Annotated in this window: 56 protein-coding genes and 1 pseudogene (2 of these 57 cut by a window edge); 32 read left to right on the top strand and 25 right to left on the bottom strand. The window is 65.2% G+C overall.

The window, feature by feature from the left end:
* The 4 genes from M2331_RS08335 to rsmA form a co-directional block, all read left to right on the top strand.
* Positions 1-1,759 carry the 3' portion of an LPS-assembly protein LptD gene (locus M2331_RS08335; protein WP_181559853.1) on the top strand. Its footprint begins 602 nt before the window's first position, so only the last 1,759 of its 2,361 coding nucleotides appear in the window; its start codon lies off the left edge, out of view; its stop codon occupies positions 1,757-1,759.
* A gap of 142 nt (positions 1,760-1,901) precedes the next feature.
* Positions 1,902-3,272, top strand: a complete 1,371-nt coding sequence (locus M2331_RS08340) for a peptidylprolyl isomerase (protein WP_181561425.1) — start codon at positions 1,902-1,904, stop codon at positions 3,270-3,272.
* 13 nt (positions 3,273-3,285) lie between these two features.
* Positions 3,286-4,314 (top strand): 4-hydroxythreonine-4-phosphate dehydrogenase PdxA, encoded by a 1,029-nt coding sequence (gene pdxA / locus M2331_RS08345; RefSeq protein WP_181559854.1) that lies wholly within the window; start codon positions 3,286-3,288, stop codon positions 4,312-4,314.
* Positions 4,311-5,132, top strand: a complete 822-nt coding sequence (gene rsmA / locus M2331_RS08350) for a 16S rRNA (adenine(1518)-N(6)/adenine(1519)-N(6))-dimethyltransferase RsmA (RefSeq protein ID WP_181559855.1) — start codon at positions 4,311-4,313, stop codon at positions 5,130-5,132. The genes pdxA and rsmA overlap by 4 nt, the downstream gene beginning before the upstream one ends.
* 20 nt (positions 5,133-5,152) lie before the next feature.
* Here rsmA and M2331_RS08355 read toward each other — a convergent pair whose 3' ends face one another.
* The 5 genes from M2331_RS08355 to M2331_RS08375 all read right to left on the bottom strand — a co-directional run bounded on the left by M2331_RS08355 (position 5,153) and on the right by M2331_RS08375 (position 9,726).
* Complete coding sequence (locus M2331_RS08355) at positions 5,153-5,662, bottom strand: tetratricopeptide repeat protein (protein ID WP_181559856.1); 510 nt, start codon at positions 5,660-5,662, stop codon at positions 5,153-5,155.
* A gap of 50 nt (positions 5,663-5,712) precedes the next feature.
* Complete coding sequence (locus M2331_RS08360; protein ID WP_181559857.1) at positions 5,713-6,906, bottom strand: RsmB/NOP family class I SAM-dependent RNA methyltransferase; 1,194 nt, start codon at positions 6,904-6,906, stop codon at positions 5,713-5,715.
* Positions 6,907-6,936: 30 nt separating this feature from the next.
* Positions 6,937-8,394: an IMP dehydrogenase gene (guaB, locus tag M2331_RS08365; protein WP_181559858.1), complete on the bottom strand. Its 1,458-nt coding sequence runs from the start codon at positions 8,392-8,394 to the stop codon at positions 6,937-6,939.
* A gap of 120 nt (positions 8,395-8,514) precedes the next feature.
* Complete coding sequence (locus M2331_RS08370; protein ID WP_181559859.1) at positions 8,515-8,856, bottom strand: hypothetical protein; 342 nt, start codon at positions 8,854-8,856, stop codon at positions 8,515-8,517.
* 54 nt (positions 8,857-8,910) lie between these two features.
* Positions 8,911-9,726 (bottom strand): HpcH/HpaI aldolase/citrate lyase family protein, encoded by an 816-nt coding sequence (locus M2331_RS08375; RefSeq protein ID WP_181561426.1) that lies wholly within the window; start codon positions 9,724-9,726, stop codon positions 8,911-8,913.
* 125 nt (positions 9,727-9,851) lie between these two features.
* Between M2331_RS08375 and M2331_RS08380 the strand changes: the two genes are divergently transcribed.
* From M2331_RS08380 to M2331_RS08390, 3 genes are read left to right on the top strand one after another with little or no spacing between them, the layout of a single operon-like run.
* Positions 9,852-10,826: an SPFH domain-containing protein gene (locus M2331_RS08380; RefSeq protein WP_181559860.1), complete on the top strand. Its 975-nt coding sequence runs from the start codon at positions 9,852-9,854 to the stop codon at positions 10,824-10,826.
* 17 nt (positions 10,827-10,843) lie between these two features.
* Positions 10,844-11,329, top strand: coding sequence for an NfeD family protein (locus M2331_RS08385; RefSeq protein ID WP_264592337.1), 486 nt, complete (start codon positions 10,844-10,846; stop codon positions 11,327-11,329).
* Complete coding sequence (locus tag M2331_RS08390) at positions 11,326-11,649, top strand: YnfA family protein (protein WP_181559861.1); 324 nt, start codon at positions 11,326-11,328, stop codon at positions 11,647-11,649. Before M2331_RS08385 ends, M2331_RS08390 begins: the two co-directional genes overlap by 4 nt.
* Positions 11,650-11,652: 3 nt before the next feature.
* Here M2331_RS08390 and M2331_RS08395 read toward each other — a convergent pair whose 3' ends face one another.
* The 3 genes from M2331_RS08395 to M2331_RS08405 form a co-directional block, all read right to left on the bottom strand.
* Positions 11,653-12,684, bottom strand: coding sequence for a mechanosensitive ion channel family protein (locus M2331_RS08395; protein WP_181559862.1), 1,032 nt, complete (start codon positions 12,682-12,684; stop codon positions 11,653-11,655).
* 59 nt (positions 12,685-12,743) lie between these two features.
* The gene (locus tag M2331_RS08400; RefSeq protein WP_181559863.1) at positions 12,744-13,235 is read right to left on the bottom strand and encodes a hypothetical protein; all 492 of its coding nucleotides are present in this window, start codon (positions 13,233-13,235) and stop codon (positions 12,744-12,746) included.
* A 150-nt stretch (positions 13,236-13,385) separates the two neighbouring features.
* Entirely contained in the window at positions 13,386-14,993 is a 1,608-nt protein-coding gene (locus tag M2331_RS08405; RefSeq protein WP_181559864.1) for a phosphoenolpyruvate carboxykinase, read from the bottom strand.
* Positions 14,994-15,262: 269 nt separating this feature from the next.
* On the opposite strand from M2331_RS08405, the gene M2331_RS08410 reads away from it, so the two are divergent.
* From M2331_RS08410 to M2331_RS08445, 8 genes are all read left to right on the top strand, one after another.
* On the top strand, positions 15,263-15,970 hold the full coding sequence (locus M2331_RS08410) for a response regulator transcription factor (RefSeq protein WP_181559865.1): 708 nt from the start codon (positions 15,263-15,265) through the stop codon (positions 15,968-15,970).
* Positions 15,939-17,561: a stimulus-sensing domain-containing protein gene (locus tag M2331_RS08415; protein WP_181559866.1), complete on the top strand. Its 1,623-nt coding sequence runs from the start codon at positions 15,939-15,941 to the stop codon at positions 17,559-17,561. The genes M2331_RS08410 and M2331_RS08415 overlap by 32 nt, the downstream gene beginning before the upstream one ends.
* The gene (locus M2331_RS08420) at positions 17,558-18,004 is read left to right on the top strand and encodes an HPr kinase/phosphorylase (RefSeq protein WP_181559867.1); all 447 of its coding nucleotides are present in this window, start codon (positions 17,558-17,560) and stop codon (positions 18,002-18,004) included. Before M2331_RS08415 ends, M2331_RS08420 begins: the two co-directional genes overlap by 4 nt.
* 2 nt (positions 18,005-18,006) lie before the next feature.
* Positions 18,007-19,017, top strand: a complete 1,011-nt coding sequence (gene rapZ / locus M2331_RS08425; protein WP_181559868.1) for an RNase adapter RapZ — start codon at positions 18,007-18,009, stop codon at positions 19,015-19,017.
* A complete protein-coding gene (locus M2331_RS08430) occupies positions 19,014-19,418 on the top strand; it encodes a PTS sugar transporter subunit IIA (protein WP_181559869.1) in 405 nt (134 codons plus the stop codon). Before rapZ ends, M2331_RS08430 begins: the two co-directional genes overlap by 4 nt.
* Positions 19,415-19,693, top strand: a complete 279-nt coding sequence (locus M2331_RS08435) for an HPr family phosphocarrier protein (protein ID WP_181559870.1) — start codon at positions 19,415-19,417, stop codon at positions 19,691-19,693. The genes M2331_RS08430 and M2331_RS08435 overlap by 4 nt, the downstream gene beginning before the upstream one ends.
* Before the next feature lie 21 nt (positions 19,694-19,714).
* Entirely contained in the window at positions 19,715-20,518 is an 804-nt protein-coding gene (locus M2331_RS08440; protein ID WP_181559871.1) for a TrmH family RNA methyltransferase, read from the top strand.
* Between the two features lie 142 nt (positions 20,519-20,660).
* Positions 20,661-21,920, top strand: a complete 1,260-nt coding sequence (locus tag M2331_RS08445) for an MFS transporter (protein ID WP_181561428.1) — start codon at positions 20,661-20,663, stop codon at positions 21,918-21,920.
* 62 nt (positions 21,921-21,982) lie between these two features.
* On the opposite strand, the gene secA is transcribed toward M2331_RS08445, so the two are convergent.
* The 13 genes from secA to M2331_RS08510 form a co-directional block, all read right to left on the bottom strand.
* Positions 21,983-24,718 carry a preprotein translocase subunit SecA gene (gene secA / locus M2331_RS08450; RefSeq protein WP_181559872.1) on the bottom strand — a complete coding sequence of 912 codons (2,736 nt, stop codon included), beginning with the start codon at positions 24,716-24,718 and terminating at the stop codon, positions 21,983-21,985.
* 126 nt (positions 24,719-24,844) lie between these two features.
* Positions 24,845-25,108, bottom strand: a complete 264-nt coding sequence (locus tag M2331_RS08455) for a hypothetical protein (protein ID WP_264592338.1) — start codon at positions 25,106-25,108, stop codon at positions 24,845-24,847.
* 122 nt (positions 25,109-25,230) lie between these two features.
* Positions 25,231-26,865 (bottom strand): CTP synthase, encoded by a 1,635-nt coding sequence (locus tag M2331_RS08460; RefSeq protein ID WP_181559874.1) that lies wholly within the window; start codon positions 26,863-26,865, stop codon positions 25,231-25,233.
* 79 nt (positions 26,866-26,944) lie between these two features.
* Positions 26,945-27,346: a preprotein translocase subunit SecG gene (gene secG / locus M2331_RS08465; RefSeq protein WP_181561429.1), complete on the bottom strand. Its 402-nt coding sequence runs from the start codon at positions 27,344-27,346 to the stop codon at positions 26,945-26,947.
* Positions 27,347-27,443: 97 nt separating this feature from the next.
* Positions 27,444-29,366 carry an excinuclease ABC subunit UvrC gene (uvrC, locus tag M2331_RS08470; RefSeq protein ID WP_181559875.1) on the bottom strand — a complete coding sequence of 641 codons (1,923 nt, stop codon included), beginning with the start codon at positions 29,364-29,366 and terminating at the stop codon, positions 27,444-27,446.
* Between the two features lie 137 nt (positions 29,367-29,503).
* Positions 29,504-30,157, bottom strand: a complete 654-nt coding sequence (locus tag M2331_RS08475; RefSeq protein WP_264592339.1) for a F0F1 ATP synthase subunit B — start codon at positions 30,155-30,157, stop codon at positions 29,504-29,506.
* Between the two features lies 1 nt (position 30,158).
* Positions 30,159-30,644, bottom strand: coding sequence for an ATPase (locus M2331_RS08480; protein ID WP_181559876.1), 486 nt, complete (start codon positions 30,642-30,644; stop codon positions 30,159-30,161).
* An 86-nt stretch (positions 30,645-30,730) separates the two neighbouring features.
* Positions 30,731-30,958: a F0F1 ATP synthase subunit C gene (locus M2331_RS08485; RefSeq protein ID WP_014076610.1), complete on the bottom strand. Its 228-nt coding sequence runs from the start codon at positions 30,956-30,958 to the stop codon at positions 30,731-30,733.
* Between the two features lie 47 nt (positions 30,959-31,005).
* Positions 31,006-31,791, bottom strand: coding sequence for a F0F1 ATP synthase subunit A (locus tag M2331_RS08490; protein WP_181559877.1), 786 nt, complete (start codon positions 31,789-31,791; stop codon positions 31,006-31,008).
* A 44-nt stretch (positions 31,792-31,835) separates the two neighbouring features.
* Positions 31,836-32,159, bottom strand: coding sequence for an AtpZ/AtpI family protein (locus M2331_RS08495; protein WP_181559878.1), 324 nt, complete (start codon positions 32,157-32,159; stop codon positions 31,836-31,838).
* Between the two features lie 181 nt (positions 32,160-32,340).
* On the bottom strand, positions 32,341-32,736 hold the full coding sequence (locus M2331_RS08500) for a YdbL family protein (protein ID WP_413715168.1): 396 nt from the start codon (positions 32,734-32,736) through the stop codon (positions 32,341-32,343).
* A 5-nt stretch (positions 32,737-32,741) separates the two neighbouring features.
* Positions 32,742-32,951, bottom strand: coding sequence for a YnbE family lipoprotein (locus tag M2331_RS08505; RefSeq protein WP_264570578.1), 210 nt, complete (start codon positions 32,949-32,951; stop codon positions 32,742-32,744).
* Entirely contained in the window at positions 32,948-36,091 is a 3,144-nt protein-coding gene (locus M2331_RS08510; protein WP_181559881.1) for a YdbH domain-containing protein, read from the bottom strand. The genes M2331_RS08505 and M2331_RS08510 overlap by 4 nt, the downstream gene beginning before the upstream one ends.
* Before the next feature lie 162 nt (positions 36,092-36,253).
* Between M2331_RS08510 and radC the strand changes: the two genes are divergently transcribed.
* From radC to M2331_RS08540, 6 genes are all read left to right on the top strand, one after another.
* Positions 36,254-36,958, top strand: coding sequence for a RadC family protein (gene radC / locus M2331_RS08515; protein WP_181559882.1), 705 nt, complete (start codon positions 36,254-36,256; stop codon positions 36,956-36,958).
* A 227-nt stretch (positions 36,959-37,185) separates the two neighbouring features.
* Positions 37,186-38,505: an adenylosuccinate lyase gene (gene purB / locus M2331_RS08520; RefSeq protein WP_181559883.1), complete on the top strand. Its 1,320-nt coding sequence runs from the start codon at positions 37,186-37,188 to the stop codon at positions 38,503-38,505.
* Between the two features lie 116 nt (positions 38,506-38,621).
* A complete protein-coding gene (locus M2331_RS08525) occupies positions 38,622-39,032 on the top strand; it encodes a LapA family protein (protein ID WP_181559884.1) in 411 nt (136 codons plus the stop codon).
* Positions 39,029-39,703: an orotidine-5'-phosphate decarboxylase gene (gene pyrF / locus M2331_RS08530; RefSeq protein WP_181559885.1), complete on the top strand. Its 675-nt coding sequence runs from the start codon at positions 39,029-39,031 to the stop codon at positions 39,701-39,703. Before M2331_RS08525 ends, pyrF begins: the two co-directional genes overlap by 4 nt.
* A gap of 314 nt (positions 39,704-40,017) precedes the next feature.
* Complete coding sequence (locus M2331_RS08535) at positions 40,018-41,610, top strand: NAD(P)/FAD-dependent oxidoreductase (RefSeq protein ID WP_220128536.1); 1,593 nt, start codon at positions 40,018-40,020, stop codon at positions 41,608-41,610.
* A 4-nt stretch (positions 41,611-41,614) separates the two neighbouring features.
* Entirely contained in the window at positions 41,615-42,070 is a 456-nt protein-coding gene (locus tag M2331_RS08540; protein ID WP_181559886.1) for a c-type cytochrome, read from the top strand.
* 19 nt (positions 42,071-42,089) lie between these two features.
* Here M2331_RS08540 and M2331_RS08545 read toward each other — a convergent pair whose 3' ends face one another.
* Both M2331_RS08545 and M2331_RS08550 read right to left on the bottom strand, forming a co-directional pair.
* On the bottom strand, positions 42,090-42,371 hold the full coding sequence (locus M2331_RS08545) for an HNH endonuclease (RefSeq protein ID WP_181559887.1): 282 nt from the start codon (positions 42,369-42,371) through the stop codon (positions 42,090-42,092).
* Positions 42,372-42,379: 8 nt separating this feature from the next.
* Positions 42,380-43,039, bottom strand: coding sequence for an MOSC domain-containing protein (locus M2331_RS08550; protein ID WP_181559888.1), 660 nt, complete (start codon positions 43,037-43,039; stop codon positions 42,380-42,382).
* Positions 43,040-43,154: 115 nt separating this feature from the next.
* Between M2331_RS08550 and M2331_RS08555 the strand changes: the two genes are divergently transcribed.
* The 3 genes from M2331_RS08555 (at position 43,155) to M2331_RS08565 (ending at position 47,630) form a co-directional block, all read left to right on the top strand.
* Positions 43,155-44,306, top strand: coding sequence for a glycosyltransferase family 4 protein (locus M2331_RS08555; RefSeq protein WP_181559889.1), 1,152 nt, complete (start codon positions 43,155-43,157; stop codon positions 44,304-44,306).
* A 134-nt stretch (positions 44,307-44,440) separates the two neighbouring features.
* Complete coding sequence (locus tag M2331_RS08560) at positions 44,441-45,073, top strand: biliverdin-producing heme oxygenase (protein WP_181559890.1); 633 nt, start codon at positions 44,441-44,443, stop codon at positions 45,071-45,073.
* Positions 45,063-47,630: an HWE histidine kinase domain-containing protein gene (locus M2331_RS08565; protein WP_181559891.1), complete on the top strand. Its 2,568-nt coding sequence runs from the start codon at positions 45,063-45,065 to the stop codon at positions 47,628-47,630. Before M2331_RS08560 ends, M2331_RS08565 begins: the two co-directional genes overlap by 11 nt.
* 18 nt (positions 47,631-47,648) lie before the next feature.
* On the opposite strand, the gene M2331_RS08570 is transcribed toward M2331_RS08565, so the two are convergent.
* Both M2331_RS08570 and M2331_RS08575 read right to left on the bottom strand, forming a co-directional pair.
* Positions 47,649-47,960 (bottom strand): DUF2218 domain-containing protein, encoded by a 312-nt coding sequence (locus M2331_RS08570; protein WP_181559892.1) that lies wholly within the window; start codon positions 47,958-47,960, stop codon positions 47,649-47,651.
* A 67-nt stretch (positions 47,961-48,027) separates the two neighbouring features.
* On the bottom strand, positions 48,028-48,585 hold the full coding sequence (locus tag M2331_RS08575; RefSeq protein WP_413716084.1) for a PadR family transcriptional regulator: 558 nt from the start codon (positions 48,583-48,585) through the stop codon (positions 48,028-48,030).
* Between the two features lie 226 nt (positions 48,586-48,811).
* On the opposite strand from M2331_RS08575, the gene M2331_RS08580 reads away from it, so the two are divergent.
* From M2331_RS08580 to fdhF, 8 genes and pseudogenes are all read left to right on the top strand, one after another.
* Positions 48,812-50,134, top strand: a complete 1,323-nt coding sequence (locus M2331_RS08580) for a replication-associated recombination protein A (RefSeq protein ID WP_181559893.1) — start codon at positions 48,812-48,814, stop codon at positions 50,132-50,134.
* Between the two features lie 15 nt (positions 50,135-50,149).
* Positions 50,150-51,019 (top strand): hypothetical protein, encoded by an 870-nt coding sequence (locus tag M2331_RS08585; RefSeq protein ID WP_181559894.1) that lies wholly within the window; start codon positions 50,150-50,152, stop codon positions 51,017-51,019.
* Positions 51,020-51,256: 237 nt separating this feature from the next.
* Positions 51,257-51,421, top strand: coding sequence for a hypothetical protein (locus M2331_RS08590; RefSeq protein WP_181559895.1), 165 nt, complete (start codon positions 51,257-51,259; stop codon positions 51,419-51,421).
* Between the two features lie 25 nt (positions 51,422-51,446).
* A pseudogene (locus M2331_RS08595) lies at positions 51,447-52,154 on the top strand (glutamine amidotransferase).
* 168 nt (positions 52,155-52,322) lie between these two features.
* Positions 52,323-52,757 carry an NAD(P)H-dependent oxidoreductase subunit E gene (locus M2331_RS08600; RefSeq protein WP_181559896.1) on the top strand — a complete coding sequence of 145 codons (435 nt, stop codon included), beginning with the start codon at positions 52,323-52,325 and terminating at the stop codon, positions 52,755-52,757.
* Position 52,758: 1 nt separating this feature from the next.
* Positions 52,759-54,300, top strand: a complete 1,542-nt coding sequence (locus M2331_RS08605; protein ID WP_181559897.1) for an NADH-ubiquinone oxidoreductase-F iron-sulfur binding region domain-containing protein — start codon at positions 52,759-52,761, stop codon at positions 54,298-54,300.
* Positions 54,297-54,863: a molybdenum cofactor guanylyltransferase gene (locus M2331_RS08610; protein WP_181559898.1), complete on the top strand. Its 567-nt coding sequence runs from the start codon at positions 54,297-54,299 to the stop codon at positions 54,861-54,863. Before M2331_RS08605 ends, M2331_RS08610 begins: the two co-directional genes overlap by 4 nt.
* Positions 54,853-56,837, top strand: the 5' portion of a protein-coding gene (fdhF, locus tag M2331_RS08615) for a formate dehydrogenase subunit alpha (protein ID WP_181559899.1). Its footprint extends 871 nt past the window's final position; 1,985 of the gene's 2,856 nt are visible here — the first part of the coding sequence; it begins with the start codon at positions 54,853-54,855; its stop codon lies beyond the right edge, outside the window. Before M2331_RS08610 ends, fdhF begins: the two co-directional genes overlap by 11 nt.

A 56,837-nucleotide genomic window follows, 5' to 3' on the forward strand; every position in this document is an offset into this window, starting at 1 on the left:
CTGCAAGGTCGAGACGGTCAAGGGCTGCCCCAAGGAGCCAACCTGGCAAATCCAGGCCGATCGCGTCATTCTGGACGAGGCTCGCCAGCGGGTGCGTTATGAGAATGCGCGCGTCAGCATGTTCGGCCTGCCCCTGCTTCCCCTGCCGGGCCTGCGCCACAGCATTGGCGATGAAGGAAGCAGCGGCTTGCTGGTGCCGGATATCGGCTATGATCGGCGCAACGGCGTGCAATATGTACAGCCCTATTACTGGCGGCTTGCGCCCAATCGCGATCTGACGCTCACGCCCTATGTCTACAGCGCGGTGCTGCCGATGCTCGGCGCAAGCTATCGCGCCCTGCTGTCTAAGGGCGCCTACCAGATCACCGGTTATGGCACGGTCAGCGCCGTCACGCCGGTTACGGGCGAAACCGATGTCACCAGCGATGAGCGTCTGCGCGGCTACATCGCTGCCAGCGGCAAATTCCAGTTCGACCCGCTCTGGTCATTGACCGGATCGCTGCGTTACGCGTCCGACCGCACCTTTCTCAATCGCTATGACCTGAGCCACGAGGACCGTCTGCGCTCCACGCTCAATCTGGAGCGGATCGGCACGCGCAGTTATCTCTCGATTGCCGGCTGGGCCTTTCAGTCATTGCGCTCGGGGGACCGGGCCGGCCAGGTTCCTATCGCCATTCCCGCCATCGATTACCGCCTGCGCACCACCGATCCGCTGTTCGGCGGACGGGTGGAACTGCAGGCCAACAGCCTGTCGATCCTCCGCACGGATGGGCAGGATACCCAGCGCGCGTTCGTCGGCTTCACCTGGAAGCAGAGCCGGCTGACCGGCATGGGACAGGAAGTCTCGTTGACCGCCTATGCCCGCGGCGACGTCTACAACAGCGCGCAGAACGATCTTTCGCCAACGGTGGTCTATCGCGGTGAGGAAGGCTGGCAGACGCGAGGAATCGCCGCCTTGGCGCTGGATGTGCGCTGGCCGTTCATCGGGCAGGCTTTTGGCGGCACCCAGCGCCTGACACCACGCATCCAGCTGGTTGCCGCGCCGCGCCTCGCCAACCTGAATGTACCCAACGAGGATGCCCGCGCGATTGACCTGGAGGATTCCAACCTCTTCGCGCTCAATCGCTTCCCCGGCTATGACCGCTTCGAGGATTCGACCCGCATCACCTATGGGTTCGACTACCGCTTCGACGTGCCGAATTTCTCGTTCGATACCACCGTCGGCCAGAGCTACCGCATCGATGACCGCCCGTCCCTGCTGCCCAATGGCACCGGCCTGTCCGATCGGCTGTCGGACATCGTTGGTCGTTCGGAGATCCGCTACAAGGATTTCCTCTCATTCACCCACCGCTTCCGCCTCGACAAGGATGGATTTGCCGTCCGCCGCAACGAGATCGAGGCGACGGTTGGTACGCGCCGCACTTATGCCGAGGTCGGCTATCTGCGACTGGACCGGAACATCACGTCCGGCGTCGAGGATCTGCGCGATGTCGAGGAAATCCGCCTCGCAGCGCGCGTCGCCTTTGCGCGCTTCTGGTCGGTCTTCGGCTCGACGAATATCGATCTGACCGGTCAGCGGGACGATCCGACGAGCACCCTGTCCGGCTTCGAGCCGGTGCGCCACCGCCTCGGCATCGCCTATGAGGATGACTGCCTGGAACTCGGCTTCACCTGGCGGCGCGATTACCAGACGGTCGGCGACGCCCGTCGCGGCAATTCGTTTCAACTGCGGCTGGTATTTAAGAATCTCGGCCTGTAAAGACTCCAGCTTCGCAAAGGGTGTGAAGGCCGGGCGTCATCCGTCGCTCAGGCCCGGTTCAGCCGCCGCGCATTAATCCGCCGGGCAGGTCCGCGGCCTCTTGAGGCCGCCTGCTTCTGAATGGAGAGCAAGTTTGACTGACGTGAACAGCGTGAAAAGGATTTCCTCCCGTTTCACCGCCCGGATTCTTGCAGGCGCCGCGACGGGCCTTTTGGCGTGCTCAGCAATTGCTCAAGCGCCGGAAGGCCAGGCTGAGGATGCCGCCGGTGCGACCGCGTCCGCGCTCGATATTCCCGCCTCGGTGGTGCTGTTCGGCAAGCGCGACCCCAATGTCCGCACCGCGACGGCGCTGGTGAACGGCGAGGTCATTACCCAGACGGATGTGGAGCAGCGGCTCGCGCTGGTGGTTCTCGCCAATGGCGGCAATGTCAGTGCCGAGGAAAAGGACCGTCTGCGTCTGCAAGTGCTGCGCAACCTCATCGACGAGACGCTGCAGATTCAGGAGGCAGCGGCCAAGGACATTCGCGTCCCCGCCGCCGAGCTTGACGAGAACTTCGCCCGCGTCGCCGCGAACTTCCGCTACACGCCGGACAATTTCGCAAAATATCTTGCCGCGCAGGGCTCATCCGCGCGCAGCATCCGGCGCCAGATCGAAGGCGAGGTCGCGTGGAGCCGCCTGCTGCGGCGTCAGGTCCAGCCTTTCGTGAACGTCTCCGAGGACGAGGTCCGCTCGACCTATGAGCGTCTCCAGGCCGCCAAGGGCAAGGAAGAGTTCCACATCGGCGAGATCTATCTCTCCGCCAACCCGTCGAACAGCCAGCAGGTGGCCGAGAACGCCCAGAAGATCATGGCGCAGATTCGCCAGGGTGGCTCGTTCCAGGCCTATGCGCGGCAATATTCGGAAGCATCGACCGCCGCGGTCGGCGGCGACCTTGGCTGGGTGCGCGCCGCGCAGTTGCCCGAGCCACTGGCCGAAGCTGCGCAGCGGCTTCAGGTCGGCCAGATCGCCGGCCCGATTGCTATTCCGGGCGGATTTTCGCTCGTCTATCTGATCGACAAGCGCCAGGTGCTGATGGCCGACGCACGCGACGCCGTTCTGAGCCTCAAGCAGGTCGCCATCGACTTTCCCGCCGGCACATCGGCGGCCGAAGCCCAGCGCCGGGCCAACGCATTCGGGGAAGCCCTCAAGAAGCTTCAGGGCTGTGGATCGGTAGAGGCGATGGCCAAGGGCGTCGGTGCGACAGTCATCGAAAACGATATTCAGGCGCGCAACCTGCCGCCGCAGCTCCAGTCCATTCTGCTCTCGATGCAGGTCGGCGAATCCACGCCGCCCTTTGGCTCGGCAACGGAAGGCGTCCGCGCGCTCGTTTTATGCGGCCGGGACGATCCGCCAGACGCGAGCGCACCCTCGGTGGAGTCGATCATGGCGCAGATGGAGGAAGACCGCGTGAACAAGCGTGCACGCACATATCTCCGCGACCTCCGTCGCGATGCGGTGATCGACTATAACTGACGTCTTCCGCACGATGTATTCCGCGTCCGCGCTGCCGCGGCCGATCGCGATATCGCTGGGCGATCCCGCAGGGATCGGCCCGGAGGTCACCGCGAAAGCCTGGGAAGCGCGGGACGCGCACACTCTCCCGCCTTTCTTTGCGGTCGGTGACAGCGCCGCCATCGCTGCGGTCTGGCAAGGCCCGGTAGCGATGATCGGCGACCCGATCGAAGCCGATGCGGTGTTCGGCAAGGCGCTGCCCTGCCTGCAGGTCGCCGACGCCGGTGAGATCATCCCCGGCCAGCCCTCGATCGATGGCGCGCGCTGCGCGTTCCAAGCGCTGGAAGCGGCCACGGGGCTGGTGAGGGCGGAAAGCGCCAGCGCCCTTGTGACCGCGCCCGTCTCCAAATCCCAGCTGTCCCAAGTCGGCTTCACGCACCCGGGTCAAACCGAGTTCGTGGCCGAGCGCTGCGGCGTCTCGCGCGGCAATGTGGTGATGATGCTGGCGGGCCCTTCGCTACGGGTTGTGCCGCTCACCATCCATATTCCCTATACAGAGGTGCCGGAGGCACTCACTGCCGCGCTCATCCGCTCCCGCGCGTTGGCCACCGCGCGCGGTCTCAAGCGCCTGTTCGGCATCGAGAACCCGCGCCTCGCCATGGCCGGCCTCAATCCCCATGCGGGTGAGAACGGGATGCTCGGCGCGGAAGAAACAACGCTGATTGCGCCGATGCTCGAACAATTGCGCGAAGACGGCCTCGACATTTCCGGGCCGCATTCGCCGGATGCCTTGTTCACGCCCCGCGCCCGTGCGCTCTACGATGCAGCCTTGTGCTGCTACCACGATCAGGCGCTGATCCCGATCAAGGCGCTGGACTTCGATGAGGGCGTGAACATCACGCTGGGCCTGCCGATCGTGCGGACATCGCCCGACCATGGCACGGCGTTCGATCTGGCCGGCAAGGATCAGGCGCATCCCGGCGCGATGATCGCCGCCATTCGCATGGCGCAACAGGCCGAGCTCAATCGCCGCGCCTGGGTCGATCCCTGCCAGCCCTCATGACCCCACTTCCACCGCTGCGCGAGGTCATTGCCACGCATGGCCTGCGGGCCACCAAGGCGCTGGGCCAGAACTTCCTGCTGGACGAGCAGTTGCTGGATCGCATCGCCGCGATTCCGGGGGATCTGACAGGCGCGCGCGTATTCGAGGTTGGCCCCGGTCCCGGCGGGCTGACCCGCGCTCTCCTTCGCGCCGGCGCCCAGGTCACGGCCGTCGAACGTGACGCCCGCTGCATTCCGGCGTTGGCCGAAGTTGCAGCGGCCTTTCCTGGCCAGTTGCGCGTCATCGAGGATGATGCTTTGCGGGTCGACCCCGTGGAGGCCTGCGGCGGACCGGCGCATATCGTCGCGAACCTGCCTTATAATATCGGAACGGCTCTGCTCGTCGGCTGGCTGGAGAGCGGCGTGTGGCCGCCCTGGTGGCTCTCCGCCTCGCTCATGTTCCAGGCTGAGGTGGCCGAGCGGATCGTCGCGCAGCCCGGCAGCGATGCCTATGGGCGGCTGGCGGTGCTGGCCCAGTGGCGCAGCCGTGCGCGCATCGCGATGAAAGTCCATCGGTCGGCCTTCACGCCGCCGCCCAAGGTCATGTCCGCTGTGGTCCATCTCGTCCCGGCCGACGCGCCCGGCGGGGTCGAGGTCGCAACGCTCAGTCGGTTGACGGCCGCCGCCTTCGGTCAGCGGCGCAAGATGCTCCGGCAGAGCCTCAAGGGGCTGCCCGGCGCGCTGGATGCTTTGACGGAAGCCGGAATCGACCCCAGCCGCCGCGCCGAGACACTCAGCGTGGACGATTTCGTGATGCTCGCACGCCTGATGGGACGCTGAGCAGCTTCACGGCGCGAAATTTACTGCTGTTCGACCTTCGGCGCGTTGGTGACGGCCTCGGCCGTCGTCACCGGCGGCTTGGTCGTGGCGATCGCGGACGCCAGCTGATCCGCACTGGCACATTGCGTCTTGCAGAGCAGGCGCAGCTTGGCGAGCGTCTCGCGGGCGCTTTCCACCGCGCCCTTGTCCAGCATCGCGAGCCCTTCGCCTTGCAGGGCCGCCTGATTGCCGGGCTCCAGATCCAGCGCGCGACCATAATAGCGGATCGCCTTGCCGGGGAGCTTCTGGGCGCGGGCGATCTTGGCCAGCGACATGAAGATACCGGGCTGATCGGGCGCCAGAAGCAGCGCAGTTTCGTAGGCATCGCGGGCCTTGGTAAGATCGCCGGCATCTGCCGCCGCCTTGCCCTTCGCCATCCACTCGACTGCGCGCGGGCTGGGCGCGGGCGTCGCGCTCTGCTGGGAAAATCCACTGCTCGCCGACAGGGCAAGCGCACTCGCAAGTAAAATGGAGGCGGGGGTGAACCGCATGATTGTCTCCCAGATCGAGCCCTGCGCAACAGACGCCATGGTCGACGACGCTAGCATGGTTTTTCAAGCACCGCGAAGAAAAAGCCGTCGGTTCCGTCATGTGCAGGCGTGAGTAAAATACCCTCGCCCCATGAACGACCCGGCGCCTGTTCCGACCCGGCAGAGTGTACCGGCTGCCATAGGGGATCGGTCCTGACGATTTGCTGAATTTGATCGCGCCCTTCCCGGTCGATCAGCGAGCAGACCGCATAGACCAAGCGCCCGCCCGGCTTCACCAGCGGTAGCGCGAGCCGCAGCAGCCGCGCCTGAAGCGCAACCACGCGGTCCAGCCGCGCCGGCGTTAGCCGCCAGCGCGCCTCGGGGTTGCGTCGCCAGGTGCCCGATCCACTGCAGGGCGCATCGATCAAGATGAGGTCGCACTGCCCGACGAGCGGCTTGAGCGCCGCTTCCTCCCGACCAGAATCGAGCAACAGCGGTTCGATCTGTCCGCCATAGCCGGCGCGCTCGGCACGCGGCGTCAACCGCGCGAGGCGGTCACGCACCGCATCGGCCGCGACCAGCCGCCCGGCAAGGGCGCCGTCTTTGACCATGTCCGCCGCCAGGGCGAGCGTCTTGCCCCCTGCCCCGGCGCACAGATCGAGCACGGTCAGGCCGGGCGTGGCGTGACAGGCCTGCGCGATCAGCTGACTCCCGGCATCCTGCACCTCGGCCATGCCATCATCGGGCACGTCCGTCCCGGCCGGCAGCGCATAGCCATATGTCGTTGCCTCGATCGGCCGGGCGTCAGACCAACGCGCCAAAATATCCGCATCGCTTGCCCTCAGCGGGTTACGCCGAACGTGGAGAGGCGCACGATCGAGCAGTGCTTCCTGCTCGGCCTCATCGACCAGTTCCGCGAAAGCCTCGGCGGTCCAGCCCGGCAGACGCGAGCCATCCGGCCCCCGTTCCGCTTCGCCCAAGGGCGTCGGCGCATGGGCCGAGCCATCAAACAGCGCCGCCAGCGCCGCATCCGCGCGCGCCAGGCCGACCATGGCCGCACGGCCGGACAGCGGCGGATCGCCATAGGCCCGCACAGCGCGATAGACGAGATCGCGCACCGCGCGGCGATCCTTCGACCCGGCATAGCGACGCTCACGAAAATAGCGGGCGATCTGCGTATCGGCGGCGGCACCATCATCGCGCGCACTGGCGATGATGAGATCGAGCAGATCGATGGCGGCCTGCACCCGCGCGGCGGGCGTCATACCGCTGCCCCCAATGCAGGGCTGATATCTTTATCGTGTGGGATAATTCGGCGCTTCACGCGTGATCGTCACGTCATGCACATGGCTCTCGGAGAGACCGGCATTGGTGATCTGCACGAAGCGGGCGCGCTCCTGCAGTTCGCGGATCGTCTTGCTGCCGGTATAGCCCATGGCGGCCTTCACACCGCCGACCAGCTGATGGATGACATCGCGCGCCGGCCCCTTATAGGGCACCTGCCCTTCGATGCCTTCGGGCACCAGCTTCATCTGGTCCTTGATATCTTGCTGGAAATAGCGGTCCGCGCTGCCGCGCGCCATCGCGCCGACGGAGCCCATGCCGCGATAGCTCTTATAGGCCCGGCCCTGATAAAGGAACGTCTCGCCCGGTGCTTCCTGCGTGCCGGCCAGCATCGATCCGATCATCACCGCAGCGCCGCCAGCCGCCAGCGCCTTGGCGACGTCGCCCGAGGTGCGCAGGCCGCCATCGGCGATCACCGGAATACCGCTCTTGAGCGCTTCCTGCGCCGCATCCATGATCGCGGTGAGCTGCGGAACGCCGACACCGGCGACCACGCGCGTGGTGCAGATCGAACCGGGGCCGATGCCAACCTTCACGCCGTCCGCGCCGGCGTCGATCAGCGCGCGCGTGGCCTCGGCGGTCGCGACATTGCCCGCCACGAGCTGGATCTCATTGGAGAGCTTGCGAATGCGCGCGACGCTTTCGGCCACCATCTTCGAGTGGCCATGGGCGGTATCGACCACGATCAGGTCGCATTCGGCGTCGATCAGCGCTTCGGTGCGTTCGATACCCTTGTCGCCGACCGTCGTTGCCGCGGCGACGCGCAGGCGGCCGGAAGCGTCCTTGGTGGCCTGCGGATAGGTGACGGCCTTCTCAATATCCTTGACGGTGATGAGGCCCACGCAGCGGAAGGCATCATCGACCACCAGCAGCTTCTCGATCCGGCGCTGATGCAGCAAGCGCCGGGCCTCGTCCTGCGAAACGCCGGTGCGCACGGTCGCGAGATTCTCATGCGTCATCAGCTCGCGCACCGGCTGAGCCGGGTTTTCGGCAAAGCGCACGTCGCGGTTCGTCAGGATGCCGACCAGCTTGCCGGTCGACTCCACAACGGGAATGCCGCTGATCTTGTGCCGCGCCATCAGCGCCTGCGCCTCGGACAAAGGCTGATCCGGGCCTATAGTGATCGGATTGACGACCATGCCGCTCTCGAACCGCTTGACCGCCCGCACCGCCGCGCACTGCTCCTCGATGGAGAGATTGCGGTGCAAGACGCCGATGCCGCCGAGCTGCGCCATCACGATGGCCATGTCTTCCTCAGTCACGGTGTCCATGGCCGAGGAAAGAATGGGGATATTCAGCGAAATGTTGCGGCTGACCCGCGTGGACACATCGGCCTGACTCGGCAGCACATCGGACTCGCCCGGCTGAAGAAGCACGTCGTCGAAAGTGAGGCCGAGCCGAATGTCCATATATGTCGCCACCTGATCTGGAGAGACCCCTTGGGGGAATCAGTGGCGGCCCATGTAACCATTTCCCCCGTGCAGGGCTAGGGGGTCGTCAAAGAGAAGCGCGGGAAGGCTGGTTTGCGCCTATCCGAGGGCGGGACGGACCACTCCGCGCTCCGCACGACCGCTGGCGATCATCTGCGTTAGCGCGAGCAGAAGGGCTGGCACGGCAAGCGTCCAGACCAGATCGGACAGTGTATCGTCGAGGCGCAGCGACCGGTAATAGGCCGCTTGCAGGCTCTCGTTGATGAGCTCGGCCAGCGCCACCGCAGCAAATGGCAACGCCGGATGGCGGCGCGTGAGCGGCCAGGCAGCGACCATAGCATAGAGCAGCAAGCCGCCGATCAGATGTGCACGCTCATGCGAAAGGGCGAGAAAACGCAGGCTCCCCTCCGTCAGGGCGACATAAGTGGCGGGTATATCCATGTAGCGATTCGTAAAGAAAGCAGGTTAGCGATCCGTTACGACGCGATCCAAAGCCTAGCTGCGCAGACGCTCGGCCCGGTCGATGATCGCCTTGGCTTCCTCGACGTGCATCGCCTCGATCATGCGCCCGTCATAGCGCTGGGCGCCACCGGTGAAGGCCTCGACCAATGCGCGGGCCTGTTCCACCGCCGGGCCGCTGGGGGAGAAGGCATCATTGGCGATATCGATATGGCTGGGGTGAATGATGGTCTTGCCATCGAACCCCATCTGCCGCCCCTCGTCGCACTCGGCGGCCAGACCGGCCGGATCTTCCAGATTGTTGTAGACGCCATCGAACGCGGCCACTCCTGCGGCGCGCGCTGCCAGCACGATGGACTGGAGCGAGTAGGAAATCGCGCTGCGGGGCGCATCAGGCGGCACGGCCAGGCCCCGGCGCAGATCGTTGGTGCCGGCGACCAATGCCGAGACGCCTGGCTCGCGCGCGATGGACAAGGCATTGATGATCCCCGCCGGGCTCTCGATCATCGCAATGACCGGCCGTTGCGTGACGCGATTGACGTCGTGGACCTGCCGCGCCTCGATTACCTTTGGCACGATGACATAGGGCACGCCGGCACTGCGGGCCGCAACCATGTCCAGCCCATGCTCGGGACGCCCCTCGGCATTGATGCGGATGGCGCAGGGACGCCCATCGAACCCGGCCTGCACAGCCTCCACGGCGCGCTGCCGGGCGGCGTCGCGGTCTTCGGCGATCACCGAATCCTCAAGGTCAAGAATGATGAAGTCGCAGTCGAGTTGGCGCGCTTTCTCGATCGCGCGCGGGCGCGAGGCTGGTACGAACAGCAGCGTCCGCACGAGGCGCAACGGCAAATCAATTCTCTCGACCGGACGACGCTTCTGCATGCCTTTTCAATCCTCTTATCCTGCCGATTCCGCTTTCCGGCACTGTTCTGAAGGGCCATAGTAGCGACCGCAAGCGCAGGAGGCTATCGACCATGGATCTGGTCACGTTCGCAATGTTCATCGCCATTCTGGTGATCTTCTATCTGTTTGCCAGCGTGAAGATCGTCCGGCAGGGCCATCGCTACACCATTGAACGGTTCGGACGGTTCACGGAAGTCGCGTCTCCCGGTTTCAACATCTATCCCGCCTTCTTCTACCGGGTCGGCCGCAAGATCAACATGATGGAGCAGGTGATTGATGTTCCGTCTCAGGAAATCATTACCCGCGATAATGCCATGGTGGCCGTGGATGCGGTGGTGTTCTTCCAGGTGCTGGATGCCGCCAAGGCCGCTTATGAGGTGAGCCACCTCAATACGGCACTGCTCCAGCTCTCGACCACCAATCTGCGCACGGTGATGGGGTCGATGGACTTGGACGAGACCCTCTCCAAGCGCGATGAAATCAACGCCCGGCTGCTGAGCGTGGTCGATCACGCCACCAATGCCTGGGGCGTCAAGATCACCCGCGTCGAGATCAAGGACATCCGCCCGCCGCAGGACATCGTGAACGCGATGGCCCGGCAGATGAAGGCCGAGCGTGAGAAGCGCGCCAATATCCTGGATGCCGAAGGGTTCAAGAGCGCCGAGATCCTGCGGGCCGAAGGCGCCAAGCAGGCGCAGATCCTCGAAGCCGAGGGCCGGCGTGAGGCAGCGTTCCGTGACGCCGAGGCCCGCGAGCGCGAGGCGGAGGCCGAGGCGCGAGCGACGCAAGTGGTGAGCGAGGCCATCGCGGGCGGCAATGCCCAGGCGATCAACTATTTCGTGGCGCAGAAATATGTCGAGGCGGTGGAGAAGTTCGCGACCTCCAGCAACGCCAAGACCATCCTCTTCCCGGTGGAAGCTACCCAGCTCATCGGCACGCTCGGCGGGATCGGCCAGCTCGCCAAGGAAGCGCTGGGAGATCATGGAGCAACGCCGCCTGCACGGCCCGTGTCCGGCACCGGCGTGCCTCACACGCGGACGCCGTGACGCCGATGCTCGACGGCATGCATCCTTCCATCCTCTGGGGTGTGTTTGCGGTGATCCTCGCCGGGGCGGAGATCATCGTGCCCGGCGTGTTTCTCATCTGGCTGGGCGTAGCTGCGGCGCTGACGGCCGGGCTCAGTCTGATCCTGCCGATCGATCCGGCCTTCCAGCTGCTCGCCTTTGCCATCTTCACCGCGATTTCGGTGAGCGGCGGACGGCTCTGGTATCTCGCCCGCCCGGTCGCCTCGCAAGACCCGATGCTCAATGACCGGGCCGCCCGCCTTGTTGGCCGCGAATTGCTGGTGGTCGAACCGATCAATCATGGCGTCGGCCGGGTGAAGGTCGATGACGGAAGCTGGACGGCGACTGGGCCGGATGCAGATGCCGGCAGCTATGTGCGGGTGACGGGCACAAAGGGCGCGGCGCTGATTGTCGAACCCCTGCCCGTTCCCCTCGCCCCGCCCGACTTGGCCCGTGACGGCAAGGACATGCCGGAGCCGGAATGACCGCTTTCGCCTTTATCGGCGCGGCGCTGGCAGAGATCGCCGGTTGCTTCGCATTCTGGGCATGGCTGCGGCTCGACAAATCACCGCTCTGGCTGCTCCCCGGCCTCGCCTCGCTGGCGGTTTTTGCCTGGCTTCTCACGCTGGTGGAAGCCGATTATGCGGGGCGGACTTACGCCGCTTATGGGGGTGTTTATATTGCCAGCGCCCTCCTCTGGCTCTGGCTTGCGGAGGGCACCAGGCCGGATCGCTGGGATCTGCTGGGCGGCGTTGTCTGTTTATGCGGCGCCGCGATCATTCTCTTTGGGCCACGCACCGCCTAGCGATCACCCCGCGTTCACGCGTTCGGTTACATCCCGCGCCAGCAGGCCGCGATGGCGGGGCAGCGCCTGAGGCATCTCATCGCGGATGAAGGCGAGCACCTTCTCACGGATTTCGCAGCGCAGGTCGAACGCCTCGCCCGCATTGCGGGCACTGGCGAGACCGCGCACCTCGATAGCGTCCGGGCGCACCTCCGTCACCTGAAGCACCTTCACCCGCCCATCCCAGAGCGGCGAGGCAGCCACGATCGCTTCATAGCGGGCACGCAACTGATCGATATCGGCCGTTGGGTCGAGATGGAAGAAAACTGAGCCAAGCAACTGACTTGTCGAGCGAGTCCAGTTCTGGAAGCTGTCTTCGAGAAAGCGGGAGATGGGCACGACCAACCGCCGCTCGTCCCACACCGCCACGACCACATAGGTCATGTAAATCGCCTCGATCTTGCCCCACTCGCCCTCGATGATGACAACGTCATCGATGCGGATCGGCTCGGTGAAGGCAAGCTGGATGCCCGCGATCACGTTTTTGAGCAAGGGCTGCGCAGCCGCGCCGACCGCCAAGGCCGCAAGGCCAGCCGAGGCCATCAGTGTCACACCCACCGCCCGCACCGAGGGGATGCTGAACAGCATGAGGCAGAGGGTGATGAAGATCACCAGCACCACGGCGATCCTGCCGAGAATACCCGTCCGCGTGCGCTTTCGCCGGGCCCGGAGATTGTCGGCCACGCTGATATCCGTTCGCTGCTCCACCACATCCTGCGTGCCGCGAATAAGGGCAACCGCCAGCCAGCCGATCAATCCCGGCACGATCATCGCCGCCGCCTGGCTCCAGATCAGGTGACCGCGCTCTCCCAACGTTAGCGACGGACGGAGGAACGCCAGCGCGAAGGCGACCAGCAGCCAGCGCGACGGCCATTGCGCCCGGCGGAGCAAGGCGAGGCCGCCCTCCGAATGCGCATGGGTCAGCAAACGGCGCAGCACCCTCACGCTGATCCAGTGCAGAGCCAGAGCCGCCAGAACGGCGAGAACGCCCAGCATCAGCGATTCCAATAATGGCGGTAGTGTCCAATGGTCGGGAAACATGTCCCTTTTACTGCTCAGGCGCGATCCGGTTCCCGCGGCAGGTAGGGAAGCAACGCCGCCAATGCTGGCGTATTCAGGTCTGGCGGCGTGTAGGACAGCCGCGCTTCGACCGAGAAGAGACGCTCGCGCGACCAGAAATTGAGCGGCCAGTCCCGTGCGCTCTGTGCTGAGGTCAGCAGGCCATTGACCTGATCCAGCAGGGCACCGCCTACATGCTCGGCCCGATAAAGCCGCACTCCCCCGAGGAACGCGCGCGTGATCGTTTCATGATAGCCGTGGCGATCATCGTTCGGCACGCCCACGCTGGCATTGTAACGGCGGATGATCGGCGCGATCTCCCGATCCAGATCGATATCCGGTCGCTCGACCATCAGCCAGAAGCAGGCAGCAAGGTGGGCCTCATGCGTCCAGCGCTCGCGCGGCAAGGTGCAATCCAGCAGCCCCTCCCCGATTGCGTGGACGGCGGCGGCATCGCCGAACAAGCGATGATTTTTATCTGTCGTCACGACGGCACCCTAAGCTTGCGCGGCATCATCTGCGATCGGACAGGCCATTCCATATGCTCATGCGCACCCCCCGCAGATATGAGAACGGCGGCCACCCTAGCATGGGCAGCCGCCGCTCTTAAGCCTCCAAAGGCGTCAGCCGGCGCGGGTTCAGGCCGCGACGGGAGCCTTCAGCACGTCGCGGACGGACGCGTCCACGTCGGCCTCGAACTGCGCGAAGTTGGCGACAAACTTGCCGACCAGCTCGGCGGCCGTCTCGTCATAGCGCGCCTTGTCGCTCCACGCGGCGCGCGGGTCGAGCATATTGGGGTCAATATCACCCACAGCCACCGGCACCTCGAACCCGAAATTGGGATCGATGCGGAATTCAGCGTTGTTCAGGCTGCCATCGAGCGCCGCGTTGAGCAACGCGCGCGTCACCTTGATCGGCATACGGCTGATGCCCGGATCGGTCGCCTTGCCGCCGGTCCAGCCGGTGTTGACCAGCCAGCACTTCACGCCGCCCTTGGCGATCCGCTCCTTGAGCAGATTGCCGTAGACGCTGGGGCGACGCGGCATGAACGGCGCGCCGAAGCAGGTCGAGAAGGTCGCCTGCGGTTCGGTCACGCCGATTTCCGTACCCGCGACGCGCGCGGTATAGCCCGAGAGGAAGTGATACATCGCCTGATCGGGCGTGAGACGCGCGATCGGCGGCAGCACACCATAGGCATCGGCGGTGAGGAAGATGATGTTCTTCGGCACCGGGCCGAGATTGTCGGCCGAGGCATTGGGGATGAAGTCGATCGGGTAGGAGCCGCGACTGTTCTCCGCCAGCGTCGCATCGTCCAGATCGATCTCGCGCGTGTCGGGATCGATCACGACATTTTCCAGCACCGTGCCGAAGCGCTTGGTGGTGGCAAAGATTTCCGGCTCGGCCTCGGCCGACAGGCGGATCATCTTGGCATAGCAGCCACCCTCGAAGTTGAAGACGGCAGTATCCGACCAGCCATGCTCGTCATCACCGATCAGCGTGCGGCTGGCGTCGGCGCTGAGCGTCGTCTTGCCGGTGCCGGACAGGCCGAAGAAGACCGCCGTGTCACCATTCGGGCCGATATTGGCCGAGCAGTGCATCGGCATGATGCCCTTGGCCGGCAGCAGATAATTGAGGATGGAGAATACCGACTTCTTCATCTCGCCGGCATAGGCCGTGCCGCCGATCAAGATCAGCTTCTCGGTGAAGTTGACCGCGATGATCGTCTCGCTGCGGCAGCCATATTTGGCGGGGTCCGCGCGGAAGGTCGGCAGATCGATGATCGTATATTCGGGCTTGAAGCCGGCCAGCTCATCGCGCTCGGGGCGCACAAGCAGCGTGCGGATGAACAGGTTGTGCCAGGCAAACTCGTTGATCACGCGCACGTTGACGCGGTGCTCGGGCTGCGAACCACCGAAAAGGTCGGCGACGTAAAGCTGCTTCTTCTCGCCCAGTGCCGCGAAGAAATCTGCCTTGAGCGTAGCGAACTGCGCCGGCGTCATCGGCACGTTCACGTCGCCCCAGGCGACCGTGTCCTCGGTCGTACCATCGCGCACAATGAACTTGTCTTTCGCGCTGCGGCCGGTGTGCTTGCCGGTCTCGACAACCAGCGGCCCATCCTTGGCCAGCACGCCCTCGCCGTTGCGAACCGCTTCTTCCACCAACGGCGCGGTCAGAAGATTCCATTTGACGTCAGCCGACGTCGATATGCCTTGGTCGCCAAGACCAAAGGAAGAGATAACCTGCACACCTGTCTCCTAAGCAAAAACGCAGGGCGGGCTCCTACGGCCGTCCTCCGCGAGAAAACTTCAAATTCAGCCCCGTCCCCGGCGCATAAGGGTTTGATGGCCCAGCGTCAAACGCCACCCGTTGTGCAGTGCCGCGCATCTGTCGCTTTCGTCCGGTGGCGGGACAAAACAGCGGATTCCCTATCGTCCGCCCGGCCCAGGTTGCGCCCGGTCCCGCGTTCGTCTAGGCCGAATGACCAGCAATAGTCAGAGGATCGGCGCAAAGCTCGATGAGCGCTACCATCGCCCTGGTCGACGACGATCGGAACATCCTGTCTTCGCTCAGCATCGCCCTGATCGCGGAAGGGTTCATGACGCGACTCTATCCCGATGGGCAGGCTGCGCTCAAGGCGCTGATCGAGAACCCGCCGGATATCGTGGTGTGCGACATCAAGATGCCCAATCTGGACGGCATCGAGCTGCTCCGCCGGCTGCGGGAGAAGAGCGATCTGCCCTTCATCTTCCTGACTTCCAAGACCGACGAGCTGGACGAAGCGCTCGGCTTTGCGATGGGCGCGGACGATTATATCGCCAAGCCCTTCTCGCAGCGGCTGCTGATTGCGCGAGTCCGGGCGCTGCTGCGCCGCACCGCGCTCAGCCAGCCGCGCGATGATAATAGCGGCGAAGGCGAGACCGAAACCATCGCACGCGGCCGGCTGAGCATGGACCCCGCCCGCCACCGGGTGCAATGGGATGGCCGGGACGTCGCGCTGACCGTCACCGAGTTCCTGATTCTCGAGGCGCTGGCCCAGCGGCCCGGCATCGTGAAGACCCGCAATCAACTGATGGATGCCGCCTATCAGGACGACATCTATGTCGACGACCGCACCATCGACAGCCACATCAAGCGCTTGCGCCGGAAATTCCGCGAAGTTGCTCCCGAGTTCAACGCAATCGATACGCTCTATGGCGCCGGATATCGCTTCAACGAGGAATGAGGAACGCCTGGCGAGCGGCGAATGGACCACGCGCATCTCGCTCACCCGGCGGATCCTCGCGGTCAACATTTTCGCGCTCGCCATTCTGGCTGGCGGCTTCTTCTATCTCGACAGCTATCGGGCGCGGCTGATCGATGGCCGGCTGGTGTCGATCAGCAGGGAAACCGCCCTGATCGCCGCTGCGATGGAGACAGCCCCGGCCAGCGATCGCGCCCGGTTGCTGCTGCGCACAGCGCAGACCACGGGTTTGCGGCTGCGCATCTATGATGCGGACGGGACCAAATTGGCCGATAGCTTTCGCCTCGTCCCACCCAGCTACACGCTGCGTGATCCAATGCGCGATCCGCTCCACATCAAGCTGGCGCGCGTGCTGGACCGCGTTGTCGAGACCATCGCCCTCGCCGACCGTCCTGCCTATGTGAAGGAGCCGGCGCAGGATCGCCGCGATGCCTGGCCGGAAGCCCGCGAGGCCGCCCGCACCCGCGCGCCAGCTTCGGCCTATCGGTTCGCGCCGGACCGCACGCCTTTCCTCAGCGTCGCCCGCCCGCTCGACGAAGCCGGGCGCGGCGACGTACTGCTCGCCACCGCAAACACGCGGGACATCACGGATATCGTCCGCGCCGAGCGCCTGCGCATTGCCCTCGTCTTTGCAGCGGCGATTCTCGTCTCCGTGCTGCTCTCGCTCTTTCTCGCGCGAACCATCGTGCTGCCGCTCCGTCGCCTCGCCCGCGCTGCGGTGCGCGTGCGCCTGGGGCGCGCGCGGGAAGTCATCGTGCCGCGTCTGCCGGATCGGCGCGACGAAATCGGGATGCTGGCCCGCGCCGTCTCCGACATGAGCCAGGCATTGCGCCAGCGCATCGATGCGACCGATGCCTTCGCGGCAGATGTGAGCCATGAGCTCAAGAACCCCATCGCGTCGCTGCGTTCGGCGCTCGAGGGGCTGGCCCAGATCAAGGACCCGGCCCTGCAGGCCAAGTTGCTCGCCATCGCACAGGACGATGTGCGCCGGCTCGACCGGCTGGTCAGCGACATTGCCGAGGCAACCCGCATCGACGCACAGCTCTCGCGCACGCCGTTCGAGACCATCGATCTCGGGCGGATGATCGGACGGATGGTGCGCAACCATGCACCGCGGGAGGATGGTCCCGCCGTTCGGCTGAGCTATGCAGGGCCGGGCCGTGGCGCCGTGTTCGTCTCCGGTGACCCGCAGAAGCTGGTCCGCGTGGTGGATAATCTCATCGACAATGCCCGCTCCTTCTCGCCCGATGGCGGGCGGATTCGCCTGACGCTGTCAGCCGAAGACGGCAAGGCTATCGTGGCGGTGGAAGACGAGGGCCCCGGCGTGCCGGAGAGCGAGCGGGAAGCGATCTTCCGCCGGTTCCACAGCGTGCGCCCGGAGCGGGATGGCTTTGGCAATCACAGCGGCCTGGGTCTTGCCATCGCCCGCACAATTCTGGAGGGCCACCACGGCTCCATCCATGTCGAGGCGCGCCTCGATGGCAAGGCCGGCGCTCGATTTGTCGTGACCCTGCCCCTGGCCGAGCAGGATGTGCCCCCGCCAAACAGCGCGAAGGCGCGCAGCGGCACATGAGCAACGATCCCGCCCAATGCCAAACCATCCACGCTACCAGCGTCGCCATCGGAGGCAGGGGCGTGCTGCTGATCGGCGGAAGCGGGTCCGGCAAGTCAGACCTTGCCCTGCGCCTCATCGATCGCGGCGCGATGCTGATCAGCGACGATTACACCCGCGCCTCAAAGCGGGACGGCAAGCTGATCCTTGACGCGCCGGAAACCATTGCGGGCAAGCTGGAAATTCGCCACCTTGGCATTGTCGAAACGCCCCATGTCGGTGGCGTGATTGCGTGTCTTGCGATCAGACTGGATGAAGCGCCCGTGCGCATGCCTGACATCGGGTCCACATTTTCCCTTCTGGGTGTCGAACTGCCGCTGGTCGTGCTGGCCGGTCTGGAGCCTTCCGCCCCGATCAAGGCCGAATGGGCATTGCTTCGTCTCGACGGGCAGGCGAAGGGGTAGGCATGGACCAGCCCCCTGCCCTGTCACCTGCCCCCCATGCTCCCGGCGCCAAGCGCATCCTGGTGGTCACCGGCCTTTCGGGCGCCGGCAAATCGACCAGCCTGCGCACGCTGGAAGATGCCGGCTGGGAGACGGTCGACAATCTGCCGCTGGTGCTGCTCGACCGGCTGCTCGCTGCGCCGCTGCCGGCCGGCCATGAGCAACAGGCGGGCCGCCCGGTCGCGATCGGCATCGACAGCCGCACGCGCGGTTTTGCGGCGGATACGATCCTCTCGGCCATCGCCGCCCTGCGCCAAGGGGATGGGCGCGAGCGCACCGGCTATGAGGTCGAGATGCTGTTCCTCGATTGCTCGGGCACGGTGCTGGAGCAGCGTTATGCCGAGACGCGGCGGCGCCACCCTCTCGCCCTCGATCGCCCGGCGGCGGACGGCATTGCCCGGGAGCGCGAGCTGCTGGAACCGCTGCGCCGCGCGGCGGAGCATGTCGTCGATAGCTCCGACCTCACCAGCAACGGCCTGCAGCAGGCGATCCGCCAGCGCTTCGCTGGCAGTTTCGAATCGACCCTGACGCTGCTCTCCTTCGGCTTTGCGCGCGGCGTTCCGCGCAATGCTGACCTGATGTTCGACATGCGGTTCCTGCGCAATCCCTATTGGGACGAGACGCTGCGCCCGCTCACCGGCCTCGATCCCGATGTCCGCGATTATGTGATGGCCGACACGCTGTTCGAGGCGGCCGTCGGCCAAATCGAGAAGCTGCTGGTCACCATTCTCCCGCGCTATAGCGAGGAGGGGAAAGCCTATGTCACCATCGCCTTTGGCTGCACCGGCGGTCGCCACCGCTCGGTGTGCGTGACGGAAGAGATCGCAGAACGCTTGCGCCGGGCGGGCTTTTCGCCCACCATTGCGCACCGCAATCTGGATTCAGTCCAGTTGGACGCCTATGAGAACCGGCGCCAGGGCAAAAAAGAAATCGTACCAACGGAAATCGAAGGGCGGGGCGCACACTCACCATGATTGGACTCGTGCTCGTAACCCATGGCGGGCTCGCGACGGAATTTCGCGTCGCCATGGAACATGTCGTAGGGCCGCAACAGGCCATAGAAACCGTCTGCATCGGCCCCGATGACGATATGGAGGTGCGGCGCGCCGACATCGCCGCCGCCGTGCAGCGCGTCGATGATGGCTCAGGCGTGATCCTGCTGACCGACCTGTTCGGCGGCACCCCCTCCAACCTCGCCATTTCCCTGCTCGACGCCGGGCGCGTGGAAGTGATTGCCGGCGTCAATCTCCCCATGCTGATCCGTCTCGAAAGCGCCCGCCGCAATATGAGCGTCACGCAGGCGGTCGCCGCCGCGCGGGAGGCGGGCCGCAAATATATCAGCGTCGCCTCGGAACTGCTCGGAGACGCCACTTGAGCGGCGAGACAGCCAGCGCGACCGTGCGCATCGCCAACCGGCGTGGCCTGCACGCGCGGGCCAGCGCCAAGTTCGTCACGCTGGCGAGCAGCCTGCCGGCGACCATCATGGTACGCAAGGATGGCCAGGAAGTGGTCGGCACCTCGATCATGGGCCTGATGATGCTGGGCGCCGCCATGGGCGATGATATCACCGTCTCTGTGAGCGGTGACGATGCCCCAGCGGCGCTGGCTGCCGTCATCGAGCTGGTCGAAAATCGCTTCGGCGAAGACTGATCCTGTGCGGCCCTGCTGACCATGCCCCGCGAGATCACCGGCTTTTCCAACCCGCTCGTCAAGCGCGTGCGCGGCTTGCGGGAAAAGAAGCTGCGCAAGCGCGAAGGCCTGTTTCTGGCCGAGGGCCTGCGCATCCTCACTGAGGCCCGCGAGCGCGGCATCCTGCCCGAGATGCTGTTCATGGCGAGCGATGCCCGCTCGCATCCGCTGGCCGACAAGCTGATCGCGGCGGTCGAGGCGCAAGGCGGCGATGTCATCCTCACCAGCGCGGATATTCTCGGCAAGATCTCCGGCAAGGACAATGCGCAAACGCTCGTCGGCGTCTATCCCGACCGGCTGACACCCCTCCCCGCGCTCGATCGCAGCGCGGCGCCAATCTGGTTCGTCGCGCAGGCCATGCGCGATCCCGGAAATCTGGGCACGCTACTGCGCATCGGCGACGCGGTCGGTGCCGGCGGCGTGATTCTTGTGGATGACTGTGTCGATCCGTTCTCCGTCGAGACGGTGCGGGCCTCGATGGGCGCGCTCTTCACCCAATCCATCGCGCAGGCAAGTTGGGCTGATTTCCTCACTTGGCTCCGCGCGGGGCCAGGCCAGCTTGTCGGCACCAGCCTCAACACCGAGCATGATTATCAGGCGCCGCGCTACGAGGCCCCGACCTTTCTGGTGATCGGCAATGAGGCGCGAGGCCTGCCCGCCGATTATGAGGCCGCCTGCGACCTGCTGGTCAAAATCCCGATGATGGGCCGTGCGGACAGCCTCAATGCGTCCGTCGCCGGGGCCGTGATGGCTTATGAAGTGCTGAACCAGCAACGCCGGGGCTGATCCCTCTCCTGTCACCCCCCATTCGCGCCATCTAGCGCTGCGGCCCGGAATTGAGCTAGGGCATCGCCGTCATGTGTGAGGGGGGCCGACTTTGAACGACGCAGCAACCGCCGGAACGCCGGCGCCCAGCGGCCTGTCCGCCATGGTGAAGCACCGCCGCGTGCTTGTCGCGAGTCTGGCCGGCACCACGGTCGAGTTCTATGATTTCTATATCTATGCGACGGCGGCGAGCCTCGTCTTCGGGCCGCTCTTCTTCCCCGCCACGTCGCCGACAGCACAGCTCATGGCAGCTTATGCCAGCTTCGCTCTCGCCTTTCTGGCGCGCCCGCTCGGTGCCGCCGTGTTCGGCCATTATGGCGACCGGATCGGCCGCAAATCGACGCTCGTCGCCTCGCTCATGCTCATGGGCGGCTCGACCTTCCTCATCGCCTTCCTGCCAACTTATGCGATGATCGGCTGGGTCGCGCCGCTGTTGCTCTGCATCCTGCGCTTTGGCCAGGGCTTCGGCCTGGGCGGCGAATGGGGTGGTGCTGCGCTGCTGGCGGTGGAGAATGCCCCGCCGGGCTGGCGCGCGCGCTTCGGCATGATGCCTCAGCTTGGGGCACCGCTGGGCTTTGTCGCCGCCAACGGCCTGTTCCTGCTGCTCGGCCTGTGGCTGAGCGATGCGCAATTCATGGCGTGGGGCTGGCGCCTTCCCTTCCTTGCCAGCGCGCTGCTGGTCATCATCGGCCTGTGGGTGCGCTTGAAGATGGGCGAGACGCCGGAATTCAAGGCGGCGCTTGAGGCCGAGCCACCGGCAGCCATTCCGTTAGCGGAACTGCTCACGCGCCATGTGCGCGCGACCATGGCCGGAACGCTCGCCGTCGTCTGCTGCTTCGCGCTGTTCTACATCTCCACGGCCTTCGCGCTGGGCTACGCCACGGTGAACATCGGCATGGCGCGCAGCGAGGTGCTGACCATACAGCTTGCGGCGATCCTGATGCTCGCGCTGGGGATCATCGTGGCCGGCTGGTGGTCGGACATGCGCTCGGCGAGCCGTGTGCTGATCGCCGGCTGCGCCGCGACGGTGCCGCTCGGCATCGTCTTCGGCGCCGGGTTCGACGCCGCCAATCCGCTCGCGCTGTTCCTCATCCTCGCCATGTCGCTGCTGCTGATGGGATTCACCTATGGCCCGCTCGGCGAATGGCTGACCGCCCTCTTCCCGCCGCGCGTGCGCTATTCCGGCTCTTCCTTCGCCTTCAACGTGGGCGGGATCATCGGCGGGGCTATGGCACCCATTGCCGCGCAATATCTGGTGAGCACGCATGGCGTGGGCGCCGTTGGCCTCTACCTCTCTGGCGCGGCGGTGATCAGCCTCATCGGGCTGGTGTGGCTGGCGCCCAAGGACTCGCAGCCCGACTGACGGCCGCCGGGCGGACGTGACCGGGCTTTCGCCCGGCCATCAGATCCTTGTCAGGATCGTTGTCAGGCGAGCGCGCCGTGACAATGCTTGTACTTCTCGCCGGAACCACAGGGGCACGGCGCGTTGCGGCTGATTTCCTCACCCGCATAGGGATTGCCCTCACCCACCGCCGCAGCCGTCGCGGCGCGCGGAATGGTCGTGGTGATGAACCCGCGCGTGCCTGCATCGATGTCCGCGCTGTTATCCTCGCCCGTGAACGGGTCGATATGGCTGGTGAGGAAGTCCGGCAGCTCAGGCAGCGGCGGCGGTGCCGGGTCCTGCATCTGGAACTGCACATGACTCACCGTGCGGCTGACATCCTCGCGGATGTTCTCGAGCATCCGCTCGAAGAGCGCGAACGCCTCCTGCTTATACTCGTTGATCGGCGTCTTCTGCGCATAAGCGCGCAGGTGGACGACCTGACGGAGGGCATCCAGCGTCGCCAGATGCTCTTTCCAGTGATGGTCGAGATTTTGCAGCAGGATGCTCTTCTCGATCTGCGCCCAGGTCTCGGGCTTGAGATCATTGACCTTCTCCGCCAGCGCGGCATCGGACAGCGCGGTGAGGCGCTCGACGAACAGCTCCGGATCGACCACGTCCTCGGTCAGCCAGCCATCGATGTCCGGCGTCAGGCTCATCACCGCCTCGAGGCGCTCCTTGAGCTGCGGAATGTTCCACTGCTCGGGGTAGGTGCCCGGAGGACAGGCGGCGCCGACGATGTCGTTGATCGTCTCGTGCCGCATCTCGGTGACGACGTCGCCGACCGTCTCGGCATCCATGATCTCGCTGCGCTGTTCATAAATGACCTTGCGCTGGTCGTTCATCACGTCGTCATACTCGACGACCTGCTTGCGGATTTCGTAGTTGCGCTGCTCGACCTTCTTCTGCGCGGTCTCGATCGCCTTGCTCATCCACTTGGACGGCGGAAGCGCCTCACCATCCTCCAGGCTGGAGCGCATCATGCGCGCGAACAGCGTGTCCGGGCCGAAGATGCGCAGTAGATCATCATCGAGGCTGAGGTAGAAACGGGACAGACCCGGATCGCCCTGACGGCCCGAGCGGCCGCGCAGCTGGTTGTCGATACGGCGGCTCTCATGCCGCTCCGTGCCGAGCACGAACAGGCCGCCGGCGGCGAGCACCTGCTGGCGTTCGGCCTCGATTTCCGCTTCGATCCGCGCAATTGCGGCATCGCGCTCCGGGCCTTCCGGCATGTCCTTGAGCTCGTCCTCAACCCGGAATTCCAGGTTGCCGCCCAGCTTGATGTCGGTGCCGCGCCCGGCCATGTTCGTTGCGATGGTCACCGCGCCGAGCCGCCCGGCCTGAGCCACGATGCCGGCTTCCTGCTCGTGGAAGCGCGCGTTCAATACCGAATGCTTGACGCCCTCCTCCTTGAGGAAGCTGGAGAGCAGTTCGGACTTCTCGATGGAGACGGTGCCGACCAGCACCGGCTGCCCCTTGGCGGCATGTTCGCCAATCGTCCGGGCGATGCCTTTGAACTTGTCCTCAAGGCTCTTGTAGAACAAGTCCTGATCGTCCTGACGCTGCACTGGCAGGTTGGTCGGGATGGTCACCACGTTCATCTTGTAGATGTCGTAGAATTCCGCCGCCTCGGTCGCCGCCGTGCCGGTCATGCCCGAGAGCTTGGGATACATGCGGAAATAATTCTGGAAGGTGATCGAAGCGAGCGTCTGGTTCTCCGGCTCGATGTTCACGCCTTCCTTGGCTTCCACGGCCTGATGCAGACCGTCAGACCAGCGGCGCCCGTCCATCATGCGGCCGGTGAACTCATCGATGATGACGACCTTGCCGTCCTTCACGATATAATCGATGTCGCGCCGGAACATGAAGTTGGCGCGCAGGGCCTGGTTCACATGGTGGACGACCTGCGTGTTCTCGAAATCATAGAGATTGGCGCCCTGAAGCAGGCCGGCATCCTCCAGCATCCGCTCCACCTTCTCGGTGCCGTCCTCGGTCAGCACGATCGAGCGCTGCTTCTCGTCCTTTTCGTAATCCTCGTCCGCAAGGTTCTTCACCAGCGCGTTGACGGACATGTACATCTCGGACTTGTCGTCCGTCGGACCGGAAATGATCAGCGGCGTGCGCGCTTCGTCAATCAGGATCGAGTCCACCTCGTCGACGATCGCGTAATTGAACGGGCGTTGGACCATCTGGTCACGCTCATACTTCATGTTGTCGCGCAGATAATCGAAGCCGAGCTCGTTGTTCGTGGCGTAGGTGATGTCCGCGTCATAAGCCGCGCGACGCTCCGGCTCGGAGAGGTTGGGCACGATCACGCCCGTGGTCAGCCCAAGGAAGTTATAGAGCTGGCTCATCCACTCGCAGTCGCGCCGGGCGAGATAGTCGTTGACGGTGACGACGTGGACGCCCTTGCCGGGCAGCGCGTTGAGATAGGTCGCGAGCGTAGCGACCAGCGTCTTGCCTTCACCGGTGCGCATCTCGGCGATCTCGCCGCGGTGGAGCACGATGCCGCCGACCATCTGAACGTCATAATGGCGCTGGCCCAGCGCGCGCTTCGCGCCCTCACGCACCGTCGCGAACGCCTCGGGTAGGATCTGGTCGAGCGTCGCGCCGTCAGCGAGCTGGCTGCGGAACTTGGCCGTCTGCGCCTTCAGCTCATCATCGCTCATGGCGACCATCGTCGGCTCGAATGCGGCAATCTGATTGACCGTCTTGCTGAGAGACTTGACGTAACGCTCATTTGAAGAGCCGAAGAAGAATTTGGCAACGCCGCCGAGCATATCGGAAATTCCTGTCTGAAAACGGAAAGGTCGGGCGCCGGTTCACACACCGGCAAGCGAACGCGCCGGGAGCCAGCGCGCGAACAGCAGAATGGCAGACCGGCAACATGGCGGCCTGCGGCGGGCTTAGATCAGCCAGCTCTGCTTCAGAGAAAGATGGGTGCGGCCATTACGGGCCGGCAGCGCGAGTGCCGTAGCCTGATCTGCCCGTACAAGGACGGCCTCGGCCCGCGTGTCAGCACGAGACAAGACTCGCGCGACCGCAATCGCCTGCTCACTGGAGGGGGCCAGCTGCGATTCTGCACTCAGTTCCACCTGCGCAGGCGCCACGCGGCTCTCGCCGACCATCAGGCCGGAGAGCGACGCAAGAAGCGCAGACAGGAGGATCATCAATTGCAAGTCGCAGGCATCCCGGCCGGTAAGACGCACCCCACATAGGATGCGGCAAGCGGTTCGTCTACGCCCTTCACCATGAACGATCCGGAAACGGGCCGTCCATGGCTCGTGCAGGATCAGACGAGCCGGCTCTGCTTGAGCGCCGCCGCAATGAAGCTGGCAAACAGCGGGTGCGGATCGAACGGCTTGGACTTGAGCTCCGGATGGAACTGCACGCCGATGAACCATGGGTGATCCGGCCGCTCGACGATCTCCGGCAGCGTGCCGTCCGGCGACATGCCCGAGAAGATGAGGCCGCCCTGCTCAAGCGGTTTGCGATAGGCTGCGTTCACCTCGTAGCGATGCCGATGGCGCTCGCTGATATCGTCGGCACCGTAGATGCTGGAAACGACGCTGTTGCCGCTGAGCTTGGCCGGATAGGCACCCAGGCGCATGGTGCCGCCAAGGTCGGTATCGACATTGCGGGTCTGCAGCCCCTCGGCGCTCATCCACTCGGTGATGAGGCCCACAACCGGCTCGCTGGTCTCGCCGAACTCGGTGGTCGAGGCGCGCTCGATCCCGGCGGTGTTCCGCGCACCCTCGATGCAGGCCATCTGCATGCCGAGGCAGATGCCGAAGAAGGGCACGCCCCGCTCGCGCGCGAACCGCACGGAGGCAATCTTTCCTTCCGAACCGCGCACGCCAAAGCCGCCCGGCACAAGAATGCCGTGCATCGGCTCAAGCTGGGCCGCGATGTCGCTGTCTTCGGCCTCGAACAGCTCGGCATCGAGCCACTGGACCTTAACCTTCACGCGATTGGCCAGCCCGCCATGCACGAGCGCCTCGTGCAGCGACTTGTAGGCATCCGGCAAGCCGACATATTTGCCGACGACACCGATGGTCACTTCCCCTTCGGGGTGAACCTGCCGGTCCATGATGTCGAACCAGCGGGTCAGGTCCGGCTCGCGCGAGCCTTCGATGCCGAAGGCGCTCAGCACGGCGCGGTCCAGCCCTTCGCGGTGATACTGCACCGGCACGGCATAGATGCTGCTGGCGTCGAGCGCGGGAATCACGGCTTCCGTGCGCACATTGCAGAACAAGGCGATTTTCGCCCGCTCGCTGTCCGGCAGCGGATGCTCAGTGCGGCAGAGCAGAATGTCGGGCTGAATGCCGAGCGAAGTCAACTCGCGCACGCTATGCTGGGTCGGCTTGGTCTTCAACTCGCCGGCCGCCGCAATATAGGGCACCAGCGTCACATGCACGAGCACGGTCTGGCCGTGGCCCAGCTCATTGCGGAGCTGGCGGATGGCCTCCATGAACGGCAGGCTCTCGATGTCGCCCACCGTGCCTCCGATCTCGCACAGCACGAAATCGACATCGTCCGTCTCGGCCAGAGCGAAGCGCTTGATCTCGTCCGTCACGTGCGGGATCACCTGCACGGTGGCGCCCAGATAATCGCCGCGCCGCTCGCGCTGGATGATCGTCTGGTAGATGCGCCCTTGCGTCACATTGTCGGCCTGCCGGCTCGCAACGCCCGTGAAGCGCTCATAATGGCCAAGATCGAGATCGGTCTCCGCCCCGTCGTCCGTCACATAGACTTCGCCATGTTGATAAGGCGACATCGTGCCGGGATCGACATTGAGGTAAGGATCGAACTTACGGGTGCGGACCTTGTAGCCACGCGCCTGGAGGAGCGCCGCAAGCGACGCAGCCATAAGGCCTTTTCCAAGCGAGGAGACCACGCCGCCGGTGATGAATATGAACCGCGCCATGGGAGAGGAGGCTTACGCTGAACTCGAACGGAAGGGCAAGCGAACGAATCCGCTACCGGTGAAAAAAACTGGTGGATCGTTACTGCGCGAGCGGGGCGCCAGCAGCGCCATTGGCAGGCGCCGAGGCCGGACCGGCCGGTGCTGCCGCGCTGTTGGCCGCGCCGGAAATGCCATCACCATCGGCAATCGGCGCCGACATGTCGCTGGTGCCGGACTGGCCGACCAGCGAGGTATCGATCGTCGCTGCCCGGTGCTGCGTGGCGGCAATCACAGCCAGCACAATGCTCATGCCCACGAACAAAGTCGCGAGAATCTTGGTCGCCCGGCTGAGGAAATCCGCCGCGCCGCGCGCCGACATCAGACCGGACGGGCTGCCACCGCCACCCATGCCGAGCCCGCCACCCTCGGACCGCTGCATCAGAATGACAGTGACGAGCGCGAAGGCGATGATCGCCTGGACGACAAGGAGAAAGGTGAACAGCATGAGCGGTTAGGACATCCCGACGGGTGTTGAAGCAGCGCCCTTAGCGCGCATTGCGCCGGGCATCAACCTTTGCGGCAGGTCGCAATGAATCCGCTCAGCCATGGAAATAATCATAGACCGTCTGTGCGACCGCCGATGAAACGCCGGGTGCACGCTGGAGGTCGTCGAGGCTGGCGTTGCGCACGGCGCGGGCGGTACCGAAATGCATGAGCAGCGCTTTTTTACGCGCGGGCCCGATGCCGGGCACTTCGTCCAGCGAGCTGACAGTGATCGCCTTGGCCCGTTTCTGCCGGTGCGCGCCGATCGCAAAACGGTGCGCCTCGTCGCGCAACCGCTGCAGGTAGAATAGCACCGGGTGATTGACTGGCAGTTGGAAGTCCCGCCCGTCCAGCAGGTGAAACACTTCCCTGCCCTCGCGACCATGATGCGGCCCCTTGGCGACGCCGACCATCGGCACATCCTCGATGCCCATTTCTTCCAGCGCCTTGCGCGCTGCGTTGAGCTGGCCCCGGCCGCCATCGATCAGCACCAGGTCCGGCCATTCCCCGGATTCGCGATCGGGATCTTCCTCGGCCGCGCGGCCGAAGCGGCGGCCGAGCACTTCGCGCATCATGCCATAATCATCGCCCGCGACCGTCTCCGGGCGCTTGATGTTGAACTTGCGATAGCCGCTCTTGCGGAAACCCTCCGGCCCCGCCACCACCATGGCCCCCAGCGCGCTCGTGCCCTGGATATGGCTGTTATCGTAAATCTCGATGCGATTGGGCGGCCCTTCCAGACCCAGCAGTTCGGCCATGTCGGCTAGAATTTTGCCTTGCGCGCTGCTCTCGGCCTGCCGACGCTCCAGCGCTTCCTCGGCGTTGCGCTGGGCCTGCTTGATGAGTTTCACGCGGCTGCCCCGTTGCGGCACCTCGATGCGCACCTTGCGCTCCAGCTTCTGGCTCAGCGCCTCGGCGAGCAGCAGGGTTTCGGAAGGCTCGCGGTCGCACAGCACCAGCGGCGCCGGCGGCACATCCTCATAGAATTGCGCCATGAACTGCATCAGCACCTCATCCTCCCCCACCTCGGCGGTGTGAACCGGGAAGAAGCTGCGATGCCCCCAATTTTGCCCGCCGCGAATGAAGAAGGCCTGGATGCACATGCCGCCATTGCGGCTGGCGAGCGCGAAAATATCAGCGTCGCCCAACCCCTCAGCGTGGATCGCCTGACTGCCCTGGATGAAGGTCAGCGCCTTGAGCCGGTCCCGATAGACGGCAGCCATCTCGTAATCGAGCGACTCCGCTGCCGCATTCATCGCCTCGCCGAGCCGCGCCTGTACCGCCGTGGACTTGCCGCCGAGAAAGTCCTGCGCGTCCTGGGTCAGGGCCGCATAATCGGCCTCGTTGATCCGCCCGACGCAGGGCGCGGAGCAGCGGCGAATTTGATACAGCAGGCAGGGCCGCGAGCGATTGGCGAAGAAGCTGTCCGTGCAACTGCGCAGCAGGAACAGCTTCTGCAGCGCGTTGAGCGTCTTGCGCACCTGCCCCGCCCCCGCGAAAGGCCCGTAATATTGCCCCTTGTAGCGCCGCGCACCGCGGTGGAGCTGCACGCGCGGAAAGGCGTGATCCTCGCGCAGCAGGATGAACGGGAAGCTTTTGTCATCGCGCAGCAGCACGTTGTAGGGTGGCCGAAAGCGCTTGATGAGCTGCGCTTCCAGCAGCAGCGCCTCGGCCTCGCTCTGGGTTGTGACGATCGTCATCGAGCGGGTCTGCGAGACCATGCGCTGCAGCCGGCGCGGCAGGCGATCGACCTGCGTATAGTTGGACACCCGATTCTTGAGCGCCCGCGCCTTGCCGACATACAGCACGTCGCCGCGCGCATCCTGCATCCGATACACGCCGGGTCGCGTGCCCAAGGTCTTGAGCGTTTCGCGAATCGCCGCGACGCCAGCATCCACGTCCGGCAATTCACTGCCACGGATTGTCGAGGTCGCCTTTTCTTCGTTGAAGCGATTGGGGGACGATGGCCGCTCGGTCATCCGCGCCATTTAGGGGCGAGAAGCGGACAGGACAACGGCCTCCTGCCTCAACCGGCCGAACCACGACCCTTCAAAAGCAGAAAGGCCGGACCGATCGCTCGGCCCGGCCTTTCTAAAGCCATCAATCTGCAGGTCGTTCAGTGCGCGAGCTTGCCGATCACGTCGTCTACGAGGCCCTTGTCGGCCGCGGCACTGTGGGTCTCGCGGATCAGCACGCCGGCTGCTGCCGTCGCCGCTGCAGCCGCCTTGGCGCGCACATCGGCAATGGCCGCGCGCTCAGCTGCGGCGATCTTGTCTTCCGCCATCTTCTGGCGACGGACGACCAGCGCTCCGGCTTCCGCCTGCGCTGCGGTGATGAGATCGGCTGCTTCCTGCTCGGCGGCCGCGCGCATCGCATCGGCTTCCTTCGCGACGGAGGCGATCCGGCCTTCATACTCGGCCTTGAGCGCTTCGGCTTCCTTGCGGAGCCGCGCGGCTTCGTCGAGCTGATTGCGGATCGTCGCGATCTTGGCGTCCAGCGACCGGGCGATGAGCGCTGGCACCTTCTTCCAGATCAGCACCGCAACGAACACGAGCATCGAGAGGCTGACCCAACCCGTCGCGTCCATCCCCAAAGCGGTGGCGTCCGGTACATGGTGCTCGGGGCCGCCCACGGCTTCCGTGGCCGCGTGGATGTCGCCGTCCAGATTCTGGACCTTGTCGGCGTTTTCGAGATTGAACTGCACTGCGCCGGAGCCGTTGTCGCTTGCCGGGGCTGTCTCGGCAACCTGTGTCATGGTCTGGTTTGCCATATCAGAGTACCGCCTTCACTGCCTTGAGCGCCGCATCCGGCGACACCTGCGTGCCGGCGACCTTCTGCACGATGTCCGCTGCGGCGTCCGCTGCAACGGTTTCGATCTGCGCCAGCGCCTTCACGCGGCCAGCCTCGATCTCGCCCTCCGCTGCGGCCAGCTTTTCGCTGAGCGCCGCGTCGGTCTTGGCCAGCGCAGCCTCGCGATTGCGAGCAGCTTCGGCCTTTGCCTGGGCCAGACGGCCCTGCGCAGCGGCACGCGCTTCATTTTCCTTCGCCCGCCAGTCGGCTTCGAGCGCATCGGCCTTGGCCGAATTCGCACGGGCCGCTTCGAGATCGTCGGCGATCTTCTTGTCGCGCGCATCCACCGTGGACTGGATCTTCGGCACCATGCCGCGACCGATCACGAAAAACACGAACCCGAATGTCAGCAGAACCCAGAAGATCTGCGACGAGTAGGTTGCGGCGAGCTGGGCTATCTGAGGCATATCACCTGTCCGTTTGCGCGGTCCGGCGGCAGCCCGTCATTGGGCAGCCGCCGGCTCCACATCATCGTCTGTCGTCTTGCGGGCGATCAGGCGACGAAGATCAGGATCATCGCGACGACGAACGCCAGCAGGCCGAGAAGCTCTGCGGCGGCGAAGCCGATGAACAGACGGCCCTGCTGGCCGTCGGCAGCGCCCGGATTGCGCAGCGCGCTCTCAAGGAACGAGCCGAAGACGTTACCCACGCCGAGCGCGGCCACGCCGGCACCGATAGCAGCCAGACCGGCACCGATCAGCTTTGCGGCTTCTGCGTCCATGTTACTTAACTCCTTTTCTGAAACTCGATTTGGTCGTTGGTTGAAACTCAGTGCAGATGCTCGGCGTCGTGGATGTACAGCGACGTGAGCAGTGCGAAAACATAGGCCTGGATGCCAGCGACCAGGATCTCCAGCGCGGAGATGCCGACCATCAGGGCAAAGCTTGGGATGCCGACGCCAAGGCCGGGCGCCACGCCGGCAGCCGAAGCATTGATCACGAAGCCAGCAAGCACCTTGAGCAGAATGTGACCGGCGATCATCGCGACGAACAGTCGCAGGCCCAGCGAGAAGGGACGCACCATGAACGAGACGAACTCGATGATGGGGATCAGCCAGATCAGCCACAACGGCGTGCCATGCGGCACGAACAGCGAGAAGAACTTCAGGCCATGCTTCCAGAAGCCGACGATCAGCACGATCGAGAAGCTCAGGATCGCCAGCACGCCGGTCACCGTGAAGTGGCTGGTGAAGGTGAAGGGATGCAGGCCGAAGATGCCGATGGGCAGCAGGCCGAGCAGGTTGGCGAAGAGGATGAACATGAACAGCGAGAAGATGTAGGGCACATATTTGCGCCCGCCCTTGCCAATATTGTCATCGGTCAGCTTCGCGATGAAGCCGGTCATCGACTCTACAGCCGCCTGCCAGCGCCCCGGCACCAGATCGCGCTTCATGCCGAGCAGCATGAAGCCCCACAGAACGACGACCGTGATCACCATCCACAGCGCGCTGTTGGTGAACGCAATGTTGTAACCACCGAGGCTCCACTGTTCGGTACCGAACAGCGGCTCGATGGCGAACTGGTGCATAGGATCGATCTTGCCGGGTTCTGCCACGTCTGATTCCCAAAAAGCCGTCTGCGATTATGACGAAAGCGCCCTTACTTCTCAGGACGCTTCATCGAAATCTTCCAAATATTCCTGAAGGCTACGATGATCCCCAGAAAGAGGAAAACCAGCAGGAGCCAGGGCGATGTGCCGATGAACCGGTCCAGGACCCATCCAATCAGCGCGCCGCCGACAAGACCGCCGATCAGCTCCGCAAGAACCCGGTTGCCGAGACGATAATTCTTATCGCCGCCAACTTCCCGGTCCGCTCCGGTCCTGACCTTTTCGACTGCCTCGGCACGTTCCAACCGCTCGCTGAGCGACTTGATGCGTTCATCTTCGGCAATCGGGTCTCGCCCAGGTTCGGTCTCTGTCATCGTGCCAACTCCCGTTCACGCCAAGAGACGTAAAAACCAGCGCTGCATGACGTGCCTGAGCCGCCCCCGTCAAGGCGCGGCCCGTGTAGAAAGCGTTGGCGTGCAAGTCAACACTGGTGACCGCGCCGGAGGGATCAGGCGGATTTTCGAGGAAAATTAGGCCCTCAGTGGCGCGAATCGCTCAACGTGTGGCGGTGGCGCAATAATCCGGCAGCGCGATGGGTCCGGCCCCTTTGGTCTGCCACGGACCATTGCCGATCCGGTAGATCTGCCCTTCCGAGACGCGCCCGGCCAGCGTCTGACAACCGGTCACGGCCGCCATGTCCTGGACGGTCACGCCACGCTTGGCCGCCAGATCGGTATAGGCCGCGCGGCGCTTGATGTTGAGCGCATCCACGGCGGCGCGCACATCGCTGCTGACCGAGCCGTTGACGCCCAGATAGCCATCCGACTGCTCGCCGACCGTACCGGCCGACTTGGCGGCGCTCACCACCGCGTCCTGCGCGATAGCCGGAGCCGCTCCGACGACGCCGAGACCGAAAACTGCCGCAAGCGCTGCGGCGCGAATGCTGTGCATATATGTCATTTCGGGAATAGCTCCGGATTGTTCTCGATGAGGTCCTTGGCGTCCTGCTGAAGGCGCACGACCACTTCCTGCTGAATCTTCACGTTGAGATTGATCTCGATCGGCTTTTCGGGCGCGCGCACCTGAATGCAGCCGCCTGCCGCTCCGGCAAGCGCCAGCCCCAAGCCCAGTCGCGTTGCGCGCGATATCCATCGTCGGTGCCTCATTTCCTGTCCCCTTCTATCCTCTTGTCGCTGTCCGCCGGCTGAACGGCCGCCCCGGAACCCCGCGTGGACGCCCCGCTGCCGACGGGCACAAACTGGTCGCCCAGACTGCCATTGATGAGCTTGGTCGGATCGGCAAGCCCGGTCGCAGTGTTAAGCAGCCCCCGGAAGGGCGCCTCGATCCGCACATTGAACAGGAAGGGCAGGCCAAGGAACGGCCGCGCCAGGAAGCTGCGGCGTGTTTCTTCCGTGCCCTGGTTAACCCCGTTGATGCTCACCTGCGTGACGAACTCGCCATCGATGGCGCCATCCAGCCGGATTGCGAGGCAGCGATAGCCCAAATTCTTGAGCGCGTCGAAGGCCAGCCGCGCCATTGCATTGAGCTGCGCGTTGGACACCTCACCCACGTAAGAAAGGCGTCCGGCCCGGCGCTCTGGATCGCATGGGATCGTCAGGCCTTGCGTGCTGGTGAGGTAGCGTGGCTCGTCGCCCTCTTGCCGCGCAACCAGCAGGCCACCGACGATCCGCCCGCCATCCTTGTCGAACACCATCGGCAGCAGACCATCGAAGGTGCCCGTCGCGGAGATGTTCTCCAGCTCCAGCGTGTTGATAAAGGCGCCCGCATCCAGCCCGACGACGCGGAAAGTGAGATTCCGCGGCTGGCGCGAATCCAGTGCGAGGGGCGCGGGCATCAGCTCCAGCATACCGCCAGAGAACGGCCAGCGCCCGCCCTCGATCTCCGCCACCTCGCTGGAGAGCAATTGATAGCGAATGGTGCCGTCGCGCACCTCGATGCCGGGGTTGACGCTCTCCACCGTCACCACCTGGCCGGGTTCGGTGCGCAGGCCAAGCAGGTCCGTGAAGCGGATCGTCGTCGACAGGCCGGCGACCGGGCCGAAGGCGGCGGCGAAAGCCATGTTCTCGGTCGAGAATGTCCCGTCGCTGGTCACCTTGTCGCCGGTCCAGCGGATCTGGCCGGCGCCGTTCACCGCCCCGACAACATTGGCGACCACGCCCAGCGAGAGCGGCGTGAGATCGTCCGGCTGAAGCGCATTGCCGAAGCGCAAGTCTTTCACCGTCAGATCGGCGCGGCCTGCGCCACGGCTGAGGTCGTGCCGGATCACCACATCGGCGACCTTGGCCTTTCGTTCCGGGTGCACCAGCACACCGGTCGCCTCGATGCGATTATCGGCCAGGGTCAGACGTACCTGCTCGCCGGCCAGCGGATTGAAGCGCCGATCGGCCTGCGTATCCGCGACGCGCAGATTGCCATCGACGGCCAGACGTCCGTCGGCGAACTGCCATTGCCCTTCCATGGCGGTGAGATCGAGCGGCACGGAGCCGATCCGCCCACGCCCCGCCGAAATCGTCCCGGCGAGGCCACCCGCCGACCCACGTCCGCCCGTCAGACGATCGGCAGCGAGCCGGACCGGGGCTTCGGCCGCGCCAATGCGCACATTCGGCTGCTGGATTTCGAAGCGGCCGGTGGTGAGGCCGTAACGCGCTGCGCTGGCATCAAATGCGAAGGGATTGTCGCCCAGCCGGCCGCGCAATGCCACATCGCGGATCGCGGCCGCGCCCTCCCCCAGCCCGCAAACCTGTAATGCCGCAGGATCGAGCACGAGGCCGGACATGCTGAGCGAAGCCCAGCGCAAGGGCACGCAAGTCCCTGATAGACTAACCGCCCCGCCTGCCCCGACGCGAGCATCCAGCGGCATCTGCAGGCCCTTGACTGCACCGCCCGGCAAGGGACCGTCCAGCGTCACCTGGGTCTGCACGCTGCCGCGCCCCGCGCCATCCATGGCAAAGCGCAGCGGGGTGAGCGCCAGCCGCCCCCCGCCGGCATCATAAGGCCGCAACGTCGCGGTGCCGCGCACACCGCCTTGTTCCTGCGTGGCGAACTCGATGCGGCCCTCCGGCAGATCGCCACCGGCGATGTCTAGCCGTCCCGACGCGCGCAGGCCGCCCGGCCAGTCGATGCGCACCGCGCTGCCTTCCCAATTCTCGATCCGCGCGCCGCTCGCCGAGCGCAGCGCGAAGCGGTCAAGCCGAGCGTTACCTTGCGCGCCGAGCATATTGACCTGGCCCGCCAGTTCGATGTGATTGCGCCGGCCGATCGCCTCGACTGCGCGCGCCAGCTTGTGCGCGATCGGTTCCAGGGGGCTGCCATCGGCCGCCGAGGCGAGGCGCGCGAGATTGATCCCCCGCGCCGGCCGGGCATTGTCGATGGTCCCGGTGCCTTGCCATGCAAAAGCGCGATTGCGGGAATCGAGCTGCACGGCGAAATTGCCACCCAGCTTCGCGGCGTCACTTTCAAGGCCGTCGACAAGCGCGCTGACGGCGGCAAGCGAAGCGCTCCCCCGCAGGGTATCGCCTTCGCCTTTAAAGGTAATGAGCCCGGACAGTTCCTTGAACTCGCGCTTCCCCTGCCCGTCCCCCTGCTGGGCCAATGGCGCGGCAAGGCTCACCGCACCGCCCAAGGGTTCAAGCGCCAGGTTTGTGCGGATGTTGAGATCGAGCGTGGGGGCCGTCAGCCGGAGCTTCGCCGCCTCGCATCCAACGCCGCTGACATGGGCAGGGCCTTTGAGGTGAATCTCGCCATTCTCGGTCGCCACGTCCACTGGCGCCCGCAGCGCCCGCAGCCTGCAATCGCCAAAGGCTAGCGCCGGGCTCGCGAGATTAAGCTGACCATTGAACCCCGACGATAACGGCCCGCTGCCATCCAGCCCCAGTTCGACCGTGCCGTTGTCGGTATCGATCCGCGCCTGTGCATCCTCGATCACCGCCGTCCAGTCGGGCAGCTTGGGATCGCCCGTGCCGCCTTCCAGCAAGCGACTGACCTGACCCAAGTCCAGCGTGCCATCGGCAATCCGCCCACGCAGCCGAACGCCGCTGGCTTCAAGGCGATCGATATAAGGCCCGGTCAGGCCCCAGGCGAGTTCGAGCTCGATGAAGCGGACCGTGAGATCGGGCGATTTCGGATCGCCAATGACGAGATTGTCCAGCCGCTGGTGCTGCGGGCCAATCCGGGTGATCTCATATCGGCCCTGTACGCCCCGCTTGGCCAGTTCGCGGGCGATGAAGCTGTCGGCAATCGGCTCGCGCGCAAACCAGAGGCCGCCCGCGACCAGCAGCAGCGCCATCGCGCTCCCGCCGGCGATCCAGCGCACACGTTGACGGCGCCGGTGCAGCCGCTCTGCTGCACCCGCCTCTAGTCCGTCATCCTCTTCGACCCACTCGGTCAGACGTTTATCCCCGTCATTCCCGCTTGCCGCTCTGCCGGCTCGCGCTTAGCTACAATGTTCATGGGCGAAGGGCGATCCCGGGGCAAGAGCGAGACGAGTCATGATGGCGTTGGCCACCGCGCCCGCCTGCGGCAGCGACTCGCGTCCGGACCGGATGGGCTGCTCGACCATGAACTGATCGAATATCTGCTCGCGCTCGCCCTGCCGCGCCGGGATACCAAGCCGCTGGCAAAGGCCCTGATCGCCCGCTTCGGCTCGTTGGGCGCCGTGCTCAGCGCCGATTGGGCCACGCTGATGCAGGTCGACGGCATGGGCGAGACCACGACCGCCGCGCTCAAGGCGACACAGGCCGCCGCCCTGCGGATGCTCCGCAACGAGGTGGCGGAGCGGCCGGTGCTGGCATCATGGCAGGCCCTGCTCGATTATTTGCGCGCCGACATGGCCCATCTCTCGATCGAGCGCGTGCGCGTGCTTCATCTCAACGCCCGCAACATCCTGCTGCGTGACGATCATATGGGGGACGGCTCGGTGGATGAAGCGGCCATCTATGCCCGACAGGTTGCTCGTCGCGCACTGGAGTTCGGCTCGGCGGGCGTCATCCTCGTGCACAATCATCCCAGCGGCCTGCCCGAGCCGAGCCGGCAGGACATCCTCATGACTCGCGACGTCATCGCCGCGCTCAAGCCCCTCGGGGTCACGGTGCACGACCATGTTATCGTCGCGACCGAAGGTCACCGTTCGATGCGGGCCATGGGGCTGATCTAAGGTCAGGGCGGGCTAATCGGGCTCTGGTCGATCCATGCACGCGCGCCCCGTCGCGAGCGATTCGCCTCGTGTCGCCGCGAAGACCCGTCCCAGACAGAATTGATTTTTACCGCTATATCTCAGCCTCTTAAGTCAAATATACCGCCCTCACCCGCGCGATTTGCCCGTTTCGCCGCAGCCTGCTAGGGGCAGCCCGTCTCCAATCTGTCTCATCAGGAACCCGCCTCATGGTGCCTCGTTACGCCCGCCCGCAAATGACCGCGATCTGGGAGCCGGAAGCGCGCTTCCGCATCTGGTTCGAGATCGAGGCTCATGCGACCGAAGCGCTAGCCGAGCTGGGCGTGGTACCCAAAAGCGCCGCCATGGCCCTTTGGGACTGGTGGGCAACCAATCCCTCCATCGACGTGCCCGCCATCGATGCCATTGAGGCGGTTACCAAGCATGACGTGATCGCCTTCCTGACCTGGGTGGCCGAGCAGGTCGGCGATGAAGCCCGCTTCATGCACCAGGGCATGACCAGCTCGGACGTGCTGGACACTTGCCTCAATGTGCAGCTTGCCCGCGCGGCCGATCTGCTGATCGCCGATCTCGATGCGCTGCTGGAGGCGATCAAGCGCCGCGCGTTCGAGCACAAGCTCACGCCGACCATTGGTCGCAGCCACGGCATCCACGCCGAGCCGGTCACCTTCGGTCTCAAGATGGCGGAAGCCTATGCCGAGTTCTCCCGCTGCAAGGCGCGGCTGATCGCGGCCCGTGAAGACGTCGCCACCTGCGCGATTTCGGGCGCCGTGGGCACCTTCGCCAATATCGATCCCAAGGTAGAAGAGCATGTCGCGGCCAAGCTCGGCCTCACGGTTGAGCCGGTCAGCACGCAGGTGATCCCGCGCGATCGCCACGCCATGTTCTTCTCGACGCTGGCGGTGATCGCCGGCTCCATCGAGCGGCTCTCGGTCGAGGTGCGCCACCTGCAGCGCACCGAGGTGCTGGAGGCCGAGGAATATTTCTCGCCGGGCCAGAAGGGCTCGTCGGCGATGCCGCACAAGCGCAACCCGGTGCTCACCGAGAATCTGACCGGCCTGGCCCGCATGGTGCGCGCTTATGCCCTGCCCGCGCTCGAGAATGTCGCGCTGTGGCATGAGCGGGACATCTCGCACTCCTCGGTCGAACGCTTCATCGGCCCCGACGCCACGATCACGCTCGACTTCGCCCTAGGCCGGCTCACGGGCGTGATCGACAAGCTGCTCGTCTACCCCGAGCGGATGATGAAGAACATGAACCGGATGGGCGGCCTCATCCACTCGCAGCGCGTGCTGCTCGCCCTCACCCAGGCGGGCGTGAGCCGCGAGGACAGCTATGCGATGGTCCAGCGCAACGCCATGCAGGTGTGGCAGTCGGATGGTGCGCATTCGCTGCTCGATCTGCTCAAGGCCGACCCGGCCGTTTCCGCGCACCTCTCCGGTCCACAGCTCGAGGCACTGTTCGACCTCGACTATCATCTGAAGCATGTCGACACGATCTTCACGCGGGTGTTCGGAACCGCTGGCTGACACGCCCGTTCCGGAAGCTCCCATGTCCGCAGAGAGGCGTTGAAACGCGCCCCTAGGCAAGCCGTCACGGCGCGCTTATGGTCAGGCTCTACGGACCAAGCAGAGGAAGACAAGCCATGCAGTTCCTCCGGACAGCCTTCTGGGTCGTACTGGCGATCATCATCGTCATTTTCAGCTTCGCCAACTGGACGCCCGTGATGATCAATCTGTGGGGCGGTCTCCAGCTTGAAACCAAGCTGCCGGTTCTCGTGATCGTCGCGTTTCTCGCCGGTTCGCTGCCGTTCTGGGCGCTGCACAAGGCCACCAAATATCGGATGCGCCGGCGGCTCGACAGCGCAGAGCGTGCCCTCGCGGCTTCTGCGCCGGCGGCGACGGCGCCAGTGGTTCACACCCAGGACCACCCCGCGCCAACCGCCACGCCCGATCACATCACCCCCGCGGGATTCGACCCCGCACCGCCCGTTCGCACGATCGATGTGCGGGTGGACGACGATCTCAAACCGGCAGGCAGAACCGACACTCCATGACCAGCATTATCTATATCGCCATCGACACGCCCTCCCTGCCCCATGCGCAGGAGCTGGTTCAGAAGGTCCGCAACCATGTCGGCGGCATCAAGCTGGGGCTGGAATTCTTCTGCGCCAATGGCCACCATGGCGTGCATGAGATGCGCAAGTTCGGCCTGCCGATCTTTCTCGACCTGAAGCTTCACGACATTCCGAACACGGTCGCCAAGGCGGTTCAGGCCCTGCACGCGCTGGAACCGTCGATCCTCACCGTCCATGCCTCTGGCGGACGGGCGATGCTGGAAGACGCCAAGGCTGCGGCCGGGGTCCACACCAAGGTCGTCGCCGTGACGACGCTCACGAGCCTTGACCAGACCGATCTGGAGGAAACCGGCGTCCACGGCGGTACGCAGGAACAGGTCGAGCGGCTGACCCTGCTTGCCAAGGAGGCCGGTCTCGACGGCATCGTCTGCTCTGGCAATGAGGTCGCCCGCGCGCGCAAGCTGTGGCCCGCCGGCTTCTTTGTCGTGCCTGGCGTGCGCCCCAGCGGCGCCAGCAAGGGCGACCAAAAGCGCGCGGTCACGCCGCGTGAAGCAGTGGATGCCGGCGCCTCACTGCTGGTCATTGGCCGCCCGATCACTCAGGCGCCCGAGCCTGATATGGCGGCGCGCGAAATCGAGGCGACGCTTTAGGCGACAGACGACATACTCCCCTCCTCTTCAGAGGAGGGGCTAAATCCGGCCCTGAATACTTTGCGTAATTCAACAGCCGGATCTGCTTGGGCAACACGGCACGCATCGCCCCCGACTCCGACGTAGATCCGGCCCATTGCCCGAGCTGCGTCCCACCGCAAATACGCAAAACCTCGTATCAACAGCAGCGAGCCGCAGGCCGATCACTGGCTTCGCGACGAGGTGCTGCACAGGTTGGTGCGAGTCGGGTCAAGGCCCGGTTCGCCCACCATGGCTCTCCTCACGCAAAGGGGTGACATGGGATATAACCACATATGACAGACACTAACGCGCTGCGCATGAGCAAGCGTGATCTGCTGGCGCTCATTGGAACCACGGCGGGCGCATCGGCGATGTACATGGCGATGTCGAGCCTCGGCCAGGCTCAGGCCTCGACGTTCAAGGGACCGATCAAGCTGGAGGGCGGCGCCAAGGGCGCGAGCGTGCTCATCCTCGGCGCCGGCGTCGCAGGGATGACCGCCGCGCTGGAACTCAGCCGCGCCGGCTACAAGGTTCAGGTGCTGGAGTATAACGACCGCGTGGGCGGCCGCTCCTGGACGCTCAAGGGCGGCGACACCTACACTGAACTCGGCGGCGCGACGCAGAAGTGCGACTTCGCGCCCGGCAACTACATCAATCCCGGCCCGTGGCGCATTCCATGGCACCACCATGGCATCATGCATTATTGCCGCGAACTGGGCGTGGCCCTCGAGCCGTTCATGCAGGTCAACTATAACGCCTATGTTCACTCGACCAAGGCGTTCGGCGGGGCCCCGCAGCGCTACCGGCATGTGCAGGCGGATTTCTACGGCCATGTCAGCGAATTGCTCGCCAAGGCAGTCAACAAGAATGCCCTGGCGGATACGCTCAGCAAGGAGGATGGCGACATCCTGCTGGAATCCCTGCGGAGCTGGGGCGCGCTCGACAAGGACATGCGCTATGTGAAGGGCCGTGAGTCCAGCAACCGCCGTGGCTGGGAAAAGCAGCCGGGCGGTGGCCTGACTGCCGAGCCGATCCCCTCCGAGCCGATGACCGCCGAAACGGTGCTCCGTTCACGCCTGTGGCGCTCGATTGGCGGCAACCTCACCTGGGATCATGAGTTCGCCATCTTCCAGCCGGTTGGCGGCATGGAAATGGTCGCCAAGGGCTTTGAGCGGGCCGTGGGTCATCTGGTTCGCCTCAACAGCAAGGTCACCGCGATCAAGCAGGGCGCGAAAGGCGTCACGGTCGATTATGTCGACACCAAGTCCGGTGCCGCCGCGCAGGCCAAGGCTGACTGGTGCATCTGCACGATCCCGCTGCTCATCCTCGCGCAGATCGACATGAATGTCGGCCCCAAGCTGGCCGGCGCGATCCGTGCCGTGCCCTACTCGACCAGCGTCAAGGTCGGGCTGGAGTTCAAGCGGCGCTTCTGGGAGCAGGACGACCAGATCTATGGCGGCATCACCACCACCGATCTGCCGATCTCGCAGATCAGCTACCCCAGCAGCAATTATGGCGCCAGCGGCCCGGGCGTGCTTCTGGGCGCCTATACCGGCGGCTCGACAGGGTTCGAACTGACCGCCCTGCCGCCGGAAGAGCGGGTCAAGCGCGCGCTCGAATGGGGCGCGCAGATCCACCCGCAATATAAGGCCGAGTTCATGAACGGCGTAGCCGTCGGCTGGCACCGGGTTCCCTGGGTGCTCGGCTGCTTCGGGCAGTGGACGGAGGAAGCGCGCGCCGAGCACTACCGGAATATGTGCGAATTCGACGGGCGGATCGTCCTGGCGGGCGAGCATACCTCCTATATCGGCGGATGGCAGGAAGGCGGTATCACCTCCGCCATCGATGCGATCACGCGGCTCCATCAACGTGTCACCGCGAGCTAATATCATGAAGATCAGCACATTGGCCTTTGGCCTCGCCGCCGGCATTCTCACCGGCTCGGTCTCCGTCGCACTCGCGCAGGATGCTGCCCAGCCACGCCAGGGCGATCCCGCCGCTCTGGTCGCCCAGCAAGGCGATGCCGACGGGGCGTTCGTGATGCCGGGGCGGTTCAGCGAACCCGATGGCGAAAAAATGTACCGCCGGGTCTGTGCCGCCTGCCACATGCCGGACGCAGCCGGCGCAACGGGCGCGGGCAAATATCCCGCGCTCGCCAACAACCCCAATCTCGCCGCCAGTGGCTATCCCATGCTGGTGACGCTCAAGGGCCTGAACGGCATGCCGCCGGTCGGCGAGATGATGACGGACCAGCAGGTCGCCAATGTGGTGAACTATGTCCGCACGCATTTCGGCAATCATTATGAGGACGCGATCACCGCCGAGGACGTCAAGGCGATGCGCTGAGCCGGTGCAGGCCCCGCCCTTAACGGCGGGGCTTGCGCGTCGGCGCATGGAAGTCCGCCGGCTTGCCGGCAACCCAGCGCAGAAAGGCAGCGAGCGCGGGATCACCGCGCAACGCCGCCTGATCGCGCCCCATGCGCGCCAGCTGGCCATTGCTGAAGTGCGCGTGGATCGCGCGATGGCAGATCGGATGCAGGGGCACCGTCTCCCGGCCACCTTTGGCCTTGGGCACGGGATGATGCCATTCGATGCGTGCGCCCAATGGCCGCTCGCACAGCCAGCATGAATCAGGCGTGCGCTCCAACGCGTAGCTCAGCGCGCCAGCTTTTCCGCCCGCACCCGCCACGCGTCGGCGAGGACGCGGGTCTCGGCCAATTGTGCGACGCCCGCCGGATCGGCCTTATGTCCGCCTGCGATCAGCAGGTTGAACACCCGCGCAATCGGCCAGTCTTCCAAGGGGCGCTCCAGCAGGATCATCGCATCGCCCGCCTTGGCCTCACCCTGCTCGATCACGCGCAGATAGAGACCGCAATGGCCACTCGCGATGGCCTGACCCAACACATCGTCGCGGCCGAAGCGTGCATTGAGCTTGGCGCAGGGCTGCCGGCCGTGGCTGACCTCCAGCACGGCGCTGCCAAGCGCGAACCGGTCGCCAAGGCACAGATTGGCCTCGGTCGCCCCGCGCGTCGAAATATTCTCACCAAACGCGCCCGGCCCGTCGAGCAGCGGATGATCGTCGAGCACGCCGCGCCACCAGGCATAATGCTCATGCGGCAAGAGGTGGACAGCCTTGTCATGCCCGCCATGACGAAGGGGGTCGGCGACGCTATCGCCCTCCAGCCCCAGCCAGCCGATCCGGACCGGCCCGCGAACGGGTTGTTTGCCCATGGCACTCATCACGCCCGGCGCCAGCAAGGCGGGCGACCCGACCAGCAGCGCGTCGACGGAAAGGGAAAGGGATGGCTCGTCCATGTCCTGTCATGGCACGACCCTTGTGAGTCGCGCCAGTGCAACAACGGTCGGACAAGTTCCCGCCGATGGCGCAGCAGCACTTTGACCGCACGGCCGGCCTCGCTATAGGGCCTCGATGCTCCCCAGCGACCTCCGCATTGCCCTGTTCAGCGGCAACTATAATTACGTCCGCGATGGCGCCAATCAGGCCCTCAACAATCTGATGGCCTCTGCGCTCGCGAGCGGCGCCAGCGTGCGTGTCTATTCCCCCACCATCGATCCGCCGGCGTTCGAACCGGCTGGCGAACTGGTGTCGGTGCCGAGCTGGTCCATGCCGGGCGGCCGGGGCGAATATCGGCTCGCCAAGGGGCTTTCAGCGCAGACTCGGGCGGACCTGGCAGCTTATGCCCCCAATATCGTCCACGTCTCTGCGCCGGACATTTTAGGGCATCGCGCATCGAGCTGGGCGCGGCGAGAGGGCATCCCCTGTGTCGCCTCCCTTCACACGCGCTTTGAAACCTATCCGCGCTATTATGGCCTTGGCGTCATCGAGCCGTTGCTGGTGCGCCTGCAGACGCGCTTCTACAATCGCGTCGATCAGGTGATGGTGCCGAGCGGCAGCATGGCGACACTGCTGCGCGAGTGGGGCGTGACGACGCCGATCGGTATCTGGTCCCGCGGCATCGATCATGCCCGATTCAACCCGCAGCGGCGGGACAATGGCTGGCGGCGCTCGCTCGGCATCGCCGATGACGAGATCGCCATCGGGTTCCTGGGGCGGCTTGTTCTGGAAAAGGGCCTGGGTGTCTTTGCCGATGTGATCGCGGGGCTCAAGGCGCGCGGCGTGCGCCACCGGGTGCTGGTGATCGGCGAAGGTCCGGCGCGCCAGTGGTTTGCCGAGCGGGTGCCGGAGGCGGTGTTTGCGGGTTTTCAGGGCGGCGACGATCTCGGTCGGGCGGCCGCCTGCATGGATATCTTCTTCATGCCCTCGGTCACCGAGACTTTTGGCAATGTGACGACCGAAGCCATGGCGGCGGGGGTGCCGGTGGTCGCCGCCCGCGCAACCGGCGCGATTGATCTGGTCGCGGACGGTGTGACCGGCTTCCTCGTTCCGCCGCGCGACGTGCAGGCTTATGCCGACGCCATTCAGCGCCTCATCGAAGATTCCGCCTTGCGCGCAGCGGCGGGGCAAGCTGGGCATCTGCGGGTACAGGATTACAAATGGGATCAGGTGAACGCCGCAATGATCGAAACATATTGCGGCTTGGCGAAACGCCGGGCCGGCTGACCACACCGCGACGAAGACTGAGTGTGACGGCCTGCAACCGTTCATCTCTCGGCGCGTTATGTGTCCGATGAGACAAAGGCCGCCCCTGCCCCGAATTGCGCCATTCCTTTCGCCGCGGCTCGCAAGATCACGCGTTGTATATTGCCGGCACGCGCTGTAAATTCACGGCAATGTCTTTCGATACTGATCCCGGCGTGGCGGAAATCCCGACAACAGCCGCGGCTCAGCCAGTGGCCTTCCATCAAGTCCTGAAGAAAGAGACGCGTGCTTACCACGACGAAGTCGACAGCCTGTTCAGCCAGTTCGATCTGACGAGCCGTGCGAGTTACGGCCGTTTTCTGTCAGCCCATGCAGCGGCGCTGGTGCCGCTCGAGCGCTGGCTGCGCTCAGCCTCGCCGAGTATCGACACGGCCGCGCGCGTACAGGCCCTTACAACCGACTTGAACGCCTTGGGCCAGGCCGTTCCCGAGGCCGAGCCGCTGACATGGGCCCCGAGCACGGCGGCTCATTGGGGTGCCGCCTATGTGACGGAAGGCTCCCGCCTTGGCGGCGCGATGCTCGCACGCCGCGTGCCTGACGATCTTCCGCGTGAATATCTGAGCGCCGTGCATCCCCAAGGCGCGTGGCGCGCCTTCATCGCCGCTCTGGAAGATCAGGCCCTGACTCACGGCCCCGTCTGGCAGCGGGAAACCCGCGCAGCAGCGACCCGGACCTTCGCCCTTTACCGAAATTGCGCCATCGCGATGGGAGCCAGACTTGGCCAATGATCCTGCCGGCTTTCGGGTCGATCTCACCAACTGCGACCGCGAACCGATCCATATTCTCGGGACGATCCAGCCATTCGGTTTCCTGCTCGCGGTGAGCGCCGATTGGATGATCGGTCGCGTCTCGGACAATATCGCCGCGTTCACGGGTAAATCGGCGGATGCGCTGCTCGGTTCCAAGCTCACCGATCTCATCACGCCCGCTGCCCAGCACGACATCCGCAACCGGATCTCGATGCTGCGCGGCAATGATTCCGTAGAACGCCTGTTCTCGCAGCCGCTGTTCGATGATGGCAAGCTCTACGATGTCGCCGTGCATTTCTCGGGCAACAGCATCGTCATCGAATGCGAGCCCGCGCTCGAAGATCCAGGCGAAGCGGCGACGCTGGTCCGCACGCTCATGTCGCGCCTCGCCCAGGCCGACACGCTCACCTCCTTCATTCGCGAGAGCGCCCGGCAGGTGAAGGCGATCACCGGTTTCGATCGCGTGATGGTCTATCGCTTCGATGCCGAGGGCTCGGGCGAGGTCGTTGCCGAGGCGCTGAGCGCTGGCGTCGACAGCTTCCTTGGCCTGCATTACCCCGCGTCGGATATTCCGGCACAAGCGCGCCAGCTCTATGTGCGCAATCCGTTCCGCATCATCGCTGATGTGAATGCAGAGCCGGTGCCGATCGTGCCGCAGACCGATCCCAGCGGCGCGGTCCTCGACCAGTCGCTCTGCCTGCTCCGCGCGGTTTCGCCCATCCATGTCGAGTATCTGCGCAACATGGGCGTCAGCGCGTCGCTATCGATCTCGATCATCGTCGAAGGCAAGCTCTGGGGGCTCTTCGCCTGCCACCATTATCAGCCGCGCCTGCCTGGCCTCGCCATGCGTACGGCCGCCGAACTGTTCGGCCAGATCTTCTCGCTGATGCTCGAGAGCCGGGAACGCAGCGAGAATGCCGGCTATGAGTCGCGCGCACGCGGCGCCACCGATCGCTTGATGGCCTCCATCGCGCAGGATGGCGACCTGCTGCGGGACGCGGACTGGCTCGGCGAGGTTGTGTTCGATACCATTCCCGCCGATGGCGTCGCGGCTTATGTTGACGGCTCTGTCTCGCTGAGTGGCCTGACGCCCTCGCGCGAGCAGTTCATAAGCCTCGTCTCCATCCTCAATCAGCTTTCGCACGGCGAGGTCTTCGCGACGGACTGCATTTCATCCGTCCTGCCCGAGGCGACTGCCTATGCGGATGTCGCCGCCGGCCTCATCGCCATCCCGCTGTCACGCAAGCCGCGTGACTATGTGGTCTTCTTCCGCAGCGAGCAGATGCGCTCGGTGCGCTGGGGCGGCAACCCGGAAAAGCCGGTCGAGCTCGGCCCCAATGGCGACCGACTCACCCCGCGCAAAAGCTTCGAAAGCTGGTCGCAACTGGTGAAGGGCCGCAGCCTGCCGTTCACCACGGTCGAGCGCCGCGTTGCCGAAGCGCTGCGTGTCGGGATGCTGGAAGTGCTCATCCGCCTGTCCGAGAGCGCAGGCGAGGAGCGGCAGCGGGCGCAGGAGCGGCAGGAGCTGCTGATCGCCGAGCTCAATCACCGCGTGCGCAATATCCTCTCGCTCATTCGCGGCCTCGTGTCGCAGACCCGCGACGGGGCGGCCAGCGTCGAGGATTTCACGCGCAATCTGGACGATCGCCTGCAGGCGCTCGCTCGTGCGCACGACCAGGTAACGCGCGATCGCTGGGGTCCGGCGCGGTTGCGGGATCTTATCGACATCGAGGCCAATGCCTTCCTGCGCGACAAGCGCACCAATGTGGAGACCAAAGGCTCCAACATCCTGCTACAGCCGGTCGCCTTCACCGTGCTCTCGCTGGTCTTCCACGAGCTCATGACCAATGCCGCCAAATATGGCGCGCTCTCCGATAGCGGCACAGTGCTGATCAGCTGGCAGCAGGACGAGGATGGCAGCCTGTTGATCGACTGGTCCGAACTCGGCGGGCCGGCGGTCACGCCGCCCTCGCGCCGCGGCTTTGGGTCGACGGTGATCGAAAAGACCGTTCCGCACGATCTGGGGGGCGATGCCAAGATTCACTACCGACTGAGCGGTGTGAAGGCGCACTTCTGCATCCCCTCCCGCTTCGTGGCCGGCATCGCGCCCGAACACCGGACCGACGCGGCGGACGGCGCGTCTGCCGATCTGCGCGAGCCGGCGAAGCAGCCGCTAGCCGGGCAGCGCGTGCTGCTGGTGGAAGACAGCCTCATCATCGCGCTCGACGGGCAGGATGCGTTGATGGAGCTCGGCGCCGAGAAGGTCGAGGTCGCTTCCAGCGTCACCGCCGCGCTGCGCGTCTGTGCGTCCGTCCCGCTCGATGTGGCCATGCTTGATTATAATTTGGGCGCGGAGACCAGCGAGCCGGTCGCCAGGGCGCTGGCCGAGCGCGGCATCCCGTTCGTCTTTGCGACCGGCTATGGCAGCGGCTTGGATTCCTCGCGCTTCCACGCCGTGCCGATCGTCACCAAACCTTATAGCACGGCGCAGATCGCAGCCGCTCTCGCGGAACTGAAAACCGAACCGGCGGACTGATCGCGCCGGTTCAAACCCTCAAGCCCAGGGGAAGCTGAGCGGCGCCTCGCGGAACGCGAAGCGATCGAGATGACGGGCGACCGTGTTTTTGAGGCCTTCGAGATGCTCTGGGCTGCTGGCGTCGATGGTCACGTCGAGCGTGTCGGGTTGCGCGACCATCGTCACCAAAGCGTCAGCCGGCCAATCGGCGCCGCGCGCATCGCGCGGAAACACGATCGTGCCGCGCTCGGGTGTGAACTCCACCTTGAGGTTGTGCGACCAGTGCTTGCACAGTTGCTGGAGGTAGCGGCTGCCGCTCTGCGTGGGCACCTTGGCTGTTGCGCTGTTCATGAGATTGTCTTTCTGTTGGTGGCTCCACCGTCCGGCGGTGGGGCGATTGGAATTATGCTGTGCAGTCTTACAACCGCTCGATCTTCCGCGCTGCCTCATCGAGGATCGCGGCGATTTCGTGCGGCAGATCGTCTGTGGTCTCGCCTTCGCGCAGCCGGCCCATCAGAGCCGTTTTGAGATTGCCCATGGCGCGGCGGACCGGGCCGCTGTTGGATCGATGTTGCTCGGCGCCAAGACCGGCGAGCCGGTCCATCAGGCCGCCGATCTCGTCGGCCTTCTCGGCAAGATGGGCCTCGCCTGCGGGGGTAATCGCGTACAGCTTACGCGCCCCTTCGCTCTCGCTGTCGGCGATGAGGTCCATTTCCGCAAGCAGGGTGAGCGTGGGATAAACGACGCCGGGGCTGGGCGCATAAGCGCCGCCGGTCAGTTCCTCGATCGCACGGATGAGGTCATAGCCGTGGCGCGGCCCCTCGCCGATCAACTTGAGCAACACGAGTCGTAACTCGCCGCCATCAAACATGCGTCCGCGTCCGCGACGGCCGCCGCGCGGACCGCCATGGCCGCCCTGCCCGTCCCACTCTGCGCCGCCCCAGCCGCCGCCGAAACGACCGCCCCGGCCCATCATGGCCTTGAGCGCGTGACGGTGCCCATTCGGGCCGCACCGTCCATGTGTACTTGTGTCAAACATCAAAGATTCAATCCTTCTAAATTTCAGATTGATCTAAGATATATCTTAGACTGATTTCCACAAGGCGCCGTTTTCATTCTTTTTGAGCGTGCCTGCGAATGGCCTGCAGTCCGATGCAAGCTGGCCCGTGCAACCGGTGAGGGGCCGACCTATATGAGTCCGCATGTCTGATCTCTTCGGCGGCCTTGCCGCCGCCTCCAGCCCTACCGAGCCTCGCGCCGATGCGCCGCTGGCCGACCGTCTGCGCCCGCGCACGCTCGATGATGTGGTCGGGCAAGACCACCTCACCGGTGCTGACGGCGCCATCGGGCGGATGGTCGCGGCGGGACGGCTCTCCTCAATGATCCTGTGGGGACCGCCAGGCACCGGCAAGACCACGCTGGCGCGCCTGCTGGCCGAAGCGGTGGACATGCGCTTTGCGCCGATCTCCGCGGTCTTTTCCGGCGTGGCGGACCTCAAAGCTGCCTTTGCGGCCGCGCGCGATGCCGCCCGCGCCGGGCAACGCACGCTTCTGTTCGTGGATGAAATCCATCGCTTCAATCGCGCACAGCAGGATGGCTTTCTGCCTTATGTCGAGGATGGCACCGTCACGCTGGTCGGCGCCACCACAGAAAATCCGAGCTTCGCTCTCAACGCGGCGCTGCTCAGCCGCGCGCAGGTGCTCATCCTGCGCCGGCTGGACGAAGCCGCGCTCGATACGTTGATCTCGCGCGCGGAAGCGTTGACTGGTGCACCGCTGCCGCTCACCGACGATGCCCGCGCCGCGCTCGTGGCTTCGGCTGACGGTGATGGCCGCTTCCTGCTCAATCAGGTGGAGACGCTGCAGGGTATCGGCCTCACCGAGCCGCTGGACCCGGCGGGTCTCGCCGCCCTGCTCCACCGCCGGATGCCGGTCTATGACAAGGATCGCGACGGGCATTACAATCTGATTTCCGCGCTCCACAAGGCGCTGCGCGGCTCCGATCCGCAGGCCGCGCTCTATTATCTCGCGCGGATGCTGGTTGCCGGAGAGGAACCGCTTTACGTCCTGCGCCGGCTGGTGCGCTTCGCCAGCGAAGATGTCGGCCTGGCCGACCCACAGGCGCTCACCCAATGCCTCGCCGCCAAGGATGCATACGCGTTCCTCGGCTCGCCCGAGGGCGAACTGGCGATCGTGCAAGCCTGCCTGTATCTCGCGACCGCGCCCAAATCCAACGCCGCCTACAAGGCGCAAAAAGCGGCCTTTGCCAGCGCCAAACAAACCGGATCGCTGATGCCGCCCGCGAACATCCTCAATGCGCCGACCAAGCTCATGAAGGAGATCGGCTATGGCAAGGACTATAGCTACGATCATGATGTGGAAGGCGGCTTCTCAGGCGACAATTACTGGCCCGAGGAGATGGCGCCGCAGACCTTTTACGCGCCCACCGAGCGCGGGTTCGAGAAGCGGATCGCCGAGCGCATCGCCTGGTGGGATGAGCGTCGGCGCGACTTGCGCGGTGACTGATCCCGCCCGCCACCCGTGAGCCGCTTCCGCCATTTCGCCGCAATCGACTGGTCGGGCGCACAGGGGCCGCGACAGCCGGGCATTGCCGTCGCCATCTGCGACGCGGATAGCGGCGCTGGCCCGGCGCTGGTCCGCCCCGGCCACATCTGGTCACGCCCCGACGTGCTCGACTGGATGCGCCGCGACATGCCGCGCGAGACGTTGGTCGGCCTTGATCTCGGCCCGTCCCTGCCCTTCGCCGACAAGGGCGCCTTCTTCCCGGGCTGGGATCGCACTCCACCCAACGCCCGCCAACTCTGGGCGCTTGTCGAGGACATCTGCGCCGACGAGCCGCATCTGGGGGCTGGCGCCTTTGTCGATCACCCGGAGGCCGCGCGGCATTTCCGGCGCCATGGGGGCCGGGAAGGCGATCTGTTCGGCGGGGGACGCGGGCGGCTGCGCCAGACGGAGCTGGCCCAGCAGGCGCAGGGCCTCAACCCCTGCAGCAACCTCAATCTCGTCGGCGCCGCCCAGGTCGGCAAATCCAGTCTAACCGGGATGCGGGTGCTGCACCGTATCCGGGCGGACATGCCAGTCTGGCCGTTCGACGCCGACCCCGGCTCGGGCAGTCTGATCGTGGAAATTTACACCAGCCTTGCCGCGCTCGCCGCCGGCAAGCGCAAGGGCCAGACCAAGGTTCGCGAGGCCGAACTGGATGCCTGCCTTGCGCGTCTCGCCAGCGGGCCGCATCTACCGTTCGCTGGCCGGTACAGCGACCATGCCACCGATGCGCTGCTCAGCGCGGCCTGGCTGCGGCTGGTCCATGGCGAGCCGGCCCTGTGGGCACCGCAGGCGCTGACGCCAGAGTTGGCGCGGACGGAAGGCTGGACGTTCGGCGTGTTTTGACGCGCAGGCGACAGCGCGGCCGGCCGAGCTAAACTATCACCCCTGCAAAGATCGCTTGATTGCCGGAATCATGCCTTCCGGCTTAAACCCCTCTTGTCCGGAATGACGGGAGGCGCTGCCGCCCCAGCCCGGAACGCGGCTTTTGATGTTTGTCAGCTTGCTCCGCGTCACCAACCGCTAAAGCGCACGAATCCCACGCGACAACGCCGGCTTCGTGCTCCGTATTGGAGAAACGATATGGCTATCCGTTCCATTTCCCGCCGTAGCCGTAATCATGCCCAGCGAGCCGGCCGCGCGCTGGCGCCGCTTCCGCACCCGAGCTGGCGACTGGCGCCTGCGGCCCCGCACGACTCGCCGCCCCTCGCCAGTGCCAGTGACTTCTGGTCGCGCCTCGGCCTCTGACGCTCATCTCGAGAGGCCAATGACGATGAAGCGCGCGCTTGTGATTCGGCACGTCCCCCATGAGGGCATGGCGGGATATCGGGAGCCGGTGGAAGCGGCCGGCTATGCGATCGACCGGATCGATGTGACCGACCCCGCCTTCGCCACGCTCGACCTGCGAGAACCCGATCTGCTCATCATGATGGGCGGGCCGATGGGGGTGTATGAGCAGGATCGCTATCCGTGGATCGCATGCCAGCTGCGCCGCCTGGCGCTGCGGCTGGCGGCCGACCGCCCCACGCTGGGCGTGTGCTTCGGCGCGCAGATGATCGCGGCGGCGCTCGGCGCGAAGGTCTATCCCGGCCCCGTCAAGGAGGTCGGCTTCCATTCGGTCAAGGTCAACGATGCCGGTCACACCAGCCCGCTCTGCCATCTTGTCGACGTGCCGGTGCTGCACTGGCACGGCGACACGTTCACCCTGCCGGAAGGCACCCAACTGCTTGCGTCCAGCGACCGCTATACGCATCAGGCCTTCCGGCGGGGACAACATGTACTAGCCCTACAATTCCATGCCGAAATGGGCGAGGATGCGCGCTTCTACCAGTGAATGGAGGAATGGCCGGAGGCTGCGGCGGAATCCGGCGGCTGCAACGACAGCCTGCGCGCCACGCATGATCGGCTCGGGCCTCGGGCTGTCTCCGCCGGGCGCGCCATGCTCGGCGACTGGCTGGCGGGACTGAAAGCGCCCGCGTGATCCCCGCATCACCAGTCTGACCAGCGCCCAAGCCGTGAGTGCACACCGCCTTTTGCAAGCCTCTCGCAACAACGCGATCCAGCGGTTTGCGCTTGCCAGCCGCGCAAAAAATAGGCAGTAACACAAACGAATTTCAGCAACGAAAGAAGACTTGGGAGACCCGCGCGCATGAGAGACGCCAAAGCCGATCGGCTGGACGAGATCATCGCGAGCCATAGCCGCCGCGAAGGGCCTCTTCTCCCCATCCTCCATGACGTGCAGGCCGAGTTCGGCTGCGTGGACGAGGCGTCCAAGCGCCAGATCGCCCTCGCACTCAACCTGAGCCGCGCCGAAGTGCATGGCGTAGTGAGCTTTTATCATGATTTCACCGCCGAGCCCAAGGCCGCGCCGGTGCTCAAGCTGTGCCGTGCGGAATCCTGCAAGGCACGCGGCGTCGAAGCTCTGGTCGATGGCGCGGTTGCCGCGGCCGGCGAGCGCGTGAAGATTGAAACCATTTATTGCCTCGGCCTGTGCAGCGTCGGCCCCAATGCGATGATCGGCAATGCCGTTCACGCCCGGCTGGACGCGCCCAAGCTCGACAAGCTGATCCGGGAGATTGCCTGACATGGTCATGGTGCGCATTTCCGACGACGCGCTGGCCGTCGCCTGCGGTGCCGACGCGGTTGCCGAGGCCTTCGCAAGGGCGGGCGCAACCGTCGAGCGGGTTTCGAGCTGGGGCATGCAGTGGCTGGAACCGCTGGTGGAAATCGACGGCAAGGGCTTCGGCCCGGCAACGGCCGATGATGCTGCGGCGATTCTGGACGGCTCGTCGCCGCTCGGCATCGGCGTGATTGCCGAGCATCCGTTCATTGCCAAGCAGCAGCGGCTGACTTTCGCCCGCGCCGGCAAGACGCGCCCGACCGAGCTTGCGGACTATGAAGCGACCGGCGGCTGGAAAGGCCTCGCCCGCGCTCGCGAGATCGGCGCCGAGGCGACGGTCGAGGAAGTCGTGGCCTCGGGCCTGCGCGGTCGCGGCGGCGCTGGTTTCCCCACCGGCATCAAGTGGCGCACCGTCGCGGCTGCGGTAGCGGACCAGAAGTACATCGTCTGCAATGCCGACGAAGGCGACAGCGCGACTTTTGCTGACCGCATGCTGATGGAGGGCGACCCCTATTGCCTGATCGAGGGCATGGCGATTGCCGGCCTCGCGACCGGCGCGACCAAGGGTTATATCTACGTTCGCTCGGAATATCCCCACGCCATCGCCAAGCTGGAAGAAGCGATCCGCCGCAGCGCGCATCTCGTTGCGCCGTTCGTGCTGGAAGTGCGCGTCGGCGCCGGCGCCTATGTGTGCGGCGAGGAAACCTCGCTGCTCAACAGCCTGGAAGGCAAGCGCGGCGAAGTGCGCGCCAAGCCGCCAATCCCGGCGCTGGTCGGTCTGTTCGGCAAGCCCACCATCGTCAACAATGTGCTGAGCCTTGCGGCTGTACCTTACATTCTGGCCGAGGGCGCCAAGGCCTATGCCGATTATGGCATGGGTCGTTCGCGCGGCACGATGCCGATCCAGCTTGCCGGTAACATCAAGCATGGCGGCCTGTTTGAAACGGCGTTCGGCATCACGCTTGGCCAGCTCGTCAACGAGATTGGCGGCGGCACGGACGACGGCTCGCCGGTCAAGGCCGCGCAGGTCGGCGGCCCGCTCGGTGCCTATCTGCACACGGACCAGTTCGACATTCCGTTCGACTATGAGGCTTATGCCGCCGTCGACGCGCTGATCGGCCATGGCGGCATCACTGTGTTCGGCCAGGGCGCGGACATGGCCGGCATGGCGCGCTTCGCCATGGAATTCTGCGCGGCGGAAAGCTGCGGCAAGTGCACGCCCTGCCGCATCGGCTCGGTGCGCGGCAAGGAATTGATCGACCGGATCATGGCGCGCGTGCCGCGCCAGCGCGATACGCTCGAGGGCCTGCCGCAGATGCACAACGCCCCCACCGCGCCGCGCAGCCTGGAGGATGAGATCGTTCTGCTGGAAGATCTGTGCGAGACGATGAAGTTCGGTTCGCTCTGCGCTCTGGGCGGCTTTACGCCCTATCCGGTGAAGAGCGCGCTCAAGCACTGGCCCGAGGATTTCGGCGCCCGCCAGAGCCTCCCCGAGGCGGCTGAATGAGCTGCTGCGTCGGCCTGCTTCCCATCGATCGCGCGGCCGTCCTCGGCGCGGTAATCGCTGGCGGCAAGTCGACGCGCTTCGGCAGTGACAAGGCCGTGGCGACCTTTCACGGTCGCGCCCTGATTGATCACGCCATCGACGCCGTGGCCGTGCACAGCGCGCAGACCATCGTGGTGGGGCGTGAGCATGACGGCGTGGCCAGCATCGCCGACCAGCCCGCGCCGCACATGGGACCGCTGGCGGGACTCGCTGCGGCCTTGCTCGAAGCGCAGGCGCGCGGGCTCCCCGCCGTGCTGAGCGTGCCGTGCGATGCCATCGATCTGCCGCAAGACCTCTTGCAGCGCCTGTCGCCATATCCAGCTTATGTCGAGAGCCTGCCGGTGATCGGCCTGTGGCCCGCCTCGGCGGCCGGCGACGCGCTCGACATCCTCAAGAGCGAGGGCGTGCATTCGATGAAGGCCTTCGCCAACCGTATTTCCGCGCGCGCCGTGCAATTGCCGCGCGAACCTGTTAATATCAACACTGCTGCTGACCTGGAGAGAGTTGAACGTCATGGGCTATGAACCTCAGGCCGATTTCGGCACGCCCGCTTCCACATCGGAGAAGATGGTCACGCTGACCATCGACGGTCGCTCCGTCACCGTCCCGGAAGGCACGAGCGTGATGCGCGCGGCTGCCGAATGCGGCGGCGACATTCCCAAACTCTGCGCCACAGACAGCGTGAAGAGCTTCGGCTCCTGCCGCCTCTGCCTGGTCGAGGTCGACGGGATGCGCGGCACCCCCGCCTCCTGCACCACGCCGGCGATGGACGGCATGACCGTTCACACCCAGACCCCGCGCCTGCAGAAGCTGCGCAAGGGCGTGATGGAGCTCTACATCTCCGATCACCCGCTGGACTGCCTGACCTGTTCGGACAATGGCGACTGCGAACTGCAGGACAATGCGGCCGCCGTCGGTCTGCGCGATGTGCGTTATGGGTACACGGGCGACAATCATCTGGGTCTCCAGAAGGACACGTCCAACCCCTATTTCGATTTCGACCCCAGCAAGTGCATCGTCTGCTCGCGCTGCGTCCGCGCCTGTGACGAGGTGCAGGGCACCTTCGCGCTCACGATCGATGGCCGCGGCTTCGGCTCCATGGTGTCTGCGGGTGTCGCGTCCGACGATTTCCTCTCTTCCGAATGCGTGTCGTGCGGCGCCTGTGTGCAGGCCTGCCCCACCGCCACGCTTCAGGAAAAGGCGATGGTCGAGATCGGCAAGCCCGAGCGGGCCGTCGTCACCACCTGCGCCTATTGCGGCGTCGGCTGCACCTTCCGCGCGGAAATGCGCGGTGAGCAGCTAGTGCGCATGGTGCCGTGGAAGGACGGCAAGGCCAATCGCGGCCATAGCTGCGTCAAGGGCCGCTTCGCCTGGGGCTATGCCAACCATCAGGACCGCATCACCCAGCCGATGATCCGCAAGAGCGTGGACGATCCCTGGCAGGTGGTGAGCTGGGACGAGGCGATTTCCTACGCCGCATCCGAACTCAAGCGCATCAAGGCCGCCCACGGTGCGCGCGCATTGGGCGGCATCACGTCGTCACGCTGCACCAATGAGGAAACCTTCCTGGTGCAGAAGCTGATCCGCGCAGGTTTTGGCTCCAACAATACCGACACCTGCGCCCGCGTCTGTCACTCGCCGACCGGCTATGGCCTGAAGACGACCTTCGGCACCTCCGCCGGCACGCAGGATTTCGACAGCGTGATGGACAGCGACGTCATCCTGATCATCGGCGCCAACCCGACGGACGGCCACCCGGTGTTCGCGAGCCGGATGAAGCGCCGGCTGCGTCAGGGCGCCAAGCTGATCGTCATCGATCCGCGCCGGACGGACATGGTCAAGTCGCCACACATCGCCGCGCAGCACCATCTTGCGCTGCAGCCCGGCACCAACGTCGCCGTGCTCACTGCCATGGCGCAAGTGATCGTCACCGAAGGTCTCGCTGACGAGGCGTTCATCCGCGAGCGTTGCGACTGGGACGAGTATCAGGACTGGGCCGCCTTCGTTTCGCAGGAGCGCAACAGCCCTGAGACGTTGGAGCCCGTCACCCGCGTGCCCGCCGAGGAATTGCGCGGCGCGGCCCGCCTGTTCGCGACTGGCGGTAATGGCGCCATCTATTATGGCCTTGGCGTCACCGAGCATAGCCAGGGCAGCTCGACGGTGATGGCCATCGCCAACCTTGCGATGGTAACCGGCAATATCGGGCGCCGCGGCGTAGGCGTGAACCCGCTGCGTGGTCAGAACAACGTGCAGGGCGCTTGCGACATGGGCAGCTTCCCGCACGAATTGCCCGGCTATCGCCACATCAGCGACGATGAAACGCGCGAGCTGTTCGAGGCGGACTGGGGCGTGACCCTGGATGCCGAGCCGGGCCTGCGCATCCCCAATATGCTGGACGCCGCGATCGACGGCACGTTCCGCGCGATCTATATCCAAGGCGAGGACATCCTTCAGTCCGACCCCAATACCGCGCATGTCGCGGCGGGCCTCAAGGCGAT

Source organism: Sphingobium sp. B10D7B, from assembly GCF_025961955.1.
Classification (GTDB): Bacteria; Pseudomonadota; Alphaproteobacteria; order Sphingomonadales; family Sphingomonadaceae; genus Sphingobium.

Bases quoted from the DNA above. Each gene is read 5' to 3' on its own strand.
- M2331_RS08605 (WP_181559897.1), top strand. From the start codon at position 52,759: ATGGTCATGGTGCGCATTTCCGACGACGCGCTGGCCGTCGCCTGCGGT.
- M2331_RS08460 (WP_181559874.1), bottom strand. From the start codon at position 26,865: ATGGCGCGGTTCATATTCATCACCGGCGGCGTGGTCTCCTCGCTTGGA.
- M2331_RS08500 (WP_413715168.1), bottom strand. From the start codon at position 32,736: ATGCACAGCATTCGCGCCGCAGCGCTTGCGGCAGTTTTCGGTCTCGGC.
- M2331_RS08485 (WP_014076610.1), bottom strand. From the start codon at position 30,958: ATGGACGCAGAAGCCGCAAAGCTGATCGGTGCCGGTCTGGCTGCTATC.
- radC (WP_181559882.1), top strand. From the start codon at position 36,254: ATGGGCGAAGGGCGATCCCGGGGCAAGAGCGAGACGAGTCATGATGGC.
- M2331_RS08590 (WP_181559895.1), top strand. From the start codon at position 51,257: ATGGCTATCCGTTCCATTTCCCGCCGTAGCCGTAATCATGCCCAGCGA.
- M2331_RS08475 (WP_264592339.1), bottom strand. From the start codon at position 30,157: ATGGCAAACCAGACCATGACACAGGTTGCCGAGACAGCCCCGGCAAGC.
- M2331_RS08420 (WP_181559867.1), top strand. From the start codon at position 17,558: ATGAGCAACGATCCCGCCCAATGCCAAACCATCCACGCTACCAGCGTC.
- M2331_RS08580 (WP_181559893.1), top strand. From the start codon at position 48,812: ATGTCTGATCTCTTCGGCGGCCTTGCCGCCGCCTCCAGCCCTACCGAG.
- M2331_RS08390 (WP_181559861.1), top strand. From the start codon at position 11,326: ATGACCGCTTTCGCCTTTATCGGCGCGGCGCTGGCAGAGATCGCCGGT.
- uvrC (WP_181559875.1), bottom strand. From the start codon at position 29,366: ATGACCGAGCGGCCATCGTCCCCCAATCGCTTCAACGAAGAAAAGGCG.
- M2331_RS08555 (WP_181559889.1), top strand. From the start codon at position 43,155: ATGCTCCCCAGCGACCTCCGCATTGCCCTGTTCAGCGGCAACTATAAT.
- pyrF (WP_181559885.1), top strand. From the start codon at position 39,029: ATGACCAGCATTATCTATATCGCCATCGACACGCCCTCCCTGCCCCAT.
- M2331_RS08540 (WP_181559886.1), top strand. From the start codon at position 41,615: ATGAAGATCAGCACATTGGCCTTTGGCCTCGCCGCCGGCATTCTCACC.
- M2331_RS08455 (WP_264592338.1), bottom strand. From the start codon at position 25,108: ATGATCCTCCTGTCTGCGCTTCTTGCGTCGCTCTCCGGCCTGATGGTC.
- rsmA (WP_181559855.1), top strand. From the start codon at position 4,311: ATGACCCCACTTCCACCGCTGCGCGAGGTCATTGCCACGCATGGCCTG.
- M2331_RS08385 (WP_264592337.1), top strand. From the start codon at position 10,844: ATGCATCCTTCCATCCTCTGGGGTGTGTTTGCGGTGATCCTCGCCGGG.
- guaB (WP_181559858.1), bottom strand. From the start codon at position 8,394: ATGGACATTCGGCTCGGCCTCACTTTCGACGACGTGCTTCTTCAGCCG.
- M2331_RS08370 (WP_181559859.1), bottom strand. From the start codon at position 8,856: ATGGATATACCCGCCACTTATGTCGCCCTGACGGAGGGGAGCCTGCGT.
- M2331_RS08360 (WP_181559857.1), bottom strand. From the start codon at position 6,906: ATGACGCCCGCCGCGCGGGTGCAGGCCGCCATCGATCTGCTCGATCTC.
- M2331_RS08505 (WP_264570578.1), bottom strand. From the start codon at position 32,951: ATGAGGCACCGACGATGGATATCGCGCGCAACGCGACTGGGCTTGGGG.
- M2331_RS08395 (WP_181559862.1), bottom strand. From the start codon at position 12,684: ATGCTGGGCGTTCTCGCCGTTCTGGCGGCTCTGGCTCTGCACTGGATC.
- M2331_RS08480 (WP_181559876.1), bottom strand. From the start codon at position 30,644: ATGCCTCAGATAGCCCAGCTCGCCGCAACCTACTCGTCGCAGATCTTC.
- M2331_RS08380 (WP_181559860.1), top strand. From the start codon at position 9,852: ATGGATCTGGTCACGTTCGCAATGTTCATCGCCATTCTGGTGATCTTC.
- M2331_RS08525 (WP_181559884.1), top strand. From the start codon at position 38,622: ATGCAGTTCCTCCGGACAGCCTTCTGGGTCGTACTGGCGATCATCATC.
- M2331_RS08570 (WP_181559892.1), bottom strand. From the start codon at position 47,960: ATGAACAGCGCAACAGCCAAGGTGCCCACGCAGAGCGGCAGCCGCTAC.
- M2331_RS08535 (WP_220128536.1), top strand. From the start codon at position 40,018: ATGACAGACACTAACGCGCTGCGCATGAGCAAGCGTGATCTGCTGGCG.
- M2331_RS08355 (WP_181559856.1), bottom strand. From the start codon at position 5,662: ATGCGGTTCACCCCCGCCTCCATTTTACTTGCGAGTGCGCTTGCCCTG.
- M2331_RS08575 (WP_413716084.1), bottom strand. From the start codon at position 48,585: ATGATGGGCCGGGGCGGTCGTTTCGGCGGCGGCTGGGGCGGCGCAGAG.
- purB (WP_181559883.1), top strand. From the start codon at position 37,186: ATGGTGCCTCGTTACGCCCGCCCGCAAATGACCGCGATCTGGGAGCCG.
- M2331_RS08415 (WP_181559866.1), top strand. From the start codon at position 15,939: ATGGCGCCGGATATCGCTTCAACGAGGAATGAGGAACGCCTGGCGAGC.
- secA (WP_181559872.1), bottom strand. From the start codon at position 24,718: ATGCTCGGCGGCGTTGCCAAATTCTTCTTCGGCTCTTCAAATGAGCGT.
- M2331_RS08495 (WP_181559878.1), bottom strand. From the start codon at position 32,159: ATGACAGAGACCGAACCTGGGCGAGACCCGATTGCCGAAGATGAACGC.
- M2331_RS08445 (WP_181561428.1), top strand. From the start codon at position 20,661: ATGGTGAAGCACCGCCGCGTGCTTGTCGCGAGTCTGGCCGGCACCACG.
- pdxA (WP_181559854.1), top strand. From the start codon at position 3,286: ATGTATTCCGCGTCCGCGCTGCCGCGGCCGATCGCGATATCGCTGGGC.
- M2331_RS08610 (WP_181559898.1), top strand. From the start codon at position 54,297: ATGAGCTGCTGCGTCGGCCTGCTTCCCATCGATCGCGCGGCCGTCCTC.
- M2331_RS08550 (WP_181559888.1), bottom strand. From the start codon at position 43,039: ATGGACGAGCCATCCCTTTCCCTTTCCGTCGACGCGCTGCTGGTCGGG.
- rapZ (WP_181559868.1), top strand. From the start codon at position 18,007: ATGGACCAGCCCCCTGCCCTGTCACCTGCCCCCCATGCTCCCGGCGCC.
- M2331_RS08440 (WP_181559871.1), top strand. From the start codon at position 19,715: ATGCCCCGCGAGATCACCGGCTTTTCCAACCCGCTCGTCAAGCGCGTG.
- M2331_RS08510 (WP_181559881.1), bottom strand. From the start codon at position 36,091: ATGGCGCTGCTGCTGGTCGCGGGCGGCCTCTGGTTTGCGCGCGAGCCG.
- M2331_RS08600 (WP_181559896.1), top strand. From the start codon at position 52,323: ATGAGAGACGCCAAAGCCGATCGGCTGGACGAGATCATCGCGAGCCAT.
- M2331_RS08430 (WP_181559869.1), top strand. From the start codon at position 19,014: ATGATTGGACTCGTGCTCGTAACCCATGGCGGGCTCGCGACGGAATTT.
- M2331_RS08410 (WP_181559865.1), top strand. From the start codon at position 15,263: ATGAGCGCTACCATCGCCCTGGTCGACGACGATCGGAACATCCTGTCT.